Source organism: Mycobacterium sp. THU-M104 (genome assembly GCF_049197365.1).
Taxonomy (GTDB): Bacteria; Actinomycetota; Actinomycetes; order Mycobacteriales; family Mycobacteriaceae; genus Mycobacterium.
In genome coordinates this window covers 1-49,959 of sequence record NZ_JBMIOP010000201.1, presented here as the reverse complement: position 1 = coordinate 49,959, position 49,959 = coordinate 1, and the positions used below count along the sequence as shown (strand labels likewise).

Annotated in this window: 44 protein-coding genes and 3 pseudogenes; 21 read left to right on the top strand and 26 right to left on the bottom strand. The window is 68.4% G+C overall.

All coding sequences use genetic code 11. From position 1 onward, the window contains the following. On the top strand, positions 1 to 185 hold a 185-nt coding region (locus tag ACOJVU_RS15960), incomplete at its 5' end, for a DoxX family protein (RefSeq protein ID WP_421530669.1). A 139-nt stretch (positions 186 to 324) separates the two neighbouring features. Here the strand turns inward: ACOJVU_RS15960 and ACOJVU_RS15955 are convergent. The 5 genes from ACOJVU_RS15955 to ACOJVU_RS15935 all read right to left on the bottom strand — a co-directional run bounded on the left by ACOJVU_RS15955 (position 325) and on the right by ACOJVU_RS15935 (position 5,457). Further along, the gene (locus ACOJVU_RS15955) at positions 325 to 1,149 is read right to left on the bottom strand and encodes an LLM class F420-dependent oxidoreductase (RefSeq protein WP_421530668.1); all 825 of its coding nucleotides are present in this window, start codon (positions 1,147 to 1,149) and stop codon (positions 325 to 327) included. Positions 1,150 to 1,173: 24 nt separating this feature from the next. After that, positions 1,174 to 2,226 carry a poly-gamma-glutamate hydrolase family protein gene (locus tag ACOJVU_RS15950; protein WP_421530667.1) on the bottom strand — a complete coding sequence of 351 codons (1,053 nt, stop codon included), beginning with the start codon at positions 2,224 to 2,226 and terminating at the stop codon, positions 1,174 to 1,176. Further along, the gene (locus ACOJVU_RS15945) at positions 2,227 to 3,471 is read right to left on the bottom strand and encodes an Nramp family divalent metal transporter (protein WP_421530672.1); all 1,245 of its coding nucleotides are present in this window, start codon (positions 3,469 to 3,471) and stop codon (positions 2,227 to 2,229) included. Positions 3,472 to 3,564: 93 nt separating this feature from the next. Then, positions 3,565 to 4,641 (bottom strand): diacylglycerol kinase, encoded by a 1,077-nt coding sequence (locus ACOJVU_RS15940; protein ID WP_421530666.1) that lies wholly within the window; start codon positions 4,639 to 4,641, stop codon positions 3,565 to 3,567. Positions 4,642 to 4,665: 24 nt separating this feature from the next. Next, positions 4,666 to 5,457 (bottom strand): SDR family oxidoreductase, encoded by a 792-nt coding sequence (locus ACOJVU_RS15935; RefSeq protein ID WP_421530665.1) that lies wholly within the window; start codon positions 5,455 to 5,457, stop codon positions 4,666 to 4,668. Positions 5,458 to 5,753: 296 nt separating this feature from the next. Here ACOJVU_RS15935 and pstS point away from each other — a divergent pair, with 296 nt between their 5' ends. Genes pstS through pstA form a run of 3 tightly spaced genes read left to right on the top strand, consistent with a single transcriptional unit; the run spans position 5,754 to position 8,805 of the window. Further along, positions 5,754 to 6,866 carry a phosphate ABC transporter substrate-binding protein PstS gene (pstS, locus tag ACOJVU_RS15930; protein ID WP_421530664.1) on the top strand — a complete coding sequence of 371 codons (1,113 nt, stop codon included), beginning with the start codon at positions 5,754 to 5,756 and terminating at the stop codon, positions 6,864 to 6,866. A 12-nt stretch (positions 6,867 to 6,878) separates the two neighbouring features. Then, positions 6,879 to 7,871, top strand: a complete 993-nt coding sequence (pstC, locus tag ACOJVU_RS15925; protein WP_421530663.1) for a phosphate ABC transporter permease subunit PstC — start codon at positions 6,879 to 6,881, stop codon at positions 7,869 to 7,871. Positions 7,872 to 7,902: 31 nt separating this feature from the next. Further along, positions 7,903 to 8,805 carry a phosphate ABC transporter permease PstA gene (gene pstA / locus ACOJVU_RS15920; protein WP_421530662.1) on the top strand — a complete coding sequence of 301 codons (903 nt, stop codon included), beginning with the start codon at positions 7,903 to 7,905 and terminating at the stop codon, positions 8,803 to 8,805. A 58-nt stretch (positions 8,806 to 8,863) separates the two neighbouring features. On the opposite strand, the gene ACOJVU_RS15915 is transcribed toward pstA, so the two are convergent. Together ACOJVU_RS15915 and ACOJVU_RS15910 are read right to left on the bottom strand one after the other, a co-directional pair. After that, positions 8,864 to 9,664: a Ku protein gene (locus ACOJVU_RS15915; protein ID WP_421530661.1), complete on the bottom strand. Its 801-nt coding sequence runs from the start codon at positions 9,662 to 9,664 to the stop codon at positions 8,864 to 8,866. A gap of 31 nt (positions 9,665 to 9,695) precedes the next feature. Next, complete coding sequence (locus ACOJVU_RS15910) at positions 9,696 to 10,631, bottom strand: carbohydrate kinase family protein (protein WP_421530660.1); 936 nt, start codon at positions 10,629 to 10,631, stop codon at positions 9,696 to 9,698. Between the two features lie 48 nt (positions 10,632 to 10,679). Between ACOJVU_RS15910 and ACOJVU_RS15905 the strand changes: the two genes are divergently transcribed. Continuing rightward, positions 10,680 to 12,986 carry an ATP-dependent DNA ligase gene (locus ACOJVU_RS15905; protein ID WP_421530659.1) on the top strand — a complete coding sequence of 769 codons (2,307 nt, stop codon included), beginning with the start codon at positions 10,680 to 10,682 and terminating at the stop codon, positions 12,984 to 12,986. A 13-nt stretch (positions 12,987 to 12,999) separates the two neighbouring features. Here ACOJVU_RS15905 and ACOJVU_RS15900 read toward each other — a convergent pair whose 3' ends face one another. From ACOJVU_RS15900 to ACOJVU_RS15885, 4 genes and pseudogenes are all read right to left on the bottom strand, one after another. Continuing rightward, positions 13,000 to 13,320 (bottom strand): hypothetical protein, encoded by a 321-nt coding sequence (locus ACOJVU_RS15900; protein WP_421530658.1) that lies wholly within the window; start codon positions 13,318 to 13,320, stop codon positions 13,000 to 13,002. Between the two features lie 59 nt (positions 13,321 to 13,379). Then, entirely contained in the window at positions 13,380 to 14,315 is a 936-nt protein-coding gene (locus ACOJVU_RS15895) for a hypothetical protein (RefSeq protein ID WP_421530657.1), read from the bottom strand. A gap of 115 nt (positions 14,316 to 14,430) precedes the next feature. Next, positions 14,431 to 14,699 (bottom strand): annotated as a pseudogene (locus ACOJVU_RS15890) (IS256 family transposase); the annotation flags it as partial. A 38-nt stretch (positions 14,700 to 14,737) separates the two neighbouring features. Further along, positions 14,738 to 14,890 (bottom strand): hypothetical protein, encoded by a 153-nt coding sequence (locus ACOJVU_RS15885; RefSeq protein ID WP_421530656.1) that lies wholly within the window; start codon positions 14,888 to 14,890, stop codon positions 14,738 to 14,740. 23 nt (positions 14,891 to 14,913) lie between these two features. Between ACOJVU_RS15885 and ACOJVU_RS15880 the strand changes: the two are divergent. Further along, positions 14,914 to 15,721, top strand: a pseudogene (locus ACOJVU_RS15880) (enoyl-CoA hydratase/isomerase family protein). 13 nt (positions 15,722 to 15,734) lie between these two features. On the opposite strand, the gene ACOJVU_RS15875 reads toward ACOJVU_RS15880, so the two are convergent. The 4 genes from ACOJVU_RS15875 to ACOJVU_RS15860 all read right to left on the bottom strand — a co-directional run bounded on the left by ACOJVU_RS15875 (position 15,735) and on the right by ACOJVU_RS15860 (position 19,728). Beyond that, positions 15,735 to 16,601 (bottom strand): TIGR03619 family F420-dependent LLM class oxidoreductase, encoded by an 867-nt coding sequence (locus ACOJVU_RS15875; protein ID WP_421530655.1) that lies wholly within the window; start codon positions 16,599 to 16,601, stop codon positions 15,735 to 15,737. A 91-nt stretch (positions 16,602 to 16,692) separates the two neighbouring features. Beyond that, positions 16,693 to 17,466: an STAS domain-containing protein gene (locus tag ACOJVU_RS15870; protein ID WP_421530654.1), complete on the bottom strand. Its 774-nt coding sequence runs from the start codon at positions 17,464 to 17,466 to the stop codon at positions 16,693 to 16,695. A gap of 136 nt (positions 17,467 to 17,602) precedes the next feature. After that, a complete protein-coding gene (locus ACOJVU_RS15865) occupies positions 17,603 to 18,847 on the bottom strand; it encodes a DUF4873 domain-containing protein (protein ID WP_421530653.1) in 1,245 nt (414 codons plus the stop codon). After that, the gene (locus ACOJVU_RS15860; protein ID WP_421530652.1) at positions 18,823 to 19,728 is read right to left on the bottom strand and encodes an AurF N-oxygenase family protein; all 906 of its coding nucleotides are present in this window, start codon (positions 19,726 to 19,728) and stop codon (positions 18,823 to 18,825) included. Before ACOJVU_RS15860 ends, ACOJVU_RS15865 begins: the two co-directional genes overlap by 25 nt. Before the next feature lie 146 nt (positions 19,729 to 19,874). On the opposite strand from ACOJVU_RS15860, the gene cobF reads away from it, so the two are divergent. From cobF to ACOJVU_RS15840, 4 genes and pseudogenes are all read left to right on the top strand, one after another. After that, positions 19,875 to 20,618: a precorrin-6A synthase (deacetylating) gene (gene cobF / locus ACOJVU_RS15855; protein WP_421530651.1), complete on the top strand. Its 744-nt coding sequence runs from the start codon at positions 19,875 to 19,877 to the stop codon at positions 20,616 to 20,618. 4 nt (positions 20,619 to 20,622) lie between these two features. Next, positions 20,623 to 20,868: pseudogene (locus tag ACOJVU_RS15850) on the top strand (DNA-formamidopyrimidine glycosylase family protein); the annotation flags it as partial. Positions 20,869 to 21,018: 150 nt separating this feature from the next. Beyond that, entirely contained in the window at positions 21,019 to 21,486 is a 468-nt protein-coding gene (locus ACOJVU_RS15845; protein WP_421530671.1) for a zinc finger domain-containing protein, read from the top strand. 16 nt (positions 21,487 to 21,502) lie between these two features. After that, the gene (locus ACOJVU_RS15840) at positions 21,503 to 22,252 is read left to right on the top strand and encodes an SDR family oxidoreductase (protein ID WP_421530650.1); all 750 of its coding nucleotides are present in this window, start codon (positions 21,503 to 21,505) and stop codon (positions 22,250 to 22,252) included. A gap of 26 nt (positions 22,253 to 22,278) precedes the next feature. Here the strand turns inward: ACOJVU_RS15840 and ACOJVU_RS15835 are convergent, their stop codons facing one another. Beyond that, positions 22,279 to 23,604, bottom strand: coding sequence for an oxygenase MpaB family protein (locus ACOJVU_RS15835; protein ID WP_421530649.1), 1,326 nt, complete (start codon positions 23,602 to 23,604; stop codon positions 22,279 to 22,281). 99 nt (positions 23,605 to 23,703) lie between these two features. Here ACOJVU_RS15835 and ACOJVU_RS15830 point away from each other — a divergent pair, with 99 nt between their 5' ends. After that, entirely contained in the window at positions 23,704 to 24,291 is a 588-nt protein-coding gene (locus ACOJVU_RS15830) for a TetR/AcrR family transcriptional regulator (RefSeq protein WP_421530670.1), read from the top strand. On the opposite strand, the gene pgi is transcribed toward ACOJVU_RS15830, so the two are convergent. Further along, positions 24,261 to 25,925, bottom strand: coding sequence for a glucose-6-phosphate isomerase (gene pgi / locus ACOJVU_RS15825; RefSeq protein WP_421530648.1), 1,665 nt, complete (start codon positions 25,923 to 25,925; stop codon positions 24,261 to 24,263). The two genes, ACOJVU_RS15830 and pgi, sit on opposite strands and share 31 nt — an antisense overlap. 106 nt (positions 25,926 to 26,031) lie before the next feature. Next, positions 26,032 to 26,352: a chorismate mutase gene (locus ACOJVU_RS15820; RefSeq protein ID WP_421530647.1), complete on the bottom strand. Its 321-nt coding sequence runs from the start codon at positions 26,350 to 26,352 to the stop codon at positions 26,032 to 26,034. Positions 26,353 to 26,669: 317 nt separating this feature from the next. On the opposite strand from ACOJVU_RS15820, the gene ACOJVU_RS15815 reads away from it, so the two are divergent. Further along, positions 26,670 to 29,015: a UvrD-helicase domain-containing protein gene (locus ACOJVU_RS15815; protein ID WP_421530646.1), complete on the top strand. Its 2,346-nt coding sequence runs from the start codon at positions 26,670 to 26,672 to the stop codon at positions 29,013 to 29,015. A gap of 22 nt (positions 29,016 to 29,037) precedes the next feature. Here the strand turns inward: ACOJVU_RS15815 and ACOJVU_RS15810 are convergent, their stop codons facing one another. Together ACOJVU_RS15810 and ACOJVU_RS15805 are read right to left on the bottom strand one after the other, a co-directional pair. Beyond that, complete coding sequence (locus ACOJVU_RS15810; RefSeq protein ID WP_421530645.1) at positions 29,038 to 29,622, bottom strand: hypothetical protein; 585 nt, start codon at positions 29,620 to 29,622, stop codon at positions 29,038 to 29,040. 4 nt (positions 29,623 to 29,626) lie between these two features. After that, positions 29,627 to 30,697 (bottom strand): M23 family metallopeptidase, encoded by a 1,071-nt coding sequence (locus ACOJVU_RS15805; RefSeq protein WP_421530644.1) that lies wholly within the window; start codon positions 30,695 to 30,697, stop codon positions 29,627 to 29,629. A gap of 343 nt (positions 30,698 to 31,040) precedes the next feature. Between ACOJVU_RS15805 and sucC the strand changes: the two genes are divergently transcribed. The 3 genes from sucC to ACOJVU_RS15790 are packed head-to-tail and all read left to right on the top strand — an operon-like array spanning position 31,041 to position 34,682. Beyond that, the gene (sucC, locus tag ACOJVU_RS15800) at positions 31,041 to 32,222 is read left to right on the top strand and encodes an ADP-forming succinate--CoA ligase subunit beta (protein ID WP_421530643.1); all 1,182 of its coding nucleotides are present in this window, start codon (positions 31,041 to 31,043) and stop codon (positions 32,220 to 32,222) included. Positions 32,223 to 32,239: 17 nt separating this feature from the next. Then, complete coding sequence (gene sucD / locus ACOJVU_RS15795; protein WP_421530642.1) at positions 32,240 to 33,142, top strand: succinate--CoA ligase subunit alpha; 903 nt, start codon at positions 32,240 to 32,242, stop codon at positions 33,140 to 33,142. A gap of 7 nt (positions 33,143 to 33,149) precedes the next feature. Then, on the top strand, positions 33,150 to 34,682 hold the full coding sequence (locus tag ACOJVU_RS15790) for an acetyl-CoA acetyltransferase (RefSeq protein WP_421530641.1): 1,533 nt from the start codon (positions 33,150 to 33,152) through the stop codon (positions 34,680 to 34,682). A gap of 5 nt (positions 34,683 to 34,687) precedes the next feature. Here the strand turns inward: ACOJVU_RS15790 and ACOJVU_RS15785 are convergent, their stop codons facing one another. Further along, positions 34,688 to 35,536, bottom strand: coding sequence for an LLM class F420-dependent oxidoreductase (locus ACOJVU_RS15785; protein WP_421530640.1), 849 nt, complete (start codon positions 35,534 to 35,536; stop codon positions 34,688 to 34,690). Between the two features lie 246 nt (positions 35,537 to 35,782). Here ACOJVU_RS15785 and ACOJVU_RS15780 point away from each other — a divergent pair, with 246 nt between their 5' ends. The 6 genes from ACOJVU_RS15780 to ACOJVU_RS15755 all read left to right on the top strand — a co-directional run bounded on the left by ACOJVU_RS15780 (position 35,783) and on the right by ACOJVU_RS15755 (position 44,074). Then, the gene (locus ACOJVU_RS15780) at positions 35,783 to 36,712 is read left to right on the top strand and encodes a DUF5336 domain-containing protein (protein WP_421530639.1); all 930 of its coding nucleotides are present in this window, start codon (positions 35,783 to 35,785) and stop codon (positions 36,710 to 36,712) included. Positions 36,713 to 36,760: 48 nt separating this feature from the next. Beyond that, positions 36,761 to 38,134 carry a DUF6350 family protein gene (locus ACOJVU_RS15775; RefSeq protein WP_421530638.1) on the top strand — a complete coding sequence of 458 codons (1,374 nt, stop codon included), beginning with the start codon at positions 36,761 to 36,763 and terminating at the stop codon, positions 38,132 to 38,134. 224 nt (positions 38,135 to 38,358) lie between these two features. Continuing rightward, positions 38,359 to 39,006 carry a phosphoribosylglycinamide formyltransferase gene (gene purN / locus ACOJVU_RS15770; RefSeq protein ID WP_421530637.1) on the top strand — a complete coding sequence of 216 codons (648 nt, stop codon included), beginning with the start codon at positions 38,359 to 38,361 and terminating at the stop codon, positions 39,004 to 39,006. Beyond that, positions 39,003 to 40,598, top strand: a complete 1,596-nt coding sequence (gene purH, locus ACOJVU_RS15765) for a bifunctional phosphoribosylaminoimidazolecarboxamide formyltransferase/IMP cyclohydrolase (RefSeq protein WP_421530636.1) — start codon at positions 39,003 to 39,005, stop codon at positions 40,596 to 40,598. The genes purN and purH overlap by 4 nt, the downstream gene beginning before the upstream one ends. A 91-nt stretch (positions 40,599 to 40,689) precedes the next feature. Then, positions 40,690 to 42,084, top strand: a complete 1,395-nt coding sequence (locus ACOJVU_RS15760; RefSeq protein WP_421530635.1) for a sigma 54-interacting transcriptional regulator — start codon at positions 40,690 to 40,692, stop codon at positions 42,082 to 42,084. Continuing rightward, the gene (locus ACOJVU_RS15755; protein ID WP_421530634.1) at positions 42,077 to 44,074 is read left to right on the top strand and encodes a vWA domain-containing protein; all 1,998 of its coding nucleotides are present in this window, start codon (positions 42,077 to 42,079) and stop codon (positions 44,072 to 44,074) included. Before ACOJVU_RS15760 ends, ACOJVU_RS15755 begins: the two co-directional genes overlap by 8 nt. 3 nt (positions 44,075 to 44,077) lie before the next feature. Here the strand turns inward: ACOJVU_RS15755 and ACOJVU_RS15750 are convergent, their stop codons facing one another. The 5 genes from ACOJVU_RS15750 to ACOJVU_RS15730 form a co-directional block, all read right to left on the bottom strand. After that, complete coding sequence (locus ACOJVU_RS15750) at positions 44,078 to 44,683, bottom strand: DUF1707 SHOCT-like domain-containing protein (protein ID WP_421530633.1); 606 nt, start codon at positions 44,681 to 44,683, stop codon at positions 44,078 to 44,080. Positions 44,684 to 44,789: 106 nt separating this feature from the next. Then, complete coding sequence (locus ACOJVU_RS15745; protein ID WP_421530632.1) at positions 44,790 to 45,656, bottom strand: enoyl-CoA hydratase family protein; 867 nt, start codon at positions 45,654 to 45,656, stop codon at positions 44,790 to 44,792. Between the two features lie 10 nt (positions 45,657 to 45,666). Next, positions 45,667 to 46,833, bottom strand: a complete 1,167-nt coding sequence (locus ACOJVU_RS15740) for an acyl-CoA dehydrogenase family protein (RefSeq protein ID WP_421530631.1) — start codon at positions 46,831 to 46,833, stop codon at positions 45,667 to 45,669. Continuing rightward, positions 46,830 to 48,815: an acetyl/propionyl/methylcrotonyl-CoA carboxylase subunit alpha gene (locus ACOJVU_RS15735; RefSeq protein ID WP_421530630.1), complete on the bottom strand. Its 1,986-nt coding sequence runs from the start codon at positions 48,813 to 48,815 to the stop codon at positions 46,830 to 46,832. Before ACOJVU_RS15735 ends, ACOJVU_RS15740 begins: the two co-directional genes overlap by 4 nt. A gap of 5 nt (positions 48,816 to 48,820) precedes the next feature. Continuing rightward, on the bottom strand, positions 48,821 to 49,959 hold a 1,139-nt coding region (locus tag ACOJVU_RS15730), incomplete at its 5' end, for an acyl-CoA carboxylase subunit beta (protein WP_421530629.1).

The window sequence follows — 49,959 nt, the reverse complement described above, 5'->3', positions numbered from 1 at the left end:
TCGGACTGACCATGGCGCCGCGGCTCGGCGTAGCTGCCGGTGTTGGTCTGATCCTGTTTTTCACCGGTGCCCTCGTCGCCCACATCCGAGCCCGCGTCTTCTACAACATCGCATTCCCGGGTCTGTACCTGCTCCTCGCGGTAGCGTCAGCCGCCTACATGATTCATATCGCGGTCGGATCGTGACTCACATTCACTGCAACGACATTCACTGCAACGACATTCACTGCAACGACATTCACTGCAACTACCGCCGCGCGCATGGCGCATCCGCCGGCCGACCGCAGATGTCGTCGAGTACCGCCTCCTGGGGGCGATGATCGGCTCAGCGCAACTCGGCGATCACCTTCGAGAAGTTGTCGATGTGGTTGTCCTGCACGGTGAATGACGTGATCCCATACGTTTCGCGGTAGCCGCGCAACGTGTCGGCCATCTCGCGCGGCGTCCCGCTGAGCACCGAGGGCATGCGCAGCAGTTCGTCATCGGAGAGCTCCGAGGCGTACCTGCGGGTCATCGTCAAGTCGGGCACGCGCGAACCGTCGGTCGGCACGGCGGTGATGGCCAGATTGAGCTCCAGCGAGGCGAACCGGGCACCGGCAGCGCTGCGCACGAAGTCGACACGCTCGGCCAGCGGGTCGTCGACGTCTCGGACCCGGGAACCGGTCAGGCCGATGACGGTGGCGTGCCGGGCGGCCAGGGTCAGCACCCGGTCGCCGTTGCCGGCGATCAGGATCGGCATCGTGGGGTGGTGCTCCTTGAGGTACGTCGTCATGTGCTCGAGGTAGTCGACCCGGGCGCCGGCGCTCGGGTACGGCAGCTCGGCCGCCTCGAACTCCTCGCGGACGTAGCCGGTGCCCAGCCCGGCCTCGAGGCGGCCGTCGCTGAGCACGTCGAGGGCCTGAAGGTCCCTGCTGAGCAGGGCCGGCTTGTAGAAGGCGGCATTGAGCACATACATGCTCATCCGCATCCGTGTGGTGATCATCGCGGCCGCGGTCAGTGTCGGGAACGGTGCGGCTGCGCCGATGTGGTCAGGTACGCACAGCACGTCGAAGCCGGAATCCTCGGCGCGCTTGACCTTCTCCTGCAACCCCTCGCGGGATTTGAAGAAGCGCATGCTCATCCCGAAGCGAAAATCCTTGGCCACCAACAACCTCCGTTTAACAGTAGGAAAAACTCACCAACGGTTGGCCGCGTCCACCAACCCTCGCACCAAGCCGGCGGTGACCGGCGGCAATCCGTCGTCGCCGGGCGGTGGCCTGCGCGGTCCGAGGCCCCGGACGCGCACGGACAACTCGAGCTGGGCCCCGCCGTCACGCACGCGGTTGACGGGGTTGTCCGGATGCAGGCCGCGCAGTGCGCGCGGGATCTTGTCGAGTTCCGTGACAACCTGATATCCGCTCAGCCGGACGTGCTGGGCCAGGTGGGTGGCCAGTGCACGGTTGCGGCCACCGGCCAGCAGCTGGGTACTGCGCCCGATGCGGCCGTAGCCGTGCAGCGAGACCGCGACGTCGACGTGGTCCACGAACTCGGCGAGCCGCGCCGACTCGGTGGGGTCGAACAAGGCCGAGGGCAGGTGGTGCGGGTAACGGTCGGGATGGCGCAGCACGTACAGCGAGGCCCCGGCGGCGTCTGCGGCGCGTTCGGCGATGGCGTCGGTCATCTTCTCGAGGCCCCCGTGAATCGCGAGAAAGCCGAAGCGCGAGCGCATTCGGCTGACCTCCACCATCCCGGGCTCGCTCAGCAGCTCCGAAAGCGACTGTGGTGCAAGCCCGATGGCTGGTACCTCGCGCTTCCAGTGCGCGGGATCCCACCGGTGCAGAAACGAGATCCAGCGCTGTGGCAGGCCGTGGTGGACGGCGCCGTCGATGATGAGTGGCAGGTAGCCCGGCCGCGGTGGGCCGGGAATCACCCGGTGGTCGATGTACACCCAGGCCGGCGTGCGGCTCCCGTCGGTGGCCACGGTCAGCCGCTCGCGCCGGTAACGTGCGGGCACGCCCTCGGCCGCGTCGAGGGCGGCCAGGTCGCTGTCGGAGATCTGCCAGAGCACCCCGTGCACCTGGCTGCCGGCAAGAGGCTCGATGGTGGCAACGCCGCGCTGGTTGATGAGCCAGTCGTGATCGGCGAGCACGGCCGGCCGCGGATCGGCCGCATCGGGACAGCGCAGCGCCATCTGACTGACGCACAGGTTCGATCCGTATGCGAAGTAAGGATGCCGCCGGGCCGGCATCTAGCCGGCCACCGTCAGCCAGATCAGCACCACGTTGAGCAGACTAACCATCACCGCGACCGCCCACCCGATAACGGTGGTGACGGCATGGTTGGCGTCGGCGCCCATCAGCCGGCGGTCGCTGGTGAGCCTGATCAGGGGAAGTACCGCGAACGGTATCCCGAACGACAGCACGACCTGCGAGAGCACCAGCGCGCGGGTGGGGTCGAACCCGAACGCCAGGATCGCCAGGGCGGGGCACACCGTGACCAGGCGGCGCACCACCATCGGCACGGACCGGTGCAGCAGCCCCTGCATGATCATGGCGCCGGCATAGGCGCCCACCGATGACGACGCGAGTCCCGAGGCAAGCAGACCGATGGCGAACAGCATCGCGATGGCCGGCCCCAAAGTGTCGTGGATGGCGCCGTAGGCGCCGTCGATGGACACGCTGATGTCGCGGTGTTCCAGGTTGATCGCGGCGACCAGCAGCATCGCCGCGTTCACCGTCCCGGCAACCGCCATCGCCAGCACCACGTCGAGGCGGGTGACACGCAGCAGCATGTCCCGGCGCGGGCCCTGGTCGGGATGCCCGTGCCGGTCGAGGGCCAGACCGGAGTGCAGGTACACCGCGTGCGGCATCACCGTCGCGCCCAGGATCGCGGCGGCCAGCAACACGCTCTCGCTGCCCCGGAAGCGCGGCAGCAGCCCGCCGATGACGGCGCCGGGCGGGGGCGTCTTGACGAAGAAGCTCGCCGCGAAGCCGATCGCGATCACGAGCAGCAAACCGGTGATCACGCGCTCGAAGACGATCTGGCCGCGGCGGTCCTGGACCGCCAGCAACAGCAGGGACACGACTCCGGTGACGATCCCGCCGATCAGCAGCGGCAGGCCGAACAGGATGCGCAAGGCGATGGCACCGCCGATGACTTCGGCTACGTCGGTCGCGATCGCGACGATCTCGGCCTGGATCCAGTAGGCCAGCCGCGCCGGACGGTTCATCCGCCCGCCGATCGCGGCAGGCAGCGAACGGCCGGTCACCAGCCCGAGCTTGGCCGACAGGTACTGGACCAGGCCCGCCAGCAAGTTGGCCGCCACGATGACCCAGAGCAGCAGGTAGCCGAACTGCGCGCCGGCGCTGACGTTGGCGGCGACGTTGCCGGGGTCGACGTAGGCGATGGCGGCGACGAACGCGGGCCCGAGCAGATACCAACTCGTCTTGAGCCCGGACCGGGTGCCCTGCGCCAACCTGTCGACCCCCTCGATTCAGTTTCCCGAACAAAAAAGTAAGGTTATCCGAATTCGCCGACGTGCGGTCCCGCCCGGGCCCGGCGTGCGGGTTTTGGCGTCACCCGGGGATCACCCGCGGATGTAGAGCCCGCGGCCGGTGATCAGCGGCAAATCCAGTGTGGTCCGGATACCGGCCGGCGCGGCAACCACTGCGGGAATCGCGTTGACGACCCGCATCGCGGTGGCGACCAGCCCGGCGTGGTTGTGGTCGCCGAGGCGGCTGCCCAGGCAGACGTCCATAGCATAGGACGGTTCGCCGGTGATCTCGATGCGGTAGGAGCCGCCCGGCTGTGCGGGCTGAGGCCAGTCGGGGCACAGGTCCTCTCGCAGCCGGGTCACATGCTCGAGCACGACGACGGGATCGCCGTCGACCATCCCGAACACCTCGAAGCGCAACGCCGCCGCGGTCCCCTTGGCGATATGACCCGAGGCGATGTCGAAGTCCTCGGGTGCCGGTTCGCGGACGTAGACTTCGGCGACCTCGTCGAGCGTCACCCCCAGGCCCGCCGCCAGCTGCCGCACGACCGAACCCCACGCCATGCTCAGCACACCGGTCTGCAGCAGCATCGGAATCTCGTCGAGCGGCTTGCCGAAGCCCATCACGTCGAACATGACGGTGCGGCTGTCGTAGGTGGCGTAGTCGACGATCTCCATGCAGCGGATCTGCTGGATGTTCTGGCAGGTGCCCGCCAGGGCCAGCGGCAGCAGGTCGTTGGCGAAGCCGGGGTCGATCCCGTTGACAAACAGGCTCGAATTGCCTTCCTGCGCAGCAGCTTCCAGTGGTGCGATCAGATCCTCGGGGATCACCTGCCACGGATACTGCAGAAAGACCGGACCGCTGCCGACCACGTTGACGCCCGCCGCCAGGATGCGCCGATAGTCGTCGAGGGCCTCGGGCAGGCGGTGGTCGGCCAGCGCGGTGTAGACGGCGCACCGCGGTCCGGTGGCCAGCACGGCGTCCAGATCGGTGCTGGCCAGCACGCCGGTCGTCTCCGTCAGGCCGGCAAGCTGTGCCGCATCCTTGCCGGACTTGGCCTCCGAGGACACCCAGACGCCGGTGAGCTCGAACTGCGGATTGGTGATCAGCGCCTTCAGCGCGTGGACGCCGACGTTGCCGGTGCCGAGTTGGACGACGGGTATTGGCATGACTGCTCCTCTAGAGGTCGGGTTTCACAGGTCGGGCACGGGTATGTCGAGATTGGGGTAGGTGAGACCGCCGTCGACCTCCAGCGTCTTGCCGGTGAGGAAGCTACCGGCGGGCGACGCCAAATAGACTGCGGCGGCGGCAATGTCGGCCGTGTCGCCCAGGCGGCGCATCGGCGTCGCCTTCTCCATCGGCGCGCGCAGCTCGTCGTTGGAGGCCACCACGTCCAGCGCGGAGGTCAGGATCGAGCCCGGCGCGATGGCGTTGACCCGGATGCGCGGGCACAGATCCAGGGCGGACAGCCGCGTGTAGTGGGACAGGGCGGCCTTGGCGGTGCCGTAGGCAGCGAACCCCCGCCCGGCCAGGCGGCCCATGGTGGAGGTGATGTTGATGATGCTGCCGCCGCCGGAGTGCTCGAGCATCAGCGGCGCCGCCGCGACGGTCAGCGCATGCGCGGTGGCGACGTTGAAGGTGAATGCGTCCTTGAGGTCCTGGGTCGAGGTGGTCAGCAGCGTGTTGGGCATGGTCCCGCCGACGTTGTTGACCGCGATGTCCAGGCGGCCGAACGCCTCGACGGCCTGAGCGGCCAGGTGCGCGGTCGCTTCCGGGTGGGCCAGGTCGGCGGCGACGGTGTGCGCGCGGCGACCGGTGGCGCGCACCTGTTCGGCGACGGCGTCTAGTTGGGACTGGGTGCGCGACGCGATGAGGACGTCGGCGCCGGCTTCGGCGAAAGCCACGGCGATGGCGGCACCGATGCCGCGGCCGGCACCGGTGATGACGGCGACTTTGTCGTCGAGGCGGAACCTGTCGAGGATCATTGCGGCCTTTCTTCGTTGAGTCGTGGGCCGAACGGTAGCAAGCTCCGCCGTCCCGGCGAAGGTCTTTTCTGGAACAGGTTCTAGTTTTGCACAAGGGCGCGCGGATGTGACGTGCGCCATAGCGGTAACGTCGGCGTCTGAGTTGAACGGGCGGAGTCCGTGCTCGGCAGCAACCGACGTTTGCGCGCCGTTAACCTTGGTCCTGTTAGCTTCGGGGCTGCAAGGAAGACGGCTGGTCGGCGGGTCGCGGCTGCGTGCGGCGACGATCACCTCCCATCCCTACCGTGAGGATGTGAATGAAACTCAACCGATTTGGCGCCACGCTGGGTGTCCTGACCGCCGGGGTGCTGGTTGTGTCGGGATGCGGCAGCGACAACAACTCCAACGCGGGGCACGCGACGACGGGCCAGTCGTCAGCGAACGTGAGCTGCGGCGGAAAGAAGGCGCTGAAGGCAAGCGGATCGACGGCGCAGGCGAACGCGATGACCCGCTTCGCCAACGCGTTCGAGCAGGCCTGCCCCGGCCAGACCCTGAACTACACCCCCAACGGCTCGGGCGCCGGGATCACCGAATTCACGGGTAACCAAACCGATTTCGGCGGCTCAGACTCACCGTTGACCGCCCAGGAACACACCAAGGCGCAGCAGCGCTGCGGCTCGCCGGCGTGGGACCTGCCGGTGGTGTTCGGCCCGATCGCGATCACCTACAACGTCAAGGGCCTCGCTTCGCTCAATCTCGACGGCCCCACCGCGGCGAAGATCTTCAACGGCGCCATCACCACCTGGAACGCCCCGGCCATCCAGAAGCTGAACGCGGGCGCCACCCTGCCCGCGGAGCCGATCCACGTGGTGTTCCGCAACGACCAGTCGGGGACCACCGACAACTTCCAGCAATACCTCGATGCGGCCTCCGACGGCGCGTGGGGCAAGGGCGCCGGCAAGACGTTCAACGGCGGCGCCGGCGAGGGCGCCAAGGGCAACGACGGCACGTCGGCGGCGATCAAGGCCACCGAGGGTTCGATCACCTACAACGAATGGGCGTTCGCTCAGGCCCAGAAGCTGAACATGGCCAAGATCGTCACGTCGGCGGGTCCGGACCCGGTGGCGATCAGTGCCGACTCGGTGGGTAAGACGATCTCCGCGGCCACCATCGAGGGGCAGGGCAACGACATGGTGCTCGACACGCTGTCGTTCTACAAGCCGACGCAGGCCGGCTCCTACCCGATCGTCCTGGCGACCTACGAGATCGTCTGTTCGAAATACCCCGACCCGCAGGTCGGCACGGCCGTGAAGGCATTCCTGCAAAGCACCATCGGCGCAGGGCAGAATGGGCTGGCCAACAACGGATACATCCCCATTCCCGACGCGTTCAAATCCAGGCTGTCGACGTCGGTGAACGCCATCAGCTGACCCCGGGACGTCATGACGCCAACAACGGTATCCACCCCGCCGAGCAGTCGGTCCGCTGCGCCGGCGGCGGCCGACACCCGCGCGGGTCGGCGCGGCGACCAGCTGTTCAAGTCGGTCGCCGTGGCGGCCGGCGCGACGATCGTCATCGCGATCGCGATGATCGCGACCTTCTTGTTGATCCGTGCCGTCCCGTCGCTGCGCGCCAACCACGCGAACTTCTTCACCAGCGCCGACTTCAACACCACCAACCCCGACAAGCTGGCGTTCGGCATCCGCGAGCTGTTCATGGTCACCGTGCTGAGCTCGTTCACCGCGCTGGTGTCGGCCGTGCCGATCGCGATCGGGATCGCGGTGTTCCTCACCCAGTACGCGCCGGCACGGCTGTCCCGCCCGTTCGGCGCGATGGTGGACTTACTGGCCGCGGTGCCCTCGATCGTCTTCGGGCTGTGGGGGATTTTCGTGCTGGCGCCCCAGCTCGAGCCGGTCGCGAAATTCCTCAACCGCAACCTCGGGTGGTTCTTTCTGTTCAAGCACGGCAACGTCTCGCTGGCCGGCGGCGGCACCATCTTCACCGCCGGCATCGTGCTCTCGGTGATGATCCTGCCGATCATCACCTCGGTGTCGCGCGAGGCGTTCCGCCAGACGCCCGACATCCAGAAGGAAGCCGCTCAGGCGCTCGGCGCCACGAAGTGGGAGGTGGTGCGGATGACTGTGCTGCCCTTCGGACGCAGCGGCGTCATCGCGGCGTCGATGCTGGGCCTGGGCCGGGCTCTGGGGGAGACCGTGGCGGTGCTGATCATCCTGCGTTCGGCCGCTCAACCGGGTCAGTGGTCGTTGTTCGACGGTGGCTACACCTTCGCGTCCAAGATAGCGTCGGCGGCGGCCGAGTTCAGCCGGCCGCTGCCCACCGGCGCCTACATCGCGGCGGGTTTCGCCCTGTTCGTCCTGACGTTCGCGGTCAACGGCCTCGCCCGTGCGATCGCCGGCGGAAAGGTCAACGGATGATCCGCACCGGCGTCGAGGAAGGGCCGAACTCGTGACCGCCGACGCGTTCGACCGGCCCGTCAAGGCGGACGTCTTTCACCGTCTGAGCTTGCGACGGCGCGTCAGCAACAACGTCGCCACCGCGTTCTTCCTGGCCTCCTTCGTCATGGCGCTGGTGCCGCTGTTGTGGGTGCTCTCGGTCGTGGTGTCGCGGGGCTGGTATGCCGTCACCCGGGCGGGCTGGTGGACGCACTCGCTGCGCGGCGTGCTGCCCGAACAGTTCGCCGGCGGCATCTACCACGCGCTGTACGGGACGCTGGTTCAGTCGGGGGTGGCCGCCTTCCTGTCGGTGCCGCTGGGCCTGATGGTCGCGGTCTACCTGGTGGAATACGGCTCCGGCAGACTGCCGCGGTTGACGACCTTCATGGTCGATGTGCTGGCCGGGGTCCCGTCGATCGTGGCAGCGCTGTTCATCTTCAGCCTCTGGATCGTCACGCTGGGATTCCAGCAGAGCTCCCTTGCCGTGTCGTTGGCGTTGGTGCTGCTGATGCTGCCGGTGGTGGTGCGCTCCGCCGAGGAGATGCTGAGGCTGGTGCCCGACGATCTGCGCGAGGCCAGCTACGCGCTGGGTGTCACGAAGCGGAAGACCGTCGTGCGGATCGTCTTCCCGATCGCGATGCCCGGCATCGTCGCAGGTGTCCTGCTGTCCGTCGCGCGCGTCATCGGCGAGACCGCGCCGGTGCTCGTGCTGGTGGGGTACAGCCGCTCGATCAACTTCGACGTCCTGCACGGCAACATGGCCTCGCTGCCGCTGTTGATCTACACCGAACTCACCAACCCCGAACGAGCCGGTTTCCTGCGTATCTGGGGCGCGGCCCTGAGCCTGATCATCATCGTGGGCGTCATCAACCTCATCGCCGCGGCGGCCCGTTTCGTCGCGAACCGGCGTCGCTGAACGGCGCGCGGGACTGCTCGGCCGCCGAGTCGTTCGCAGCTGTTTTGCCGTCGCTGTCTCAGCGGCCGCCCGAACGTGCCTTCACGCTGGCTTCCAGCTTGGCGAGCAGGTCGGAGACGTCTTCGGCCTCGTCGAGATCCCTGGGTCGTTCCTCTGTGGTGAACGCTTCCCCGCCTTCGAGTTTGGCGTCGATGAGCTCCTGGAGCTGCTCCTGGTAGGTGTCGTGATAACGGGCCGGGTTGAACTCCTCGGTCATCGACTCCACGACCTGCCCGGCCATGGTGAGCTCAGCGGGTTTGATCTCGACCTTCTGGTCCAGTACGGGAAAAGCGGGATCGCGGATCTCGTCGGGCCACAACAGGGTGTGTATCACCATCACGTCGTGTTTGCCGAAGTCCTTGACGCGCAGCGCCGCCAAGCTGGTCTTGTTGCGCAGCGTGAAGTGGACGATCGCCATCCGCTCGGCATCGGCGAGTGCCTTGGCAAGCAGCACATAGGATTTCGGAGACTTCGAGCCGGGCTCGAGGAAATAGCTGCGGTCGAACATCATCGGGTCGACCTCCTCGGCCGGCACGAACTCGAGCACTTCGATCTCGTGGTTGCGTTCCTCGGGCAGGGTCGCGATGTCGTCGTCGGTGATCACCACCATCTGACCGTCCTCGGACTCGTAGGAGCGGGCGAGGTCACCGTAGTCGACCACCTGGCCGCACACCTCGCACACGCGCTGATACCTGATGCGGCCGTTGTCCTCGGCGTGCACCTGGTGGAACCTGATGTCGTGGTCTTCGGTGGCGCTGTACACCTTGACCGGCACGTTGACCAGCCCGAACGCGATCGAGCCCTTCCAGATGGGGCGCATGTAGGTCAGTATGCCCACCCGGTCGGCCCGTTCACAGCGCACCGGGCCGCGTGCGATCCGTCGCGGCGTCCAGCGCTGCGCGGTCGGGCAGGTCGGCGCCGGGCCGGCCGATGGTGAGCGCCGACGCCAGGCTCGCTGTGTGCAGCGCGGTCGTCAGCGCGTCCAGCCCGATCCGGCCGAGGTCGGCCCGCCGCTCGGCGCCGAGCAAACCCAGCCCCCACAGCGCGTCGAGCAGGCCGACGGTGAAGGCGTCGCCGGCGCCGACGGTGTCCACCACCCGGGCCGGCCGGGCCGACACCGCGGCCTCGCCGGCCGCGCACAGCGCCAGCGAGCCTCGCTCGCCCATCGTCACGGCGACGATCGCGGGTCCCGAGGCCAGCCAGGCGCGCATGGTCTGCTGCGGCTCCCGGTCGGGCTCGATCCAGCGCAGGTCCTCGTCGCTGACCTTGACCACGTCGCTGCGCTCGATGAGGCGCTCGATGCGTTGACGGGCCAGGGCTCGGTCCTCGATCAGGGACGGTCGCACGTTGGGGTCGAAGCTGACGGTTGCCGACACCCGGTAGGTCTCCACCAGTGCCGCGACCGCCAGGCACCCCGGGTCGCGCACGGCGGCGATTGATCCGGTGTGCACCAGCAGCGGCGGCGCGACCTCGGGTGTCGCGGACAGCTGCCAGTCCAGGTCGAAAGTGTAGGCAGCCGAGCCGTCGGCGCCGATCGTGGCCACCGACCGCGGCGTCCGGGCTGCGGAGACGCTGCCCGGAACCAGCTGTGCTCCTGCGGCTTTCAGGTGCGCCTCGATGCGATGCCCCGAGTCGTCGTCGCCGATGTGGGTGAGGAAATCGACAGCGTGGCCCAGCCGGGCGAGCCCGACAGCGACGTTGAGGGGGCTGCCTCCGACATGGTCGGTGGTGCCCCGGTGTTTGACGACGTCGATCAGCGCCTCGCCGATCACCAGCGCGTTACTCATGTGGTGTCGACGCTACCGGCTGGCCCAGCCTGCAAGTACGTTGAGGTCATGGGGTCCACGGCGCACGCGCGGGTGAGGCTCACCAACGCCGACAAGGTGCTGTATCCGGCCACCGGGACCACCAAAGCCGACGTGTTCGACTACTACACGCGCATCGCCGAGGTGATGATCCCGCATATCGCCGGCCGCCCCGCCACCCGCAAGCGCTGGCCCGACGGGGTCGATGAGGATTCGTTCTTCGAGAAGCAGCTGGCCTCCTCGGCGCCGGACTGGCTACCGCGCGCCAGCATCGAGCACCGGTCCGGGACGACGACCTATCCGATCATCGACAGCGTGGATGGGCTGGCCTGGATCGCGCAGCAGGCGGCGCTGGAGGTGCACGTGCCGCAGTGGCGGTTCGTCGCCGAACGGACCCGCGGCACGGCCGGGGTGGGGGCACCTCCCGCGTGCGGGGGAATCAAACCCGGCCCCGCCACGCGGCTGGTGTTCGACCTCGACCCTGGTGAGGGCGTGACGATGGCGCAGCTGGCCGAGGTGGCGCTCGCGGTCCGCGACCTGGTCGCCGATATCGGCCTGACCGCCTTCCCGCTGACCAGCGGCAGCAAGGGTGTGCACCTGTACGCGCCGCTGGCCGACCCGGTCAGCAGCCGCGACGCCTCGGCGCTGGCCAAACGCGTTGCGCAGCGTCTGGAAAAGACGATGCCCAGACTCGTCACGGCGACCATGACCAAAAGTCTGCGCGCGGGCAAGGTCTTCGTGGACTGGAGCCAGAACAACGGGGCTAAAACCACCATCGCGCCCTATTCGCTGCGCGGGCGCCGACATCCGACGGTCGCCGCGCCGCGCACCTGGGAGGAACTCGAGGACCCCGCGCTGACCCAGCTGCGCTACGACGAGGTGCTGGCCCGTGTCGAGCGCGATGGCGACCTGCTGGCCCTCCTCGACGCCGGCGCGCCCCTGCCTGACCGGCTGACCGAATACCGCAGCATGCGGGACGCCGCCAACACCCCCGAGCCCGTTCCGATAGTCAAACCGGTTACCGGCCGGGGCACTACGTTCGTCATTCAGGAGCACCACGCCCGCCGGCTGCACTACGACTTCCGGCTGGAGCGCGACGGGGTGCTGGTGTCGTGGGCGGTGCCCAAAAACCTGCCCGAGACGACGTCGGTGAATCGCCTGGCGGTGCACACCGAGGACCACCCGCTCGAGTATGCCGGATTCCAGGGCGTCATCCCCAAGGGGGAGTATGGGGCCGGCACGGTGGTCATCTGGGACTCGGGGACCTACGAGGCCGAGAAGTTCCGCGACGACCCCGCCGAAAAGGGGGAGGTGATCGTCGTCCTGCACGGCAGCCGGATCTCGGGGCGCTACGCGCTGATCCAGACCAACGGCGATCGGTGGCTGGTGCACCGGATGAAGGACCAGAAGTCGTTCGTTTTCGACAAGATAGCGCCGATGCTCGCCACGCACGGTTCGGTGTCGGGGTACCCGGCCGCCCAGTGGGCCTTCGAAGGCAAATGGGACGGCTACCGCCTGCTGGCGGAGGCCGACCATGGCGCGTTGCGGCTGCGGTCCCGGCGTGGCCGCGACGTCACCGCCGAGTATCCGCAGTTCCATTCCCTGGCTGCGGATCTGGCCGACCATCACGTGGTGCTCGACGGCGAGGCCGTCGTCCTGGACCGCTCCGGTGTGCCCAGCTTCCATGCGATGCAGAACCGCGGCCGCGGCGCCCGCGTCGAGTTCTGGGTCTTCGACCTGCTCTACCTGGACGGCCGGTCGCTGCTGCGGGCCCGCTACTCCGACCGGCGCAAGCTGCTGGAGACCCTGGCCGTCGGCACCAATCTCGTTGTTCCCGAACTGGTGCCCGGCGACGGCACGCAGGCGCTGGAGTATTCGGCCGCACACGGGTGGGAGGGCGTGGTGGCCAAGCGGCGCGACTCCACCTACCAGCCCGGCCGGCGGTCGGCGTCGTGGGTCAAGGACAAGCACTGGAACACACAAGAAGTCGTCATCGGCGGCTGGAAGGCCGGCGAAGGCGGGCGCAGCGGTGGCATCGGTTCGTTGCTGATGGGCATCCCCGATGCCGACGGCCTGCGTTTCGCCGGGAAGGTCGGCACCGGATTCACCGAGCGCGATCTGGCGAACCTGAGGAAGACGCTGGCGCCGCTGCACACCGACACGTCGCCGTTCAGCCCGCCGCTGCCCCGCGCCCAGACCAGGCGCGTGACATTCGTCGAGCCGGTGCTGGTGGGCGAGGTTCGCTACAGCGAGTGGACCCCCGATCACCTTCTGCGCCAATCGAGTTGGCGCGGTCTGCGGCCGGACAAGGAACCAAGTGAGGTGGTGCGGGAATGAAATGGGTGACCTATCAAGGCTCGCAGAGCGAGCGCACCGGGGTGCTCTCCAGGCCGCGCTCGGTGCCGGCTCGGCCCTCGGCGACACCGTGATCGGGTCCGGGTCGACCGCGCAGCTGGATGGGCCTTCGCCGAGGTCGTGTCCTTTGTGTCGCGCGGTGCGGGCCCGAGCGCGGGCCGAAGACCGTGAGCAGTACATACAGCGCACTGGCGGTGGCAATGGCGTTGGCCAATAGCGCGACGCCGGTGTTGGTCGGCGAGAGCTGGGCCGTTGTGCTACCCGAGCCGACGACGGCGATGAGCAACGCGGCGGTGCCGAGAAACCCCGCCAGCATGGGGCCCGCCGTCGCTCCCAAGCGCTCGGGGCGGAATCGGCGGCGGCTTGCGGGGCGATTCAGACGGCTCGCGTGAGGCGGCGGGTGAGGTAGAACGGCTCCACCGGGCCGACCACGACCGCGGCGCCCACCGGCCCAGCGGCCGCAATGAGGCGCGTGTCGATGTGCGAGTTCTCGTGATCCCACACCGACTCCCACAGCCCGTGAAAGATGTAGGCGCGCAGGCCGCCATCGGCATGCGCGTTGCGCAGGATCTCGGTGGACAGCGCCCTGCGATAGAGGCGGTTGTCGCGCGTGCCGGCCTGGCCCATGCCCGCTGGGTCGTTCTGCGGCTCGAAAGTGTTTTGAGCCACTTCGAGCAAGGCCATCACCTTGGGCTCCCAGGCTTCGCGGTCGGTGTCGTTGATCATGACGTGGTTTTCCACGGTGACGGTGTCGCGTTCGGGCTGATCCAGCGGAGCGCGCAAAAAGTCTTCGATCTGCTGCGCCGTGGTGTAGATGCCGTGGCGGTCACCCGCGCCCACGGTCTGATACACGGCGCGATAGGCCGCCAGCTCGGGCGACTGCGGCGCGACCCCGGCATGCAACAAGGGTTGCAGGCGCGTGGCGAAGTCGGCCTCAAGATCGGCCACACTGGCGCTGGCCGCGTCGGCGAAGCGGATGAAAAGGCTGTAGAAATAAGGCTGCACGCCCGCTTCAGCACCGTCGAGGTATGCCGTCGCCAGCACGCCTTTGTAGGACTCGGGGTAGTTCTTCACCATGGTCGAATCGCCGCTCATCTGTTTGAGCGAGAGCTGTAGGAAGCTCGGCTTGCCGCGCAGGGCCACACCCAGGGCATCGATGGCGGCGAGCAGGGCGGTGTGCTGCGCGCTGGTCACGCGCAGCTCGGCGTACAGGGTGATGGCGCCGTCGAGCCCGCGCAGGGCTTCGGTCGACCAGGGATGCGCCAGAGCGTTGGCGTGCATGGAAGCCATGGGGGTCGAAGTACCGTTCATGTAACAACACTCCTTAGGTCGGTGGATCGTTTCTCTACACCGACCAGTGCGTCGAAAACCGGAAATGAGAGGACGTCCCGAGTCTCGTGGAGCTTCGGTGGCGGTCCGGTGAGCATCAGGCTGCGCTCACTTCGTCATTGTGCATGATGGGTCCGACAGGTTCGGTGAACTGCTGCTCGAGTGCGATGCGAAGTGCTGTCAGGCGCAGGCGTCCGTTCACGCGGCGGAACTGCTTGCCGGCCGCGACCATCCCGGCCGCGCACCAGCGCAGCGCCATCTTGCCGTTGCGCCAGCGTTTGACGTTGCGGCGTGTTCGCGGCAGATGGAGATCATCGACTCGATGGTGTTGGCCGAGCGCAGGGTGCGGGCCAGCGTGGGCGGTACGCGATCGGCATCGGCGGCGCGCACCCGCGGCCGGCTTCTCACCGCCGGCGCCCACCCGAGGTCACCTCGGCCTCCAGCAGGATCTGCATGACCTGCAGGCCTGCACCGACGGCCAGCGTCAGCAGGCCCTCGGACATGTTCTCGGCGATCTCGGCCATCGCCACGCTCACCTGTTGCGGAATCGCGGCCACGCTGCGTCGCCTAAGGTCTGGGTATGCCTGCTGTGACACTGCAGGCCCTCGATGACAACATCGCCTGCCTCACCCTCAACCGGCCCGAGCGGCTCAACGCCATCGACGGTGCGCTGATCGACGGCGTGGACGACGCCCTGACCGTGCTCGGGGCCGGCGAATTCCGGGCGGCGATCCTGACCGGTGCGGGACGCGGGTTCTGTGCCGGCGCCGACCTGAGCGGCACCGGTGAGCCCTGGACGAAACCCGGGCCGACCACCCCGCCGTTCAAGGTCAACTACGACGCGCAGGTCCGTCTGGCCGACCTGTTCACCCGCCTCTACGAGCTGCCCATCCCGGTGATCGCCGCGGTCAACGGCGTGGCGGTCGGCGGTGGGCTGGCCTTCGCGCTGGTCTGCGATGTGCGGGTCGCCTCCGAGTACGGCCGGTTCGGGTCGGCGTTCATCAAGGCCGGCTTCTCCTCGATGGACATGGGCACCAGTTACCTGCTGCCCAAGATCGTCGGTGCCGGGGTGGCCCGGGAGCTCATGCTGACCGGCCGCATCATCGACGCCGCCGAGGCGTACCGGGTCAAACTGGTGCACGAGGTGGTGGCCCCCCGAGGAGCTGATGCCGGCTGCGCTGAAGGTGGCGCGCTCGATCGCCGAGAACAACGCCTACGGGGTCTGGCAGACCAAGATCGGCCTCAACGCCGCGCTGGACGCGCCGAGTCTGCGCCATGCCATCGAGCTGGAGAACCGCACGCAGATCCTGAGCGGATTCACCAACAACCCGGTCGAGGCCGCGATGGCTCATCGGGAGAAGCGGGCACCTCACTGGGACTCACTGTGAGGAACGCAGACGCTCAAAGTTTCGCGATCACGTTCTGCGCGAACATCTCCAGGTTGCGGATCTTGGCGTTCAGCGGCTCGGTGTCGGCGCCCTTGACGTAGGGAATGCGAAAGCCCACGATCACGTCGGTCACCCCCTTGTCCTCGAGCCGCTTGATGCCGTCCGCGGTGTAGGCCTCGGCCGAGATGACGTGAATCTCGAACGGACCCGTCCTGCCCGCCTCCGCACGGTACCGCCGCAGCTTGGCGATGAGGCCGTCGAGCTCCTCGGGGTCACCGCCGCCGTGCATCCAGCCGTCCAGGCGGGCCGCGCGCCGGAGCGCGGCGTCGGCGTGGCCGCCGATCAGGATCGGGATCGGCTGGGTGGGCGCCGGGGTCATCTTGACCTTGGGGATGTCGTAGAACTCCCCGTGGAACTCGTAGTACTCGCCGCTGGTGAGGCCTTGGATGATCTCGATGCACTCGTCCATCCGCTTGCCCCGCTTGGCGAACGGGACGCCCATCAGCTCGTAGTCCTCGGGCCATGGGCTGGTGCCCACCCCGAATCCCACGCGGTTGCCGGTCATCGCCGCCAGCGAACCGATCTGTTTGGCGACCAGGGCGGGCGGGCGGATCGGCAGTTTGAGGACGAAGAAGTTGAACCGCAGCGTCGACGTCACCGCGCCCAATGCCGATGTCAGCACGAACGTTTCGATGAAGTCCTTGCCGTCCAGGAACTCCCGGTCGCCGTCGGGCGTGTACGGATACTTCGAGTCGGATGCGAACGGATAGGCGATGCTGTCGGCTATCGTCATCGCGTCGTAGCCGGCCGCCTCGGCGGCCTGGGCCAGGGGGATGTAGTAGTGGAAGTCGGTCATCGCCTCCGCGTAGGTGAACCGCACGTCATCTGCCTTCCTGCGACGGGTCGTTACCTGACATGAGAACGTGTTCTCGTTTCGCCCCGCCCCGGGGCGCGGGGCGACCGGTCAGGGCTTACAGCTGGTTCTCGGGCCCGATGACAGCCCAGACGGTCTTGCCGGACGCGGTGGCGGCGCTGCCCCACGCGCGGGTCAATGCCTCGACGATCGCCAGGCCCGAGACGTCGATGCCCTGCTCCGGCGGCGGCAGGCGCACCGCGGGTGCGTTGCTGCTGTCGGAGACCGCGATGATCGACGTGGTTCCGTCACACTCGACGCGCAGAACCGGCACACTTGCGGCGTGTTCCAGCACGTTTTTCACGAACACGTTCACCACCACGAGCGCGACCGGGAGGAGCGCGGTCTGCGACCACGCGGTCAGCCACTCGCGGACCAGCCGGCGTGACTCCCCAAGGCTGGTCAGGTTGGAACTCAGCTGGGCGTCGGCACGCCGGACGGTGCGGCGGGCGCAGCGCCCGAGCGCTCTCATCGCGCCGTTCTCACTTGATGACACCGGCATCAGGCGGGCCACGCCGGTGCGTTCGATGGCGTCCCGGCTGGCGCGCTGAGCACAGACCAGCGCGATGGGGACGGCGGCCCGGGGATGAAGCTGCCAGCGCGCTCCGATGAGTGCCGTCCATGCCGATTCCGTGGGCACGTGCAGAGCGTTCACGTCGACAACGACTGCGGACGTCTCGTCGCGGGTGGTCCGCACGATGGTGTCGCGAAACGCCGCCGAGTTGGCGGCGTCGAGCACGCCGTCAACGGTCAGGACCGCGACCGACTGGTTCATTCGTCCGGCGACGATCAGCGAAGCCGGCGACCGGGTCAGCGCACTCACCGTAGCCACCCGTTTCGTATCACAGCATCATCGTCGCCGACGGCGAGCCGAGACTCGAGGACACGTGGGCAGGCTTGTCCCGATCGTGATTGAAATGTGGGCATTCTGTTGACCGGGCAGGGGTCAACCGGATCACCCCGCCGGTTCAGCCTCCGCCGAGCGGGTACGGCGGATTGCCGACCCCGGCGATCGAGTGAGTGCCCCAGGGGGTCTTCTCGATGATGCGGGTCGGCGCGCTGCGCTCACCGACGGTCAGGGTGGCCGTCCGCGCCCGCCGGAGGGCGTGGTCGGGCAGAGGCTGGGACGGGGAACCGAAAACCGTTCCCTGCCAGTGGTATCGACCGTCGATGGGATCCAGGCGGCCCGCAAGCCGGACGCGTACCGGGTGGGGGACGCCGGCGAGCGTCAACGTCGCCGCGCCGTCGTAGCTCTCCCGTTGCTCGCGTGCGCACCCCGTCGACAGGGTGAATGCCCGCGGCACCGGATGGGGCTGCGCGTCCCGGACGTAGACGCGCTCGTTGAACACCTGCTGGCTGCTGTGCCGCACCTCGATGCGGTTCTCGCCGCTCTCGCCCAGCAGTCGCACGCACTGGGCGACGTAGCGCGCCTGCGCACCGGTGTCGGGCCCGCCGAGGACGAAGTAGTTGGGGAATCCGTGCACGGCGACACCGAAGTAGGGCTCCATGCCGTCGTTCCAGGCCTGCCGGATGGTCGATCCGCCGGCGCCTACGAGTGCCTCGTCGGCGACGCGGCCGGCGATGGCGAACCCGGTGCCGTAGACGACGGCGTCAGCGGGATGGTCGACGCCGTCGCGGGTGCGGATGCCCGACGCGGTCATCGTGCTGATCGCGGATCGCACCAGCGTGGGCCCCGGCGGGCCGCCGGTGGCGCCCGGCCGCAGCCGGCGGCCCAACCAGCGTTTGGCGCGAGTTGAGGGCAGTGGCAGCTCGGCGACCATGCGGCGCGGCGCGTACGCGAAGACGGTGACCGCCGCCGATCGGGCCAGCCGCCCGATGTGGTGGCCGGCGGTGGAGTCGGCGCCGATGAACGCGATGCGTTTTCCGGCCGGGTCGAAATCGGGGTCCCACCCGGCGGCGGAGAGCGACAGCCCGCCGAACAGATGTCGCCCCGCCAGCTGCGGCACCCATGGGACAAGCAGGGCGTCGCGAGCGGTGATGACGACACGGGCCCGCACCACCTCGCCGGTGGCCGTCCGCAGCGACCACGTGGAGCTCGCCTCGTCGAAGGCCGACCTGACCACGCGGTCCGCGTCCAGTTCGAGGATGTCGGTGACCCCGACGGCCGTCAGCGCCGCGACGGCGCCACCCGCGCCGACGACGGCGACGCGGCGGTCGGGCCGGTGCGTCACAGAAACCTGGTGCGCTTCCATCCGCGGCGCGCCAGCGGACCGAACAGGCCCACCTCGTTGAGGAAGGCCGCCAGCGGGGCGAAGCCCGACACCTGCACCTGGTGCCTGTGCTCGCTGCTGCGCGCGATCGCCTGTGCCCGCTTGGCGTCCAGGCCGGTGCGGGCGTAGGGGATCGGGTTGGTGAACAGGTAGCGGAAGAAATACCCGCCCAGCCCGTTGATGTTGGCCATGAACCATCTGTTGACCCGCGGCATCGTCTGCGCCCGCTTGCGGGCGCCGTCGCGGGCGAACTGGATGTGGCGCGCCTCTTCGGTGACGTGAATGCGCATGAGCCGCTGGATGATCGGTTGCAGTTCCGGGTCGTCCATCATCTGCCGCTGCAGCGAGTCGAAGATCTCTTCGCCGATCAGGGCGGCCACCCACAGCATCGAGCCGTACTGGAAGGCCAGCGGCAAGGTGTTGATGATCATCCGGTGCCAGAGCCGCGGGCGCACCGGTTTGGCGCCGATGCGTTCGATCGCCTTGCCGAACATCACCATGTGTCGGGTCTCGTCGCCGAGTTCGGTCAGCTTGTAGTGCGTCGAGGAGCTGGTGGGGTCCTCGTGCACGATGGTGCGCAGCAACGACTGGTTGAGCATGTTCTCGAACCAGATGCCCGCCGACAACGTGTTGACCAGCTCTTGGCGGGACAGCTCGATCTGTTGCTCGCGGGTCATCTCGTCCCACATCGGCGTCCCGTACAGGGACACGAAACGCGGCGGCAGGAAGAACTTGTCCGGGTCCAGCGGCGCATCCCAATCGATGTCCACGACGGGTTCGTAGGACTTCCTGACCGAGCCCTTCAACAACCGCTCCGAGAACTCTTCCCGACTCGGCGTGCCTGATTTCACCGCACTGGTCATCGCCGGCTTCCCTTCGGTGCTACAGACGGTAGGGGTCGCAAACACATAGTCAATACTCATGGTACTGGGTACTTGAGGTCCCGACTAGATCGTTGTGGTGTCGATCGGCAACCTTGGTCCCAGCCACGACGCGTCAGGAGAGTCTATTGGGCCGCCATATTCACGTCATCGGGATCGGCGCCGGAGATCCCGGCTACGTCACCGTCCAGGCGATCGAAGCGCTCAACCACACGCAGGTGTTCTTCGCGATGGACAAAGGGGAACGCAAAAGTGACCTGGTGGCCCTGCGCCGGGACATCTGTGCGCGGTTCATCCGCGAGCCGGGCTACCGCTTCGTCGAACTGGCCGACCCGAAGCGCGCCGCCGACGGCGAGTATCGGGAGGCCGTGGCGGACTGGCATGCGGCCCGCACCCGCATCTGGTCGGCGGCGATTCGCGAGGAGCTGGGTCCCGACGGCGTCGGGGCATTCCTGGCGTGGGGCGACCCGTCGCTGTACGACAGCACGCTGCGGATTCTGGACGCGGTCGCGGCCGACGTCGAGTTCAGCTTCGACGTCATCCCGGGCATCACCGCCGTGCAGGCGCTGACGGCCCGGCACCGCATCCCGCTCAACGAGGTCGGCGAACCGGTCCTGATCACCACCGGCAGGCGGCTGCGCGAGCATCCCATGTCGGGCTCGGCGGTGGTGATGCTCGACGCCGACTGCTCCTTTCAGGCATGTCCGGCACAGACCCGGATCTGGTGGGGCGCCTATCTCGGGACGAGCGACGAGCTGTTGATGGCCGGGACGGTCGGCGAGGTCGGTGCGCGCATCGCGGCCGTGCGTAGGCAGGCCCGCGCGCGGCACGGCTGGATCATGGACACCTATTTGTTGAGGGCGGCAGACTGAAGAAGTGCCCGAATTGCCCGAGGTCGAAGCATTGGTCGACCAGCTGCGGTGTCATTCGGTCGGTCTGACGATCGGCCGCGTCGATGTCTGCGCGCCTTCGGTGCTCAAGACGGTCGACCCGCCGATCGGCGCGCTGCACGGCCAAGCCGTCGTCGACGCCGCCCGGTGGGGCAAGTATCTGGGGTTGCACGCCGGGGAACTGTGGCTGATCGCCCACCTTTCTTCGGCGGGCTGGCTGCGTTGGTCGGACAAGCCGGCCGCCGCGCCGCTGCGGCCGGCCAAGGGCCCGATCGCGCTGCGGGTCCACCTGGGCACCCCCGGAGAGGCGCCGGGCTTCGACCTCACCGAGGCCGGCACCCAGAAGCGGCTGGCCGTGTGGCTCGTCGAGGACCCGAAGACGGTGCCCGGCATCGCCACCCTGGGCCCGGATGCGCTGGAACTGGGTCCCGAGGACCTGGCCGGGTTGCTGGCCGGCAACACCGGCCGGATCAAGACGGTCATCACCGACCAGAAGGTGATCGCCGGCATCGGCAACGCCTACAGCGACGAAATCCTGCACGTCGCCACGATGTCGCCGTTCGCGACGGCGGGGAAGCTCACCGGCGAACAGGTTGCCGCCCTGCACGACGCGATGGTGTCGGTCCTGACGGACGCGGTGAGGCGCTCCGTCGGCCAGGGCGCCGCGATGCTGAAGAGCGAGAAGCGTTGCGGGCTGCGGGTGCATGCCCGCAGCGGCCTGCCGTGTCCGGTGTGCGGGGACACCGTCCGCGAAGTGTCTTTCGCGGACAAGGCGTTTCAGTACTGCCCGACCTGCCAGACCGGTGGCAAGGTGCTGGCCGACCGCCGCATGTCGCGGCTGCTGAAGTAGTCGCTATGCTGCCCAGGTGACTCGTCAGAAGATCCTGATCACGGGAGCCAGTTCCGGCCTGGGTGCCGGGATGGCACGGTCCTTCGCGGCCAAGGGCCGTGACCTGGCGCTGTGCGCCCGCCGCACCGAGCGGCTCGACGAGTTGAAAAATGAACTCGCACAACAGTATCCGGGAGCCAGGATTGCGATTGCGGCGCTCGACGTCAACGACCACGAGCAGGTGCCCAAGGTCTTCGGCGAGCTTTCCGACGAGCTGGGCGGCATCGACCGCGTCGTCGTCAATGCCGGCGTAGGCAAGGGCGCCCGGCTGGGTTCCGGCAAGGTGTGGGCCAACAAGGCGACGCTGGAGACCAATCTGGTTGCCGCCCTGGTGCAGATCGAAACGGCGCTGGAGATGTTCGCCAAGAGCGGATCGGGCCACCTGGTGCTGATCTCCTCGGTCCTGGGAGCCAGGGGCGTGCCGGGGGTCAAGGCCTCCTACGCCGCGAGCAAAGCCGGCATGCGCTCGCTGGGTGAATCCCTGCGCGCCGAATACGGCCGCGGGCCCATCAGGGTGTCGGTGATCGAGCCCGGCTACATCGAGTCGGAGATGACGGCCAAGTCCAACAGCACACTGTTCATGGTGGACAACGCGACCGGCGTCAAGGCGCTGGTCGCCGCGATCGAGCGCGAACCCGGACGGGCGGCGGTGCCGTGGTGGCCGTGGGCGCCGCTGGTGCAGCTGATGCGGGTGCTGCCGGCCCCGCTGACCAAGTTCTTCGCCTGAGCCCTGCCGGCAGCCGCCGCTTCGGTTCAGTGTGGAACCGGCGTGTAATGCGTTGCATCGGTGGTGAATTCGGGCTTACCATAGGTCACGAGCCGGAGCTTGAGCAGCCCGATGACGTACGCATCGGTGATGTCGCGCAGCACGGGGATGCGGCTGGCGTGGCTCACTGCGGTGAAGCGTCCGATGATGAACGGTGCGGTGAGCGCGATACGCAGGAGATCCGTCGCCTCGAGTGAGACGCCCATGGTCTCGGCGATCTCGCGATCGCCATTGCAGAAGGTGCGGACGAACGTGAGCTTGCTGAAGCTCTTCTCGACCGCGTCGGCGCACCGGTCGAACAGGGTGGTGTCGGGGCGCAGGTAGGCCGCCATCGTGCCGCGGACGAGCTCTTGGCAGATGGTGTCGAATCCGTGGCGCAGCAGCGCCGAACGCGCGTGCATGACGTGGACGATGTCGGCGGGTTCTGCGGGCAGCAGTTCCTGGGGCAGGCCGAGCAGAAAGCAGCGGTACCTCGCGAATTCGACGACGGCGCGTTCGGCGGCGGTGAACGCGGTGCGGCCCTCCCGGCGCGCCTTGCGGGCCAACAGGTACTGGCCGATCATGCCGGCGGGCATCTGGTCGACCTGCGGAACGGGCATCCCGTAGACCGCGGCATCCCATTTGTCCGACTTCTTCAGGGCGTTGTAGCGGACCATCGAGTGCATCAACCGGACCATGGCGGCCGCCTCGAACCCGGGGCCGTGACGATCCAGCGCGCCGGGGAGCGTGGTGACGGCGAAGAAACTGGCCGTCTCGTTGACCCGCCGCGCGGCCCGCTTGCCCGAGAGCGCCCCGGTCAGGGCCATCGGCAGAGCGGCGTAGGTGTTGGTGAAGGTCGCGACGAAGGCACCCCGGGTAATGAAGGGCGCCAGCAGGGCGGCCGGGATGCGCTCCTGGCGGGCGCCCTCACGGACCAGGTCGAAGTCGATCCACTCCGGGGTGGCCTCCATGGAGGCGATGAACGCCGCGAGTTCGGGGGGCGCCTCGGGCACGGCTTCGATGCCCTCGCGGCAGGCCGTCTTGAGCATGTCGATCAGGTGCGTGACGCTGTGCGTCGCCATCAGCGCGGCGTAGGGATCGGCCACGACGTCGCCGAGCAGTGTTGCCGTGCTCATCAACTCGACGACGCGGTCGTCGGCGAGGATCTCCGCGCGCTCGGCGATCCAGGCGGGCAGGGCCGACTCCGCCTCGGGCTCGGTGGCCAGGCGGTCGGGCCGCCGGTCGAAGTCGAAGTCGCCGTACAGATCGGGCTGCAGATCGCGCTGGCTTCGGACCCGCTGGGCGAGTTCGGGGTAGTAAGCGACGCTGGGCATGGCAGGCGACCTCCGGCTGACGAACGCGTGGTGAGTAATACTCACAACTTGTTAGTTATGCTGTCAAGGGTGACCACCGTGGACGCCCCGAAGCGCCGGATGACCGCGCAGGGGCGGCGCGAGCAGATTCTCGACGTCACGCACTCGATCGTCGACGCCGAAGGGTTCCACGCGGCGACGCCCAATCGCATCGCCGACGAGGCCGGCATCAACCGGTCGTTGATCTATCAGAGGTTCGGGGATCTGGCGGGGCTGTTCGTCGAACTGATCGAGCGGGAGGCGGCGCGGGCCGGCGAGCAGTTCGCCGAGGCGGTCTCCGGGCTCGACGATGCCGCGGAGAACCAGTCGCTCGTGCTCGCGTTCGACGGCGTGCTGGCCGCCGTCGACGCCCACCCGGCGACGTGGCGGCTGTTCCTGTTCCCGCCGCAGGGTGCTCCGCCGCGGCTCTATGAACGCCTGGCCCAGGCGGAGGCCGTGGTGATCGAGTTCTTCGTGCGTGAACTGCTGCGGATACACCCCCGCCTGCATGAGCCCGAATACACCGCCCGGATCCTGCACGCCGCCGGGCGCGAGCTGCTGCGGCTGCACCTCGAAGACCCTCAGGCCGCGACCGCCGAGCGCCTGCGGGCCTTCGTGCGGCGTCTCGGCGCGAGAGCTCAGCCGGCGCGCCCTCGTTCGCGGCGGTAGCGACGAACGAGGGCGTCGGTCGAGCTGTCCGACTGCCGCTCGGGGGCCGCGTCGGCGGTGAGCACCGGCAGCAACGCCTTGGCCTGCGTCTTGCCCAGCTCCACACCCCACTGGTCGAACGAATCGATGCCCCAGACGACACCCTCGGTGAACACCTGATGCTCGTAGAGGGCGATCAGCTGGCCCAGCACCGACGGGGTCAGCCGGTCGGCCAGGATCGAGGTGGACGGCCGGTTGCCGGGCATCACCTTGTGCGGCACAACATCCTCGGGCGTTCCCTCGGCGGCGATCTCCTCGGCCGTCTTGCCGAACGCCAGCACCTGGGTCTGGGCGAAGAAGTTGCTCATCAACAGGTCGTGCATGCTGCCGTCGCCCTCGGCGGTGGGCAGGTCGTCGAGGGGCTGGCTGAAGCCGATGAAATCGGCCGGCACCAACCGGGTGCCCTGGTGCAGCAACTGGTAGAACGCGTGCTGGCCGTTGGTTCCCGGTTCGCCCCAGAATATTTCGCCGGTGTCGGTGGTGACGGGCGTGCCGTCGGCGCGCGTCGACTTGCCGTTGGACTCCATGGTCAGCTGCTGCAAGTAGGCCGCGAAACGGGACAGGTCATTGGAATAGGGCAGCACGGCGCGTGATTGGGCGCCCATGAAATCGGAATACCACAGGCCGAGGAGGCCCAGCAGGGCGGGCGCGTTGGACTCCAGTGGCGCCGTCCGGAAATGCTCGTCGACGATGTGGAATCCGGACAGGAAGTCGGCGAAGGCTGCACGGCCGATGGCGGCCATCACCGACAGCCCGATCGCCGAGTCGACCGAGTAACGCCCGCCGACCCAATCCCAGAACCCGAACATGTTGGCGGTGTCGATGCCGAAGTCGTCGACCAGTCGTTTGTTGGTGGACACCGCCACGAAATGCTTGGACACCGCGGCGTCGCCGAGTGCGTCGGTGAGCCAGCGGCGCGCGGCCGTCGCGTTGGTCAGCGTCTCCAGGGTGGAGAATGTCTTCGAGGCGACGATGAACAGCGTGGTGGCGGGGTCCAAATCGGCCAGGGTCGCGGTCAGGTCGGCGGGGTCGACGTTGGAGACGAAGCGCGCCGTGATGCCGGCGTCGACGTAATGGCGCAGCGCGTCGTACACCATCACCGGTCCCAGATCCGATCCGCCGATGCCGATGTTGACCACGGTGCCGATGCGTTTCCCGGTGGCCCCGGTCCATTCCCCGCTGCGCAGGCGGTCGGTGAAGTCCCCCATGGCATCGAGGACGGCGTGCACGTCGGCGACCACGTTCTGGCCGTCGACCACCAGTTCGGCGTTGCGGGGGAGCCGCAGGGCGGTGTGCAGCACCGCGCGGTCCTCGGAGGTGTTGATGTGCCGGCCGGCGAACATCTGGTCGCGGCGCTCCTCGAGGTGGGCGGCGCGGGCCAGGTCGACGAGCAGCCGCAGCGTCTCGCGGGTGACACGATGTTTGCTGTAGTCGATGTAGAGGTCGCCGACCGTGACGGTGAGTTCGCGTCCACGCTCGGGGTCGTCGTCGAAGAGCCGGCGCAGGTGGGTGTCGCCGATGTGGTCGTAGTGCCTGCGCAGGGCGTCCCACGCTCTGGTGGCGGTGATGTCGGGGAGGGCGGGCACGAAGGTCATGTTCCGACCTTAATGCGGCCCGACGGGAGGCAGCCACCTCTGGCGACGCCGGGCGCCGGCGCGCGGCGGCCGGCGCAATCCGCTGCCGCACCGCGGAAATTCGCGGTTACGAGTGACCGAGCCGGCCTCTGCCCAGGCGTAGCAGCAGTATCGCCAGGTCCTTACCCTCGGGACCCAGTTCGCTGTAGCGTTCGATGACCTTCATCTCGCGGCTGTGCACGAGCCGGGTGCCGCCGGAGGCCATGCGGGCCCTGCCGATCGCTTGGGACACTTCCGCGCGCCGCTTCACCGCGGCGAGGATCTCGGCGTCGAGCCGGTCGATCTCCGCGCGCAACTCCTCGATGTCGGCCGCCGGTTGGCTGACGGCCATCTCGGTGTTCATCTCTTGGATCTCCGCGTTCTCGTGATGTGGGGGTTCTGGTCTCATCCGGTATCGGGCCTCACAAAAGAGACGAGCCCCGAATCGCCGAAGCGGACCACGGGGCTCTGCGAAGGCAGCTACACCCTGGGCACCGCTGGCCGGTACCCAGAGAAAAATCGGCTTGCCCAATCCCGGTCGGAGGGCCACCGACGATGCTGCGCGTGGAGCACGAATCGAGTGTGCCACCTGGGGCCGCGCCCAGCAAAATCCTTCACCAGCCGCGGCGACGCGACGTGGCCGGCCACGTTCTCCGCCGTGCACCGTCGGGGCGCCTCCCGACTTGGCCCCGTGCCGTCGGTGCACGGCGGTAAGTTTGGACCGTCATGACTGTGCACGTAACCGATGCCAAGCCCACCCCTGAAGCCGACCATCTGCTCGACGGCCTCAACCCGCAGCAGCGCCAGGCGGTGGTACACGAGGGTTCGCCGCTGCTGATCGTCGCGGGTGCCGGCTCGGGCAAGACAGCGGTGTTGACCCGGCGCATCGCCTACCTGATCGGCGCGCGCGGCGCCGGGGTCGGTCAGATCCTGGCGATCACGTTCACCAACAAGGCCGCCGCCGAGATGCGCGAACGGGTGGTCCAGCTGGTCGGAGCCCGGACCGGGCCCTCGATGTGGGTGTCCACCTTCCACTCCACCTGCGTGCGCATCCTGCGCAACCAGGCGTCGTCGATCCCCGGGCTCAACTCCAACTTCTCGATCTACGACGCCGACGACTCACGCCGCCTGCTGCAGATGATCGGCCGCGACATGGGGCTCGACATCAAGCGCCATTCGCCGCGCCTGCTGGCCAACGCCATCTCCAACCTGAAGAACGAGCTGATCGATCCCGCGCAGGCCGCGGACAACCTCGCGCAACTGTCGGACCCCTCCGACGGCCTGGCGCATACCGTCGCCTCGGTGTACGCCGAATACCAGCGACGGTTGCGGGCGGCCAACGCGCTGGACTTCGACGACCTGATCGGCGAAACCGTGGCGGTGCTGCAGGCCTTCCCTGACATCGCCGCGCACTACCGGCGGCGGTTCCGCCACGTGTTGGTCGATGAGTACCAGGACACCAACCACGCCCAGTACGTGCTGGTGCGGGAGCTGGTCGGCCGCGACGGCGCGGCCGCACCCGACGGCCTGGCGCCGGCGGAGTTGTGCGTGGTCGGCGATGCCGATCAGTCGATCTACGCGTTCCGCGGGGCCACCATCCGCAACATCGAGGACTTCGAACGCGACTATCCCGATGCCACGACGATTCTGCTGGAACAAAATTACCGCTCGACGCAGAACATTCTGTCGGCGGCCAACTCGGTGATCGCGCGCAACTCCGGACGGCGCGAGAAGCGGCTGTGGACCGACGCCGGCGCCGGGGAGCTGATCGTCGGTTACGTCGCCGACAACGAGCACGACGAGGCCAGGTTCGTGGCCGAGGAGATCGACGCTCTGGTCGATCGCGGCGAGTTCACCTACAACGACACGGCCGTTTTCTACCGCACCAACAACTCGTCGCGGTCGCTGGAAGAGGTGTTCATCCGCGCCGGGATTCCTTACAAAGTCGTTGGGGGAGTAAGGTTTTACGAGCGCAAGGAAATCCGCGACATCGTCGCCTACCTGCGGGTGCTGGACAACCCCGGCGATGCGGTCAGCATGCGGCGCATCCTGAACACGCCGCGGCGGGGGATCGGCGACCGGGCCGAGGCCTGCGTGGCGGTATACGCCGAGAACACCGGTGCGAGCTTCGCCGACGCGCTCGTCGCGGCCGCCGAGGGCAAGGTGCCGATGCTCAACAGCCGCGCCGAGAAGGCGATCGCCGGTTTCGTCGAGATGCTCGACGCTCTGCGCGGCCGACTTGATGACGACCTCGGCAACCTGGTCGAGTCGGTGCTCGAGCGCACCAGATACCGCCGGGAGCTGGAGTCTTCGAGTGACCCGCAGGAGCTGGCCCGGCTGGACAATCTCAACGAACTCGTCAGCGTCGCGCACGAATTCAGCACCGACCAGGCGAACGCGGTGGCGCTCGACGAGTCGGCGCGAAACCAGGACGACGAAGACCTGCCGGACGCCGGTGTGCTGGCGTCGTTTCTGGAGAGGGTGTCGCTGGTGGCCGACACCGACGAGATCCCCGAGCACGGCGCCGGTGTGGTCACCCTGATGACGCTGCACACCGCGAAGGGTCTGGAGTTTCCGGTCGTGTTCGTGACCGGATGGGAGGACGGCATGTTCCCACACATGCGGGCCCTCGATGACCCGGGCGAGCTCTCCGAGGAGCGACGATTGGCCTATGTCGGCATCACGCGGGCCCGGCAGCGCCTGTATGTGAGCAGAGCCGTCGTACGGTCGTCCTGGGGACAGCCGATGCTGAACCCGGAATCGCGTTTCCTGCAGGAGATCCCGCAGGAGCTCATCGACTGGCGGCGCACGGCGCGCGCCCCGTCATTCAGCGCACCGGTGAGCGGCGCCGGCCGGTTCGGTACGCCGCGGGCCGCGCCGACGCGCTCAGGGGCGGGCAAGCGTCCGCTGCTGGTGCTGCAGCCCGGCGACCGGGTCACCCACGACAAGTACGGGCTGGGCCGCGTCGAGGAGGTCTCCGGCGCCGGCGAATCGGCGATGTCGCTGATCGACTTCGGCAGCTCCGGCCGGGTGAAGCTGATGCACAACCACGCCCCGCTCAGCAAGCTGTAGAACCCGCTCGGGGAAGCGGCGGCTATTCCTGCAGCCAACGCTTGGTGTGCGGATGCATGACCAGCACCACGCTGGCGACCGGCAGTAGGGGGAGGGCATGCACGATCCAGGCGACGCGGGCGCCTGCGATGAACACCCCGCCGTAGGTGAGCACCGCGACGACCGCGCCGGCCACGATCAGGTATCGCCCGAGGGGGCGGTGCTGCAGCAGCATGATCACGCCGGTGACGGTGGCCACGGCAAAGACCAACGCGAGAAATGCGATGGCGATGCAGAACAGGCGGTCGGTTCTCCACCAGCCGGCGATCAGTTCCGTGGCCACGACCGCGGTGGCCCACCCGCTGACGATGCTGACCGCGCACCCGGCGACGGCAGTCCGGTCACTCGCTGCATCGTCCGGCGCACCCGCAAAACCCTCCCGACTCCCCGCGCCACCCCCGCCCCGATACGCCGGGGGTGGCGCGGGGGCGAACTGGCCGGTGGTCGGTCCCGGCGCCCGGGGTATCGGGCCGGTCGGCGCACGCCGGATGATCCGCGACGCGGAGCCGGGCGACGCTGCCGCGGGCTCGGCTGGGCGCTGACGAGTGGGGTCGTTCGGTGAGCTCACCAGATCAACCGGTGTAATTGCCCAGTTTCAGGCCCCGCTTGGCCAGCCATGGCAGCGGGTCGATTCGTCGGCTGCCGCCCTGGAGCACCTCGAAATGCAGATGCGGTCCGGTCGAATTGCCCCGGTTGCCCATGGTGGCGATCTGGTCGCCGGCCATCACCCGCTGGCCGGCACTGACCAACGTCGAATTGATGTGACCGTAGAGCGTGATCGTGCCGTCGGCATGGCGCAGTTTGACCAGCGCGCCATAACCTGCGGCCGGCCCGGCCTCGACTACGACGCCGTCGGAGACGGCGAGGATGGGCGTTCCGATCGAGTTGGCGATGTCGATTCCGGCGTGCAGTACTCCCCAGCGATAACCGAAGCCGGAGGTGAACATGCCCCTCGTCGGCATGACGTAGAGCGGCTGCTGCAACCGCGCCTCGCGCTGGGCGCGAGCGTTGGCGAAGGCAACGCCTTTGGCGAGTTCTTCGTTGTGGACCCCGACGTCTGCCGCGGGCTGCACGGCGATCACCTGAGCTCCCCGGCTTGCGCCGACGCCTGCCCCGCCGGTGAGTGCCGATGCGTGCGCGGTCAGCACCGCCGTGGTCCTGGGGGTGTCCGCCTGGCTGGTCGCGGTGTGTGCCGCCGCGGCCGCCGCGCCGGCGGCCATCGCCGAGATGAGCAGCCGGCTCCGGGCCGCGCTGGTGGGTTGCACGCGGTGCTGGCCGCCGCGGCGCGCCATAGGTATCACTTGGGCCACCGGAATCACCTCGGTGGCATCGGGATCGCCGGGGTGCGCGCCCCCCCTGATCTCGGTGCCCGGCTCGATGTGCACCCGGACGTCGAGCCGGCGCGGGACGGACAGCCGCAGCGGGCTCATGTCGTCGCTGGCGTCGAGATCGTCGAGTTCGGGCGCCCGCAGGACGCTCGCTCCGTTGTCGAAGACGGAGTCATTGCTGAAATCCAGTTCGGCGAGTTCCCCGACGTCGTCGGCGACATCGGGGGCCTCGAAGTCGAAGCCGTCGAGTGGCAGGATTTCGGTCACGTCGTGACGATGCCGGTCCATCCTGCGGCGCGAATCACCTGACCCCATTGCGGCGGGTGAACGAGCTAAACGGTGCTGGGATAAACGGTGCTGGGATAAACGGTGCTGGGACAAGTTGGACTGTCCTCGTATCGTGACCATAACGTTATCTGGACCCTAGGACGCTATCCGTTGACCGGAGCCACTGGCAACCTCGCGACACCATCCGACTGATTTTGTGATCCGACTCACCATCGGGGCGTGAGCTGAAAAGGCCGTGACCTGCGCCACATGGGTGGACGCGGCGTCGGGTCCCGTCCGGGGTGTGGATACAGTGCCACCGTGCGCGTTGCCGATTCGGGCACCGCCGACGGATAGGCCGAGCAGCAAGCCGAGCGAAGACAGTGAGCCCATGGACCTTTTCGAGTATCAAGCCAAAGAACTTTTCGCCAAACACAACGTACCGAGCACGCCGGGTCGGGTGACCGACACCGCCGAGGGTGCCAAGACTATCGCGACCGAAATCGGTCACCCGGTGATGGTCAAAGCTCAGGTGAAGGTGGGTGGCCGCGGGAAGGCCGGCGGCGTGAAGTACGCCGCGACCCCCAACGATGCCTACGAACACGCCACGAACATTCTCGGCATGGACATCAAGGGCCACATCGTCAAGAAACTGCTGGTTGCCGAGGCCAGCGACATCGCAGAGGAGTACTACATCTCCTTCCTGCTGGACCGGGCCAACCGCACGTATCTGGCGATGTGCTCCGTCGAGGGCGGTGTGGAAATCGAAGAGGTGGCCGCCACCAAGCCCGAGCGGCTGGCCAAGGTTCCGGTCGACGCGGTCAAGGGGGTCGACCTCGCGTTCGCGCGTGCCATCGCCGAGCAGGGTCACCTGCCGGCCGAGGTGCTCGACGCCGCCGCGGTCACGATTTCCAAGCTGTGGGAGGTCTTCGTCGCCGAGGACGCCACTCTGGTGGAGGTCAATCCGCTGGTGCGCACCCCGTCAAACGGCGAAGAGGACCCGGGACGGATTCTGGCGCTGGACGGGAAGGTCACCCTCGACGCCAATGCCGACTTCCGTCACCCCGAGCACGCCGAGTTCGAGGACCGTGCATCCACCGATCCGCTGGAGCTCAAGGCCAAGGAGCACGACCTCAACTACGTCAAGCTCGACGGCGAGGTCGGCATCATCGGCAACGGCGCCGGACTGGTCATGTCGACGCTGGACGTGACCGCCTACGCGGGCCAGAAGCACGGCGGAGTCAAGCCCGCCAACTTCCTCGACATCGGCGGCGGTGCCTCGGCTGAGGTGATGGCCGCCGGCCTGGATGTGATCCTCAACGACGCCCAGGTCAAGAGCGTGTTCGTGAACGTCTTCGGTGGCATCACCGCCTGCGACGCGGTGGCCACCGGGATCGTCAAGGCGCTGGAGATCCTCGGCGACGAGGCCAATAAGCCGTTGGTGGTTCGGCTCGACGGCAACAACGTCGACGAGGGCCGCCGCATTCTGGCCGAGGCCAACCATCCGCTCGTCATCCAGGCCGAGACCATGGACGCCGGTGCCGACAAAGCCGCCGAGCTGGCGAACAAGTAGAAAAGGAATCATGGCCCATGTCTATTTTCCTTAACGCGGACTCCAAGGTCATCGTCCAGGGCATCACCGGTGGCGAGGGCACCAAGCACACCGCGCTGATGCTCAAGGCGGGAACCCAGGTGGTGGGCGGCGTCAATGCCCGCAAAGCGGGAACCGCGGTGTCGCACAAGGACGCCAACGGCGACGACGTCGAGTTGCCGGTGTTCGGCACCGTCGAGGAGGCGATGAAGAAGACCGGCGCCGACGTGTCCGTCGTCTTCGTGCCGCCGAAGTTCGCCAAGGACGCGATCATCGAGGCCATCGACGCGCAGATCCCGCTGCTGGTGGTCATCACCGAGGGAGTCCCGGTGCAGGACACCGCCTACGCGTGGGCCTACAACCTGGACCAGGGCGGCAAGACCCGGATCATCGGACCGAACTGCCCGGGCATCATCACACCGGGTCAGGCGTTGGCGGGTATCACCCCGGCCACCATCACCGGCTCCGGGCCCGTCGGGCTGGTGTCCAAGTCCGGGACGTTGACCTATCAGATGATGTTCGAGCTGCGCGATTTCGGCTTCTCGACGGCCATCGGCATCGGCGGCGACCCGGTGATCGGCACCACCCACATCGACGCCATCGAGGCCTTCGAGCAGGACCCCGAGACGAAGATCATCGTGATGATCGGTGAGATCGGTGGGGACGCGGAGGAGCGTGCGGCCGACTACATCAAGGCCAACGTGTCCAAGCCGGTCGTCGGCTACGTCGCGGGATTCACCGCTCCGGAAGGCAAGACCATGGGCCACGCCGGGGCGATCGTGTCCGGTTCCTCAGGTACCGCGGCGGCCAAGAAGGAGGCCCTCGAGGCGGCCGGAGTCAAGGTCGGCAAGACGCCGTCGGAGACCGCGGCGCTGGCCCGCGAGATCCTGAGCAGCCTGTAGGCCCCACTTGACCACCCTGGATCCGCACACGCCCGTCGTCGTGGGCGTCGGCCAGTCCGCCGAGCGCGTCGACGACCCCGGCTATCGGGCGATGTCCCCGGTCGAGTTGGCCGCCGCCGCTTCCCGTGCCGCCGTCGTCGACTCCGGCGCAGACGTCGACGCGGTGGCGGCGGCCGTGGACACCGTGGCCGGGGTCCGGCAGTTCGAGATCTCCGGGCCGGTCGCCAAGGCCGTGCTGGGATGCTCGAACAACTACCCGCGTTCGGTGGCCAACCGCCTCGGCGCCAACCCCGCGCGCGCGATCTTGGAGATCGTCGGCGGCCAGGGGCCGCAGCATCTGATCAGCGAGCTGGCCGCCGGGATAGCCGCCGGCCGTTCTCACGTCGCCCTGATCTTCGGCTCGGATGCGACGTCCACGCTGCGGCACTGGGCGGGCCGCGACAGCAAACCGGACTTCGCCGAGACCGTGGACGGCGACCTGGAAGACCGCGGCCACGGTATCGAGAAGCTGATCTCGCGCTACACGGTCATCCATGGTCTGACCAGCGCGCCGATCCAGTACGCGTTGCTGGAGAACGCCCGCCGGGCCGGCATTGGACAGGGGCCGGCCCAGTACCGGCGAACCATGGCCGAGCTGTTCGCGCCGTTCACCAAGGTCGCCGCCAACAACCCGTTCGCCGCCGCTCCGGTCGAGCGCAGCGTCGACGAACTGGTCACCGTGACCGAGCGCAACCGGATGATCGCCGAGCCCTACCCGCGGCTGATGGTCGCGCGCGATCAGGTCAACCAGGGGGCGGCCGCGCTGCTGATGTCGGTGGAGGCGGCGCGGCGGCTGGGAGTGCCCGAGGACAACTGGGTCTATCTGCACGGGCACACCGACCTGGAGGAACAAGCACTGCTGGACCGCCCGGACCTCGGCCACTCCCCGTCTGCCGTCCTGGCGGTGCGCGAGGCGCTCGCGATGGCCGGAATCGGCGTCGACGACGTCGCCACCTTCGATCTGTACAGCTGCTTTCCGGTGCCGGTGTTCAATATCTGCGACGGCATGGGCATCGCGCCCGACGATCCGCGCGGCCTGACCCTGACCGGCGGGCTGCCGTTCTTCGGCGGTGCCGGCAACAACTACGCGCTGCACGCGGTCGCCGAGACCGTCGCCCAGATGCGGAAGATGCCGGGACGGTTCGGTCTTGTCGGCGCCAACGGCGGCATTCTCAGCAAGTACTCGGTCGGCGTCTACTCCACCACCCCGGTGCCTTGGACGCCGGACCGCAACGCGCCGTTGCAGGCGCAGGTCGCCGGGTGGCCGACCCGGCCGGTGACCGAGAACGCCGACGGTCGCGGCACCGTCGAGACCTATACGGTCCGCCGCGACGACGGACGCCCGACCGGGATCGTCATCGGCACGCTCGACGACGGCACCCGGTTCCTGTCCGCCACCGAGGACGACGAGCTGATCGCGCTGCTCATCGACGGCGACCCGCTCGGGCGCGAGGTGCGGGTGCGCTCCTTCGACTACGGCAATCGCTGCTTTGCCCGCTGAGCGCGTCAGACCAGGGCGGCGAGCTTGCCGGCCAGTCGCTCCACGTAGGCGGCGACCTCGGCGTCGGGGCGGTCGGGCAGGCCGAACAGCACCTCGGTGACCCCGAGTTCGGCCCAGTGCGCCAGCTTCTCGGGCACCGGCTTGAAGTCCAGCGCCACGATCTGCGGGGCGCCGTCCCGGCCGGCTGCCGCCCAGATGTCCTGCAGCTGCCTGACCGGAGTGTCGATGTCGAAGTCGCGGGGCGTGGTGATCCAGCCGTCGGCGCTGCGCGCGATCCACGTGAAGTTCTTCTCGGTGCCCGCGGCGCCCAGCAGCACCGGAATGTGCGGCTGCACCGGCTTGGGCCAGGCCCAGCTGGGCCCGAATCGGACGAACTCGCCGTCGTAGGCGGCCTCTTCCTGCGTCCACAGCGCCCGCATCGCCTCGAGGTATTCGCGCAGCATGGTGCGCCGCCGTCCGGGGGGCACGCCGTGGTCGGCGAGCTCGTCGGTGTTCCAGCCGAAGCCGACACCCAGGCTGACTCGGCCGCCGGACAGGTGGTCGAGGGTGGCGATGCTCTTCGCAAGCGTGATCGGGTCGTGCTCGACGGGCAACGCGACCGCGGTCGACAGTCGCACCCGCGAGGTCACCGCGCACGCGGCGCCCAGACTCACCCACGGGTCCAGCGTGCGCATATAGCGGTCATCCGGCAGTGACTCGTCGCCTGTCGTCGGGTGAGCCGCCTCCCGCTTGGCCGGTATGTGAGTGTGTTCCGGCACGTAAAACGTCTGAAAGTTGTGGTCGTCGGCCAGCTTGGCGGCTGCCGCCGGGGAGATGCCGCGGTCGCTGGTGAAAAGCACAAGCCCGTAATCCATGCCGAGAATTAGAACGTGTTCTACCTGTTCAGGGCAAGCGGCCGCCGCTCGGACAGTCGTGACGACGGGCCGGTCGTACCGGCGCAGCAACCCGAACGTGCGCTAGCGTGGTGGATCGACCGCGGGGTAATGCGAGCGCAGCGGAATCGGCGTGGACAAGCGCGCCGACGCGGCGCCGCATTGCAGCAGTGGCCTGGCGCCGCGACGTTATGCAATCAAGACGTTATGCAATCAACAGGAGGAGTCATGACCTACTCGCCCGGTAGTCCCGGTTATCCGCCCACACAGCCCGGCGGCTCCTACTCGGGCGCGACACCCTCGTTCGCCAAGACCGATGACCAAACCAGCCTCCCGGTCTACCTCACCGTCGCAGTCGTGGGACTCGGCCTGGCGGTCTATCTGCTGAACTTCGGTCCCACGTTCATCATCGGCGCCGAACTCGGTCCGAGTGCGGGCGGGCGCGCCGGCGATGCCGGTTACGCGGTCGACGTGTCGGTGTTGGCCGCGCTGCTTGCCGCCGTGTCCCTGCTGCCCAAGGCGAAGAGAAATCTGGCCGTGGTCGCCGTGGTCGCCGTGCTCGGTGCGTTGATCGTGATCACCGAGATGGTCAACACGCCCGCGGGCTACGAGATCGGCTGGGCGCTCTGGCCGCTGCTGGCGTGCAGTCTGCTGCAGGCGATCGCCGCGGTCCTCGCGATCCTGCTTGAGGCGGGTGTTGTCACCGCGCCGGCGCCGCGACCGAAGTACGATCCGTACGCGCACTACGGCCAGTACGGGCAATACGGCGTTCAGCAGCCACCCGGCGGGTATTACGGTCAGCCGGGTGCGCAACAACACGGCGGATCCCAGTCGCACAACCCGCAGCAGCCGCCCGGCTACGGAGCGCAGCAGTACGGCGGAGGTTACCCGCCGAGCCACGGTCCTACCCAGGCGGCAGCGTCGACCGGCGGATCCGGTTCGTTCAGTGCGCCGCCGGCGGCTCCGCAGGGCCCGTCCACGCCACCCACCGGTTTCCCCAGCTTCAGTCCTCCACCCACGGTCGATGCGGCGGACAGCGCCGGCTCCCAAGTCGGTTCTTCCGCGGCCGACCACTCCCGGAACAGTGGCGACCAGCAGACCAACGACCAAGGTCAGCAGCAGTCTCCGACGTCCTCCTCTGGCCCGGTGTCGGGCTGACCGCGCGCTCTCGCGCCCGGTAGGGTACGTGCGCCCAGGGTGACACGGGTGGAGGACCATCGGGCAGCGGGGGCCCGCCAGGGGCGTGACCTTCTCAGGGTCGCGTTCGGCCCCGCAGTGGTGGCGTTGGGCATCATCGCCGCCGTCACGCTGCTCCAATTGCTGATCGCCAACAGCGACATGACTGGCGCCCTGGGGGCCATCGCCAGCATGTGGCTCGGCGTGCATCAGGTGCCGGTCTTCATCGGCGGCCACGAACTGGGCGTGATGCCCCTGTTGCCCGTGCTGCTGATGGTCTGGGCTACCGCGCGCAGCACGGCACGGGCGACCTCACCGCGCTCGTCGTGGCTGGTGGTTCGCTGGATTGTCGCCTCGGCGCTCGGCGGCCCCCTGTTGATGGCGGCGATCGCGCTCGCGATGATCCACGATGCGTCGACGGTGCTCACCGAGCTGGAGACGCCCAGCGCCCTGCGCGCGTTCGCCGGCGTGCTGGTCGTGCACGCCATCGGCACGGCAATCGGCGTGTGGTCCCGCGTGGGTCCACGGGTGCTGGCGATCTCATCGCTGCCGCCCTGGCTGGGTGACTCCCTGCGCGCGGGCTCGGCCGGTGCGCTGGCGCTGGTCGGGCTGTCCGGCCTGGTGACGGCGGGTTCACTGGTTGTGCACTGGGCCACGATGCAAGAGCTCTATGGCATCACCGATTCGATCTGGGGCCAGTTCAACCTCACCGCGCTGTCAGTGTTGTACACGCCCAACGTCATTGTCGGGACGTCGGCGGTCGCGGTCGGGGCCAGTGCCCATCTCGGCTTCGCGACGTTCAGCTCCTTCACCGTATTCGGCGGCGACATTCCAGCGTTGCCGATCCTGGCCGCGGCCCCCACGCCGCCGCTCGGGCCGGTATGGGTGGCACTGCTCATCATCGGTGCCTCATCGGGCGTGGCGGTCGGCCAGCAGTGCGCCCGGCATGCGTTGCCCCTGGTTCCGGCGACGGCCAAGTTGCTGGTCGCCTCGGTCGCCGGGACCCTGGTGATCTCCTTGCTGGCCCTCGGCGCAAGTGGTCGGCTGGGCAACTTCGGCGACGTCGGCGTGGACCAGGGCGCTCTGGCGATCGGTGCGTTCTTCTGGTTCACGGTCGTCGGCTGGGTGACGGTGATCATGGCCGGCGGTGTCCGGCGTCAGCCGCGGCGGGCCAAGCCCGCGCCAGAACCGGCGCCAGAACCGGCGGCAGAGGTGACGGCAGAGGTGGCGGCCGAAACGGTCGACGAGGTCGACGAGGTCGACGAGCCAATCGATTCCGCAACGTTTTTCGCGGAGCCCGACCAATCGGCTGCCGAACCGGCCGAAGCCGACGGGTTGGGCGTCGAGGAGGCGCCGGACGCCGACGCTTCGCCTCCCGAAGAACCTGAGCCGAAGCCCGAGTAGGCCTTCGGGTCGTCGGCGGGACCGAGTCTGCTGCGCTGAAGGCATCGAAACTGCGCTGAGCGCGTCGACCGGTCCGGCGATCGCGCGCCGCACGCAGGCTCGGCGTTTCCTCCGGCCGTGCTGATTCACGGCCGGCATCGTCGCCCGGCTATGTTGGATTGCCGGGCTCCTCCTCCGGCCGTGCTGATTCACGGCCGGCATCGTCGCCCGGCTAGGCTCTGCGTGTGCTTGAACCGCTCCGCGTACCCCCGAGCGCTCCGGCGCGAGTGGTGGTGTTGGCTTCGGGCACCGGTTCGCTGCTGGCGGCCCTGATCGAGGCCGCCACCGGCGACTATCCCGCCCGGGTGGTGGCCGTCGGCGCGGACCGTCAGTGCCCCGCCGTCGAGATCGCCACGGCGGCGTCGGTGCCCACATTCGTCGCCCGGCTTGCCGACCATCCCGGCCGCGACGCCTGGGACACCGCCGTCACCGACGCCACCGCCGCCCATTCGCCCGACCTCGTAGTGTCGGCCGGATTCATGAAAATTCTTGGGCCGCATTTTCTTTCACGCTTCTACGGCCGTATCGTCAACACGCATCCCGCGTTGCTGCCGGCTTTTCCCGGCGCGCACGGCGTGGCCGACGCGTTGGCCTACGGTGTGAAGGTCACGGGTTGTACGGTGCACTTGGTGGATGCCGGGACGGACACCGGGCCGATCCTGGCGCAGCAAGCCGTCGCGGTACTCGACGGTGATGACGAACAGACGTTGCACGAACGCATCAAAGTCAGCGAGCGGCAGCTTCTGGTGGACGTGGTGGCCGCGATCGCAACCGGTGGCATGACTTTGACCGGGCGACAGGCAACGATCGGACGAAAGGCGATCATAGGATGAGCACCGACGACTGGCGGGAAACGGCGCGAAGGCCGATCCGTCGCGCGCTGATCAGTGTCTACGACAAGACCGGGCTCGTGGAGCTTGCCCGGGGACTGGCGGCGGCCGGCGTAGAGATCGTCTCCACCGGGTCCACGGCAAAGACCATCGGCGACAAAGGGATTCCGGTGACACGCGTGGAGGAACTGACCGGGTTTCCCGAGGTGCTCGACGGCAGGGTCAAGACGTTGCATCCGCGGGTGCACGCCGGCCTGCTGGCCGATCTGCGTAAGTCCGAGCACGCCGACGCCCTCGAGCAGCTCGGGATCGAGGCCTTCGAACTGGTCGTGGTCAACCTTTACCCGTTCAGCGAAACGGTCGAATCCGGCGCGAGCGTCGACGAGTGCGTCGAGCAGATCGACATCGGCGGGCCGTCGATGGTGCGCGCCGCCGCGAAAAACCATCCCAGCGTGGCGGTCATCACCGAACCGCTCGGGTACGACGGCGTGCTCGCCGCGGTGCGGCACGGCGGATTCACCCTGGGTGAGCGCAAGAAGCTGGCGACGCTGGCATTTCAGCACACCGCGGAATACGACCTCGCGGTCGCGAGCTGGATGCAGTCGACGCTGGCGCCCGAGCATCCGCCCACTGTGTTTCCCGAGTGGTTCGGCCGCGGCTGGCGCCGCTCGACGATGCTGCGCTACGGCGAGAACCCGCATCAACAAGCGGCGCTCTACACCGACCCCGGCGCCTGGCCCGGCCTGGCGCAGGCCGAGCAGCTGCACGGGAAAGAGATGTCCTACAACAACTTCACCGATGCCGATGCGGCATGGCGGGCCGCTTTCGACCACGAGCAGATCTGCGTGGCGATCATCAAGCACGCCAACCCCTGTGGCATCGCCATCTCGGCGGTATCGGTCGCCGACGCGCATCGCAAGGCGCACGAGTGCGATCCGCTGAGCGCGTTCGGGGGAGTCATCGCGGCGAACACCGAGGTGAGTGTCGAGATGGCCGAGTATGTGAGCACCATCTTCACCGAGGTGATCATCGCGCCGGCGTACGCGCCGGGTGCCGTCGCTGCGCTGGCGGGCAAGAAGAACATCCGCGTACTGGTGGCCGCCGAGCCGCTGACCGGCGGCCTCGAGCTGCGACCGGTGAGCGGGGGTCTGCTGATGCAGCAGCGCGACGAACTCGACGCCCACGGCGACAATCCGCTGAACTGGACCCTGGCGACCGGATCGCCGGTCGACCAGGCCACGTTGACCGATCTGGTCTTCGCCTGGCGCACCTGCCGCGCGGTCAAGTCGAACGCGATCGTGATCGCCGCCGACGGCGCGACCGTCGGGGTCGGCATGGGGCAGGTCAACCGCGTCGACGCGGCCCGCCTGGCCATCGAGAGAGGAAATGCGCGCGGCGGCGAGCGGGTCCGCGGCGCGGTCGCGGCCTCCGACGCGTTCTTCCCGTTCCCCGACGGGCTCGAGACCCTGGCCGCCGGCGGCGTCAAGGCGATCGTGCATCCGGGCGGGTCGGTCCGCGACGACGAGGTCAATGAAGCGGCGGCCAAGGCCGGCGTCACCGTGTACCTCACCGGAGCCCGGCATTTCGCGCATTGAGGCGTGCCATTGAGGCGTGCGTAGGGAACGGTGCGCCAAGCCCCCTGCGGCGGCATCGGATGACGCACGTCGCTGCGCGTCGTAGCGTGGAGTGGTGACTTCACCGAGCAACCTGCCCAGTACCGTCGGCGAACTGCGTGCCGCCGGTCATCGCGAACGGGGCGTCAAGCAAGAAATCCGGGAGAATCTGCTGAACGCGCTGGCCGCCGGTTCAGGTGTCGGCGAGGTCTGGCCGGGCATCCTGGGTTTCGAGGACACCGTGTTGCCGCAGCTGGAACGCGCGCTGATCGCCGGCCACGACGTCGTCCTGCTCGGTGAACGAGGCCAGGGTAAGACGCGGCTGCTGCGGGCGCTGGTCGGCCTCCTCGACGAGTGGACGCCGGTGATCGCCGGGGCCGAACTGGGCGAGCACCCTTACACGCCGATCACGCCGGAATCCATCCGGCGGGCCGACGAGCTGGGTGACGCCCTGCCGATCGAGTGGAAGCATCGCAGCGAGCGCTACACCGAGAAGCTGGCCACCCCGGACACCGGCGTCGCCGACCTGGTCGGCGACGTCGACCCGATCAAGGTCGCCGAGGGCCGCAGCCTCGGGGACCCCGAAACCATCGCCTACGGCCTCATCCCGCGGGCGCACCGCGGCATCGTGGCGGTCAACGAACTGCCCGACCTGGCCGAGCGTATCCAGGTGTCGATGCTCAACGTCATGGAGGAGCGCGACATCCAGGTCCGCGGCTACACGCTGCGCCTGCCGTTGGACGTACTGGTGGTGGCCAGCGCCAACCCCGAGGACTACACCAACCGCGGGCGCATCATCACCCCGCTCAAAGACCGGTTCGGCGCCGAGATCCGCACCCATTACCCGCGTGAACTCGATGCGGAGATCGGCTTGATCGCCCAGGAGGCACACCTGAGCGCGCAGGTGCCCGACTACCTGATGCAGGTGATCGCGCGCTTCGCCCGCTACCTGCGCGAGTCCAACTCGATCGACCAGAGGTCGGGGGTGTCGGCACGGTTCGCGATCGCGGCGGCCGAGACGGTGGCTGCCGCCGCCCGCCATCGGGGTGCGGTGCTGGGAGAGACCGATCCGGTGGCGCGCGTCGTCGACCTGGGCACCGTGATCGACGTCCTGCGCGGCAAGCTGGAATTCGAGTCCGGTGAGGAGGGCCGCGAACAGGCCGTGCTCGAGCACCTGCTGCGGCGTGCGACCGCCGACACGGCGTCGCGGGTGCTGGGCGGTATCGACGTCGGCTCGTTGGTGGCTGCGGTCGAGGCGGGTTCGGTGGTGACGACCGGTGAGCGCGTGTCGGCCAAAAACGTGCTGGCCGCCGTGCCGGGGCTGCCCGTCGTGGACCAGATCGCCGCCAAGCTCGGCGCCGAATCCGAGGGCGAGCGCGCCGCAGCGCTGGAACTGGCGCTGGAGGCGCTGTATCTGGGCAAGCGCATCGACAAGGCCTCCGGAGAGGGCCAGACCGTCTATGGCTGAACCGATCAGGGGGCACTCGCTCCGCTACTCGGCGTACACCGGGGGTCCCGACCCCCTGGCTCCGCCGGTGGATCTACGCGAGGCGCTCGAGCAGATCGGTGAGGACGTCATGGCCGGCACCTCGCCGCGGCGCGCGCTGTCCGAACTGCTGCGCCGCGGCACCAAGAACATGCCGGGGGCCGACCGGCTGGCGGCCGAGGCGAACCGGCGCAGGCGGGAGTTGTTGCGCAACAACAATCTCGACGGCACCCTGCAGCAGATCAAGAAGTTGCTCGACGAGGCCGTGCTGGCCGAGCGCAAAGAGCTGGCCCGCGCGCTCGACGACGACGCACGCTTCGGCGAACTGCAACTGGACGCGTTGCCGGCGTCGCCGGCCAAGGCCGCCCAGGAGCTGTCGGACTACAACTGGCGCAGCGGCGAGGCGCGTCAAAAGTACGAGCAGATCAAGGATCTGCTGGGCCGCGAGATGCTCGATCAGCGTTTCGCCGGCATGAAGCAGGCGCTGGAGGGTGCCACCGACGAGGACCGCCAACGGGTCAAGAAGATGGTGGATGACCTCAACGGGCTGCTGGACAAGCACGCCCGCGGCCAGGACACGCCGCAAGACTTCCAGGACTTCATGGCCGAGCACGGCGAGTTCTTCCCGGAGAACCCGCGCAACGTCGACGAGCTGCTGGACTCGCTGGCCAAACGCGCCGCCGCCGCGCAGCGTTTCCGCAACAGCCTGAGCCCGGATCAGCGCGCCGAACTGGATGCATTGGCGCAGCAGGCATTCGGGTCCCCGGCGCTGATGCAGGCACTGGACCGGCTCGATGCCCATCTGCAGGCCGCCCGCCCGGGTGAAGACTGGGGCGGCTCCGAGCAGTTCTCCGGGGACAACCCGTTCGGCATAGGCGAGGGCACCCAGGCGCTGGCCGACATCGCCGAACTCGAGCAACTGGCCGAGCAACTGTCGCAGAGCTACCCGGGCGCCACCATGGACGACGTGGATCTCGACGCGCTGGCCCGCCAACTGGGCGACCAGGCCGCCATCGACGCCCGCACTCTTGCCGAACTGGAACGCGCCCTGGTCAACCAGGGCTTCCTGGACCGCGGTTCCGACGGCCAGTGGCGGCTCTCGCCCAAGGCCATGCGCCGCCTCGGTGAGACGGCCTTACGCGATGTAGCACAACAACTTTCGGGTCGACGTGGTGAACGTGAGCTGCGCCGGTCGGGTGCAGCCGGGGAGTTGACCGGCGCGACCCGGCCCTGGCAGTTCGGTGACACCGAGCCGTGGAACATCTCCCGCACGCTGACCAACGCCGTGCTGCGCGAGGCGGGTACTGTGACGCTGGACGGCGCCTCCGGCCCGATCCGGATCACCGTCGACGACGTCGAGGTGTCCGAGACCGAGGCCCGAACCCAGGCCGCCGTGGCGCTGCTGGTCGACACCTCGTTCTCGATGGTGATGGAGAACCGCTGGCTGCCGATGAAGCAGACGGCCTTGGCGCTCAATCACCTCGTGTGCACCCGATTCCGCGCGGATGCGTTGCAGATCGTCGCCTTTGGCCGCTACGCCCGGACGGTCACGGCCGCCGAGCTCACCGGGCTCGAAGGAGTCTACGAGCAGGGCACCAATCTGCACCACGCGCTGGCGCTGGCGGGCCGGCACCTGCGGCGGCACGCAGGCGCGCAGCCCGTCGTGCTGGTGGTGACCGACGGCGAGCCGACTGCCCACCTGGAAGACTTCGACGGGGAGGGGCCGGGTTCTGCCGTGTTTTTTGATTACCCGCCGCATCCGCGGACCATCGCGGCGACCGTGCGCGGGTTCGACGACATCGCCCGCCTCGGGGCGCAGGTGACGATCTTCCGGTTGGGCAGCGACCCCGGTCTGGCGCGGTTCATCGACCGCGTCGCGCGGCGGGTCGAGGGGCGGGTCGTGGTGCCCGACGTGGACGGGCTGGGAGCGGCCGTGGTGGGCGACTACCTACGGTGCCGGCGGCGCCGCTGATCCTCAGGGGTGCCTGCCGCGGGCCTTGCGTTTGATGCCCACACCGCCCCACAGGGAGAAGCCGTGGATGTGGACCGTCGGCGCCCCGGGGGTGCCCTGGCCCACGATGGCGTGGTCGAAGCCGCCCATCACGCCGCGGCCGTGGATCTCGACGTTCACCTCCGGCGGCAGCAGAATGTTCTGCATGCCCATGATCGAAAAGGCGTGGATTTCGACCTCGGTCGAGGTGAAGTCGGCGTAGCGCAGGTCCAGCACGCCGTTTCCCCACAGGGTGAAGGTGGTCAGCTTCCTGGGGACGTTCCATCGGCCACGTCGTTCGAAGCCGCTCATCAGTGCCAGCAGCAGCGTGGAGGGTGCCGGGTTCGGGGTCCCGCCCCGGCGCGGGTTCACCGTCGAGCAACCCTGGAGGTCGGCGCGCAGCTGATCCAGCTCCTCGTAGGTGGTCGCCGCATACGCCTTGGTCAGGCGCTCTTCGTAGTCCTTGAGCTGCAGCCGGCCCTGCTCGGCTGCGTAGGCCAGCAACTGCGCGATCTGGATGCGATCGGTGTCGGCCGCGCACGGCGAGGTGTCACGCGTGTCCTTCGCATCGCGTTGCGCTGAGTTGCTCATCACCACGAGCCTACGACGTCCAGCTTTTGCGGCAAGAGAGTTTGGCTGAAATGCAACGTACCCAAAGGTTGTGCCCGGTCGCGGCCCGGGTCTGCTTTCCTCTTTGCTAGACGTCTGGCGAGTGCGCCCAGCGCGGCGGACGCTTCTGCAGGAACGCCTGCATTCCTTCGCGTGCCTCCTCGGACACGAACAGCCGCGCCGATTCGTCGATGAGCCGATCGGAATCGCGGTCGAAGCCTTCCAGCACCGCGGCCGTGGTCAGCGCCTTGGAAGCGGCAAGGCCCTGTGGGGAGCCGCGTCCGATGTCGGCGATCAGCCCCGCCACCGCGGCGTCCACATCGTCGACGGCCATCGTGACCAGCCCGATCTCCGCGGCTTGCGCGGCGTGGAACGTCGCGCCCGTGAGGTAGTAGCGGGCGGCGCCCCGGGCCGACATCTTCGGCAGCAACGTCAGCGAGATGATCGCCGGCGCGACGCCGATACGCGCCTCGGTCAGTGCGAACGTGCTGCGCGGGCCGGCGACCACGATGTCGCAGGCACCGACGAGGCCGAAACCACCGGCTCGGACGTGGCCGTCAACGGCGGCGATCACCGGCAGCGGCGAGGACACGATGGCCCGCATCACCTCCGCCATTTCGCGGGCCCGGGCCACGGCCATGTCGTATGCCGATGGTGGCGACCCGCTTCGCCCGGCAGCGCCGCCCTCGCGATCGCCACGCGCCGATGGTGGCGACCCGCTTCGCCCGGCAGCGCCGCCCTCGCTCAGGTCCGCCCCGGCGCAGAATGTGCCGCCGGCGTGCCCGAGCACCACCAGCCGCACGGCCGGGTCCGCCGCGGCGTCGCGCAGGCCCTGGTGCAGTTGGCCGACGAGCGCGCCGGACAGCGCGTTGCGGTTGTGCGGCGAGTTGAGGGTCAGCCTCGTATAAGGGCCTCCGGTCTGTGCCGGGCCGGCGTATTCGACCAGTGTGTCCATCAATGCGACGTCAGTAGCTTCGAGGCAGGCCCAGCGACGTCTGCGCCACGAAGTTCAGCACCATCTCGCGGCTGACCGGGGCGATGCGTCCCAGCCGGGCCGAGGCCAGCATCGCGGCCACACCATATTCCTTGGTCAGCCCGTTGCCGCCCATCGACTGCACCGCCTGGTCCACAGATCGGGTGGCCGCCTCGGCCGCGGCGTATTTCGCCATGTTGGCGGCCTCACCGGCGCCGGCGTCATCCCCGTTGTCGTAGAGGGTGGCGGCCTTCTGCATCATCAGCTTGGCCAGTTCGACCTCGATATGGCATTGCGCCAAGGGATGCGACAAACCCTGGTGCGCACCGATCGGCGTGCCCCAGACCTGGCGGGTCTTGACATAGTCGGCAGCCTTGTCGAGGGCAAACCTGCCCATGCCGACGGCGCTCGCCGCGCCCATGATGCGCTCGGGGTTCAGTCCGGCGAAAAGCTGCGCGATCGCGGCGTCCTGTGCCCCGACGAGCGCGTCGGCGGGCAGTCGGACGTCGTCGAGGAAGACCTGGAACTGCCGCTCGGGGCTGATCAGCTCCATCTCGATCGGGGTGTAGGTGAAGCCCGGCGTATCGGTGGGTACCACGAACAACGCGGGGCGCAGCTTGCCGGTTTTCGCCTCCTCGGTGCGACCCACCACCAGCACGGCCTGCGCCTGGTCGACTCCGGAGATGTAGACCTTCTGCCCCGTGAGGAGCCAGTCGCCTCCGTCGCGGCGAGCGGTGGTGGTGATCTTGTGCGAGTTCGACCCCGCGTCCGGTTCGGTGATGGCGAACGCCATCGTGATCGAGCCGTCGGCGATGCCGGGAATCCAGCGCTTCTTCTGCTCGTCGGTGCCGAACTTGCTGATGATGGTCCCGTTGATGGCGGGCGACACGACCATCAGCAACAGTGCACTGCCCGCGGCCGCCATCTCCTCCATCACCAGCGACAGCTCGTACATGCCGGCGCCGCCACCGCCGTACTCCTCGGGCAGGTTCACTCCGAGAAAGCCGAGTTTTCCTGCCTCTGACCACAATTCCGTGGTGTGTTCGTGTGCGCGTGCCTTTTTCAGGTAATACTCGGCGCCGTAGTTGGACGCCCACTCCGCGACCGCCCTGCGCAGGGCCCGGCGGTCCTCGTTCTCGATGAAGCTGTTCTCGGTCACGCTGGATCTCCTTCTGCTTCCGGGGCGTCGATTCGTGCCAGGACGGCACCTACTTCGACTTGCTGGCCGGTGCTGACGTTGAGCTCCGCCAGAACGCCGTCGGCGGGCGCGGTGATGGTGTGTTCCATCTTCATCGCCTCAAGCCAGATCAGTGGCTGACCCGTGCTGACGCTCTCGCCGATGGCAGCGCCGATTCGGATGACATTGCCCGGCATCGGCGCGACCAGCGACCCCTGTTCGACGGCCGAACGCGGTTCGGGGAACCGCGGCAGCGCGACGAGGTGGACGGGCCCCCGCGCCGAATCGACGTGAACGTCGTCGCCGTAACGGGCGACCGCGAAGCGGCACGCCACCCCGTTGCCGTCGATCAGAACGACCTCTTCGGGCGCCGACGAGACCAGCACTGCCTGCTCATCCCCGGTGAACACCAATCCGGATCTGGTGAAACGGTATTCGACGCGGTGCTCGATGCCGTCGTCGTCGCGGTAGCCCTTCGCCTGATAACCCGACGCGAGGTTTCGCCAGCCGCTGGGTATCGAGCCGAAGACCGGGGCGGCCGCACGGTTGTGCGCCGCGTCGGCGAGGGCGGCGGCGAGCGCCGACATCCGGATCGTCGCGCCGTCAGCCAGCGGCGCGGCGAGCTCCGCCAGACCATGGGTGTCGAAGAATGCAGTGTCGGTCGCGCCGTCGAGAAAGGCTCTGTGGCGCAACACGTTCACCAGGAGGTCGCGATTGGTGCGTACGCCGTGCACGTGCGCCCGGGCCAGCGCGTCGGCCAGCACCAGCGCAGCTTGGCGGCGCGTCGGGGCATAGGAGATGACCTTGGCCAGCATCGGATCGTAGTGAATCGAGATGGTGCAACCGTCAACGATGCCGGAATCCAGCCGGATCCCGGTGCGCTGACCGAGTGTGTCGAACCGCGCCCGTACCGCGGGCACCTCGAAGGCGTGCACCAGACCGGCCTGCGGCTGCCAGCTCTGCGCCGGGTCCTCGGCATACAGCCGAGCCTCGATCGAATGGCCTTGCGCTGCAGGTGGTTCGGTGCCGAGTCGCTGTCCGTCGGCGACCGCGATCTGCAGCTCGACCAGGTCGAGCCCGGTGGTCTCCTCTGTCACCGGGTGCTCGACTTGCAGCCGTGTGTTCATTTCCAGGAAAAAGAAGTCGCCGCTGTCGTCGGCCAGGAATTCCACCGTGCCGGCGCCGGTGTAGCCGATCGCGCCCGCGGCCAGCCTGGCTGCGTCGAACAGCTTGGCGCGCATGCCCGGGGTCCGTTCGACCAACGGGGAGGGGGCCTCTTCGATGATCTTCTGGTGCCGCCGCTGGATCGAACATTCGCGTTCCCCGACGGCCCAGACCGTGCCGTGGGCGTCGGCGAGGACTTGGACCTCCACGTGGTGCCCGGTGGGCAGGTAACGCTCGCAGAACACCGTCGGGTCGCCGAAGGCGGACTGCGCCTCACGACTGGCGGCCGCGACTTCGGCGGGCAATGAGGGTAAATCGCGGACCACGCGCATCCCGCGGCCGCCGCCGCCCGCGGAGGCCTTGACCAGCACCGGCAGTTGGGCCTCGGTGACCGAGTCGGGGTCGAGTTCGTCGAGCACCGGAACGCCGGCGGCCGCCATCAGCTTCTTGGACTCGATCTTGGAGCCCATCGCCCGCACCGCGTCCACCGGGGGTCCGATCCAGGTCAGGCCCGCCCCGGTGACCGCGTCCGCAAAGTCGGCGTTCTCCGAGAGGAACCCGTAGCCGGGGTGCACCGCGTCGGCCCCGGCGGCGCGCGCCGCGGCGACCAGGGCCGCGGCGTTGAGGTAGTCGTCGGTCCTGGGCAGCCGCACCCGCGCGTCGGCCTCGGCGACGTTCGGGGCGGCGGCATCGGGGTCGGTGTAGACGGCGACGGTGCCCAGGCCCAGCCGCCGACAGGTGGCGAACACCCGCCGGGCGATCTCCCCGCGGTTGGCAACAAGTACCCGAGTGACTCCCATGCGGCTCACATCCGGAAGACGCCGAAGTTCGACGTCCCCTTGATCGGGCCTGTGGCGATGGCGGACAGGCACATTCCCAGGACGGTGCGGGTGTCGCGCGGGTCGATCACCCCGTCGTCGTAGAGCATCCCGGACAGCACCAGAGGCAGTGATTCGGCCTCGATCTGGCCCTCGACGGCAGCGCGCATCGCGGCATCGGCCGCATCGTCGACCTGCTGCCCGCGCGCCGCGGCGGCGGCCCGGCTCACGATCGACAGCACGCCCGCCAGCTGCGCGCCGCCCATCACCGCGGCCTTCGCGCTCGGCCACGCGAACAGGAACCGGGGGTCGTAAGCGCGGCCGCACATGCCATAGTGCCCGGCGCCGTAGGAGGCGCCGATCAGCACCGAGATGTGCGGGACGGTCGAGTTGGACACGGCGTTGATCATCATCGACCCGTGCTTGATCATGCCGCCCTGTTCGTACTCCTTGCCCACCATGTACCCGGTGGTGTTGTGCAGGAACAACAGTGGCGTGTCGGAGCGGTTGGCCAGCTGGATGAACTGGGCGGCCTTTTGCGATTCCTCGCTGAACAGGATGCCGCGAGCGTTGGCCAGGATGCCCAAAGGATAGCCGTGCAGGCGGGCCCATCCCGTCACCAGCGACGACCCGTACATCGACTTGAACTCGTCGAAGTCGGAGCCGTCGGCGATGCGGGCGATCACTTCGCGCGGGTCGAACGGGATGCGCAGATCCGGTGGAACGATACCGATCAGTTCCTCGGGGTCGAACAACGGCTCGGCCACCGGGCCGGGCGCGGGTCCCTGTTTGACCCAATTCAGCCGTGCGACGATGCGCCGCCCGATGCGCAGCGCGTCGAGTTCATCGACGGCGAAGTAGTCGGCCAACCCGGAGACGCGGGCGTGCATTTCGGCACCGCCGAGGGCTTCGTCGTCGGACTCCTCGCCAGTGGCCATCTTGACCAGCGGCGGCCCGGCCAGGAACACCTTCGAACGCTCCTTGATCATCACCACGTGGTCGGACATCCCGGGCACATAGGCGCCGCCCGCGGTGGAGTTACCGAAAACCAATGCAATGGTGGGGATCCCGGCCGCCGAGAGCCGGGTGAGGTCGCGGAACATCTGCCCGCCGGGGATGAAGACCT

What these genes read in the sequence shown, in the direction of transcription:
- ACOJVU_RS15735 (WP_421530630.1), bottom strand. Translation starts at nt 48,815, where the DNA reads ATGGGAGTCACTCGGGTACTTGTTGCCAACCGCGGGGAGATCGCCCGG.
- purH (WP_421530636.1), top strand. Translation starts at nt 39,003, where the DNA reads ATGAGCACCGACGACTGGCGGGAAACGGCGCGAAGGCCGATCCGTCGC.
- ACOJVU_RS15755 (WP_421530634.1), top strand. Translation starts at nt 42,077, where the DNA reads ATGGCTGAACCGATCAGGGGGCACTCGCTCCGCTACTCGGCGTACACC.
- ACOJVU_RS15940 (WP_421530666.1), bottom strand. Translation starts at nt 4,641, where the DNA reads ATGCCAATACCCGTCGTCCAACTCGGCACCGGCAACGTCGGCGTCCAC.
- ACOJVU_RS15785 (WP_421530640.1), bottom strand. Translation starts at nt 35,536, where the DNA reads ATGGATTACGGGCTTGTGCTTTTCACCAGCGACCGCGGCATCTCCCCG.
- ACOJVU_RS15820 (WP_421530647.1), bottom strand. Translation starts at nt 26,352, where the DNA reads ATGAGACCAGAACCCCCACATCACGAGAACGCGGAGATCCAAGAGATG.
- ACOJVU_RS15835 (WP_421530649.1), bottom strand. Translation starts at nt 23,604, where the DNA reads ATGCCCAGCGTCGCTTACTACCCCGAACTCGCCCAGCGGGTCCGAAGC.
- ACOJVU_RS15805 (WP_421530644.1), bottom strand. Translation starts at nt 30,697, where the DNA reads ATGGGGTCAGGTGATTCGCGCCGCAGGATGGACCGGCATCGTCACGAC.
- ACOJVU_RS15860 (WP_421530652.1), bottom strand. Translation starts at nt 19,728, where the DNA reads ATGACCAGTGCGGTGAAATCAGGCACGCCGAGTCGGGAAGAGTTCTCG.
- ACOJVU_RS15895 (WP_421530657.1), bottom strand. Translation starts at nt 14,315, where the DNA reads ATGAACGGTACTTCGACCCCCATGGCTTCCATGCACGCCAACGCTCTG.
- ACOJVU_RS15745 (WP_421530632.1), bottom strand. Translation starts at nt 45,656, where the DNA reads ATGGACACACTGGTCGAATACGCCGGCCCGGCACAGACCGGAGGCCCT.
- ACOJVU_RS15865 (WP_421530653.1), bottom strand. Translation starts at nt 18,847, where the DNA reads ATGGAAGCGCACCAGGTTTCTGTGACGCACCGGCCCGACCGCCGCGTC.
- ACOJVU_RS15750 (WP_421530633.1), bottom strand. Translation starts at nt 44,683, where the DNA reads ATGAGCAACTCAGCGCAACGCGATGCGAAGGACACGCGTGACACCTCG.
- ACOJVU_RS15830 (WP_421530670.1), top strand. Translation starts at nt 23,704, where the DNA reads ATGACCGCGCAGGGGCGGCGCGAGCAGATTCTCGACGTCACGCACTCG.
- sucD (WP_421530642.1), top strand. Translation starts at nt 32,240, where the DNA reads ATGTCTATTTTCCTTAACGCGGACTCCAAGGTCATCGTCCAGGGCATC.
- sucC (WP_421530643.1), top strand. Translation starts at nt 31,041, where the DNA reads ATGGACCTTTTCGAGTATCAAGCCAAAGAACTTTTCGCCAAACACAAC.
- ACOJVU_RS15910 (WP_421530660.1), bottom strand. Translation starts at nt 10,631, where the DNA reads ATGAGTAACGCGCTGGTGATCGGCGAGGCGCTGATCGACGTCGTCAAA.
- ACOJVU_RS15950 (WP_421530667.1), bottom strand. Translation starts at nt 2,226, where the DNA reads ATGCCGGCCCGGCGGCATCCTTACTTCGCATACGGATCGAACCTGTGC.
- pgi (WP_421530648.1), bottom strand. Translation starts at nt 25,925, where the DNA reads ATGACCTTCGTGCCCGCCCTCCCCGACATCACCGCCACCAGAGCGTGG.
- ACOJVU_RS15935 (WP_421530665.1), bottom strand. Translation starts at nt 5,457, where the DNA reads ATGATCCTCGACAGGTTCCGCCTCGACGACAAAGTCGCCGTCATCACC.
- ACOJVU_RS15900 (WP_421530658.1), bottom strand. Translation starts at nt 13,320, where the DNA reads ATGCTGGCGGGGTTTCTCGGCACCGCCGCGTTGCTCATCGCCGTCGTC.
- ACOJVU_RS15815 (WP_421530646.1), top strand. Translation starts at nt 26,670, where the DNA reads ATGACTGTGCACGTAACCGATGCCAAGCCCACCCCTGAAGCCGACCAT.
- pstC (WP_421530663.1), top strand. Translation starts at nt 6,879, where the DNA reads ATGACGCCAACAACGGTATCCACCCCGCCGAGCAGTCGGTCCGCTGCG.
- ACOJVU_RS15780 (WP_421530639.1), top strand. Translation starts at nt 35,783, where the DNA reads ATGACCTACTCGCCCGGTAGTCCCGGTTATCCGCCCACACAGCCCGGC.
- ACOJVU_RS15905 (WP_421530659.1), top strand. Translation starts at nt 10,680, where the DNA reads ATGGGGTCCACGGCGCACGCGCGGGTGAGGCTCACCAACGCCGACAAG.
- pstS (WP_421530664.1), top strand. Translation starts at nt 5,754, where the DNA reads ATGAAACTCAACCGATTTGGCGCCACGCTGGGTGTCCTGACCGCCGGG.
- ACOJVU_RS15915 (WP_421530661.1), bottom strand. Translation starts at nt 9,664, where the DNA reads ATGCGCCCCATCTGGAAGGGCTCGATCGCGTTCGGGCTGGTCAACGTG.